48 protein-coding genes, 1 pseudogene and 1 riboswitch (2 of these 50 only partly in view) are annotated in these 56,522 nt (G+C 73.6%); of the genes and pseudogenes, 25 read left to right on the top strand and 24 right to left on the bottom strand.

The genetic code is table 11. The features are described 5' to 3' along the window. Positions 1-700: the end of an RHS repeat-associated core domain-containing protein gene (locus ACFY9V_RS27200; protein WP_391163391.1), read on the top strand. 5,864 nt of this gene lie to the left of the window's left edge; the window shows 700 of its 6,564 coding nt (coding positions 5,865-6,564); its start codon lies beyond the left edge, outside the window; the stop codon is at positions 698-700. Beyond that, positions 697-1,497 (top strand): hypothetical protein, encoded by an 801-nt coding sequence (locus ACFY9V_RS27195; RefSeq protein ID WP_391163388.1) that lies wholly within the window; start codon positions 697-699, stop codon positions 1,495-1,497. Before ACFY9V_RS27200 ends, ACFY9V_RS27195 begins: the two co-directional genes overlap by 4 nt. 71 nt (positions 1,498-1,568) lie before the next feature. Here ACFY9V_RS27195 and ACFY9V_RS27190 read toward each other — a convergent pair whose 3' ends face one another. The 5 genes from ACFY9V_RS27190 to ACFY9V_RS27170 all read right to left on the bottom strand — a co-directional run bounded on the left by ACFY9V_RS27190 (position 1,569) and on the right by ACFY9V_RS27170 (position 7,313). Then, positions 1,569-3,095 carry a VWA domain-containing protein gene (locus ACFY9V_RS27190; RefSeq protein ID WP_391163386.1) on the bottom strand — a complete coding sequence of 509 codons (1,527 nt, stop codon included), beginning with the start codon at positions 3,093-3,095 and terminating at the stop codon, positions 1,569-1,571. Between the two features lie 134 nt (positions 3,096-3,229). Continuing rightward, positions 3,230-4,342, bottom strand: coding sequence for an NlpC/P60 family protein (locus tag ACFY9V_RS27185; protein WP_391163384.1), 1,113 nt, complete (start codon positions 4,340-4,342; stop codon positions 3,230-3,232). A 7-nt stretch (positions 4,343-4,349) separates the two neighbouring features. Further along, the gene (locus tag ACFY9V_RS27180; protein WP_355336827.1) at positions 4,350-4,481 is read right to left on the bottom strand and encodes a hypothetical protein; all 132 of its coding nucleotides are present in this window, start codon (positions 4,479-4,481) and stop codon (positions 4,350-4,352) included. 296 nt (positions 4,482-4,777) lie between these two features. Continuing rightward, entirely contained in the window at positions 4,778-5,854 is a 1,077-nt protein-coding gene (locus ACFY9V_RS27175; RefSeq protein WP_391163382.1) for an NlpC/P60 family protein, read from the bottom strand. Positions 5,855-5,861: 7 nt separating this feature from the next. Continuing rightward, a riboswitch (cyclic di-AMP (ydaO/yuaA leader) is annotated at positions 5,862-6,016 on the bottom strand. Positions 6,017-6,182: 166 nt separating this feature from the next. Further along, positions 6,183-7,313 (bottom strand): NlpC/P60 family protein, encoded by a 1,131-nt coding sequence (locus ACFY9V_RS27170; protein ID WP_391163380.1) that lies wholly within the window; start codon positions 7,311-7,313, stop codon positions 6,183-6,185. A gap of 341 nt (positions 7,314-7,654) precedes the next feature. Between ACFY9V_RS27170 and pcrA the strand changes: the two genes are divergently transcribed. Continuing rightward, on the top strand, positions 7,655-10,123 hold the full coding sequence (gene pcrA / locus ACFY9V_RS27165; protein ID WP_391163378.1) for a DNA helicase PcrA: 2,469 nt from the start codon (positions 7,655-7,657) through the stop codon (positions 10,121-10,123). A 335-nt stretch (positions 10,124-10,458) separates the two neighbouring features. On the opposite strand, the gene ACFY9V_RS27160 is transcribed toward pcrA, so the two are convergent. Beyond that, positions 10,459-12,006, bottom strand: a complete 1,548-nt coding sequence (locus ACFY9V_RS27160; RefSeq protein WP_391163376.1) for a peptidoglycan DD-metalloendopeptidase family protein — start codon at positions 12,004-12,006, stop codon at positions 10,459-10,461. Between the two features lie 139 nt (positions 12,007-12,145). Beyond that, positions 12,146-13,087 (bottom strand): alpha/beta fold hydrolase, encoded by a 942-nt coding sequence (locus ACFY9V_RS27155; RefSeq protein ID WP_391163374.1) that lies wholly within the window; start codon positions 13,085-13,087, stop codon positions 12,146-12,148. Positions 13,088-13,456: 369 nt separating this feature from the next. On the opposite strand from ACFY9V_RS27155, the gene ACFY9V_RS27150 reads away from it, so the two are divergent. Beyond that, on the top strand, positions 13,457-13,870 hold the full coding sequence (locus tag ACFY9V_RS27150; protein WP_391163372.1) for a cobalamin-dependent protein: 414 nt from the start codon (positions 13,457-13,459) through the stop codon (positions 13,868-13,870). A gap of 104 nt (positions 13,871-13,974) precedes the next feature. Here the strand turns inward: ACFY9V_RS27150 and ACFY9V_RS27145 are convergent, their stop codons facing one another. Further along, on the bottom strand, positions 13,975-15,576 hold the full coding sequence (locus tag ACFY9V_RS27145) for a DUF5691 domain-containing protein (RefSeq protein WP_391163370.1): 1,602 nt from the start codon (positions 15,574-15,576) through the stop codon (positions 13,975-13,977). A 274-nt stretch (positions 15,577-15,850) separates the two neighbouring features. Further along, a complete protein-coding gene (locus ACFY9V_RS27140; protein WP_391163369.1) occupies positions 15,851-17,215 on the bottom strand; it encodes an SWIM zinc finger family protein in 1,365 nt (454 codons plus the stop codon). Between the two features lie 138 nt (positions 17,216-17,353). Here ACFY9V_RS27140 and ACFY9V_RS27135 point away from each other — a divergent pair, with 138 nt between their 5' ends. From ACFY9V_RS27135 to sucD, 5 genes are all read left to right on the top strand, one after another. Next, complete coding sequence (locus ACFY9V_RS27135) at positions 17,354-18,478, top strand: AAA family ATPase (RefSeq protein ID WP_391163367.1); 1,125 nt, start codon at positions 17,354-17,356, stop codon at positions 18,476-18,478. Further along, the gene (locus tag ACFY9V_RS27130) at positions 18,475-21,306 is read left to right on the top strand and encodes a DUF5682 family protein (RefSeq protein ID WP_391163366.1); all 2,832 of its coding nucleotides are present in this window, start codon (positions 18,475-18,477) and stop codon (positions 21,304-21,306) included. Before ACFY9V_RS27135 ends, ACFY9V_RS27130 begins: the two co-directional genes overlap by 4 nt. Then, positions 21,299-22,447, top strand: a complete 1,149-nt coding sequence (locus ACFY9V_RS27125; protein WP_355336838.1) for a VWA domain-containing protein — start codon at positions 21,299-21,301, stop codon at positions 22,445-22,447. Before ACFY9V_RS27130 ends, ACFY9V_RS27125 begins: the two co-directional genes overlap by 8 nt. A gap of 301 nt (positions 22,448-22,748) precedes the next feature. After that, the gene (gene sucC, locus ACFY9V_RS27120) at positions 22,749-23,921 is read left to right on the top strand and encodes an ADP-forming succinate--CoA ligase subunit beta (RefSeq protein ID WP_355336839.1); all 1,173 of its coding nucleotides are present in this window, start codon (positions 22,749-22,751) and stop codon (positions 23,919-23,921) included. A gap of 21 nt (positions 23,922-23,942) precedes the next feature. Beyond that, positions 23,943-24,827 (top strand): succinate--CoA ligase subunit alpha, encoded by an 885-nt coding sequence (gene sucD, locus ACFY9V_RS27115; RefSeq protein WP_355336840.1) that lies wholly within the window; start codon positions 23,943-23,945, stop codon positions 24,825-24,827. Positions 24,828-24,969: 142 nt separating this feature from the next. On the opposite strand, the gene ACFY9V_RS27110 is transcribed toward sucD, so the two are convergent. Next, entirely contained in the window at positions 24,970-26,157 is a 1,188-nt protein-coding gene (locus ACFY9V_RS27110; RefSeq protein ID WP_391163365.1) for a hypothetical protein, read from the bottom strand. Between the two features lie 158 nt (positions 26,158-26,315). Here ACFY9V_RS27110 and ACFY9V_RS27105 point away from each other — a divergent pair, with 158 nt between their 5' ends. After that, a complete protein-coding gene (locus ACFY9V_RS27105) occupies positions 26,316-27,866 on the top strand; it encodes a DUF6350 family protein (RefSeq protein ID WP_391163364.1) in 1,551 nt (516 codons plus the stop codon). A 248-nt stretch (positions 27,867-28,114) separates the two neighbouring features. Here the strand turns inward: ACFY9V_RS27105 and ACFY9V_RS27100 are convergent, their stop codons facing one another. Continuing rightward, positions 28,115-28,918 (bottom strand): hypothetical protein, encoded by an 804-nt coding sequence (locus tag ACFY9V_RS27100; protein WP_391163362.1) that lies wholly within the window; start codon positions 28,916-28,918, stop codon positions 28,115-28,117. A gap of 284 nt (positions 28,919-29,202) precedes the next feature. Here ACFY9V_RS27100 and purN point away from each other — a divergent pair, with 284 nt between their 5' ends. Then, entirely contained in the window at positions 29,203-29,844 is a 642-nt protein-coding gene (gene purN, locus ACFY9V_RS27095) for a phosphoribosylglycinamide formyltransferase (protein ID WP_391163360.1), read from the top strand. After that, positions 29,831-31,381 carry a bifunctional phosphoribosylaminoimidazolecarboxamide formyltransferase/IMP cyclohydrolase gene (gene purH / locus ACFY9V_RS27090; protein WP_391163358.1) on the top strand — a complete coding sequence of 517 codons (1,551 nt, stop codon included), beginning with the start codon at positions 29,831-29,833 and terminating at the stop codon, positions 31,379-31,381. The genes purN and purH overlap by 14 nt, the downstream gene beginning before the upstream one ends. A 185-nt stretch (positions 31,382-31,566) precedes the next feature. Here the strand turns inward: purH and ACFY9V_RS27085 are convergent, their stop codons facing one another. Then, positions 31,567-32,310 carry an RDD family protein gene (locus tag ACFY9V_RS27085; protein ID WP_355336846.1) on the bottom strand — a complete coding sequence of 248 codons (744 nt, stop codon included), beginning with the start codon at positions 32,308-32,310 and terminating at the stop codon, positions 31,567-31,569. Between the two features lie 366 nt (positions 32,311-32,676). Here ACFY9V_RS27085 and ACFY9V_RS27080 point away from each other — a divergent pair, with 366 nt between their 5' ends. From ACFY9V_RS27080 to ACFY9V_RS27060, 5 genes are all read left to right on the top strand, one after another. Next, positions 32,677-33,540 carry a bifunctional methylenetetrahydrofolate dehydrogenase/methenyltetrahydrofolate cyclohydrolase gene (locus ACFY9V_RS27080; RefSeq protein WP_188283507.1) on the top strand — a complete coding sequence of 288 codons (864 nt, stop codon included), beginning with the start codon at positions 32,677-32,679 and terminating at the stop codon, positions 33,538-33,540. Continuing rightward, positions 33,530-34,102, top strand: coding sequence for a DUF3017 domain-containing protein (locus tag ACFY9V_RS27075; protein ID WP_391163356.1), 573 nt, complete (start codon positions 33,530-33,532; stop codon positions 34,100-34,102). The genes ACFY9V_RS27080 and ACFY9V_RS27075 overlap by 11 nt, the downstream gene beginning before the upstream one ends. 650 nt (positions 34,103-34,752) lie before the next feature. Beyond that, positions 34,753-35,622, top strand: coding sequence for a helix-turn-helix domain-containing protein (locus tag ACFY9V_RS27070; RefSeq protein WP_391163354.1), 870 nt, complete (start codon positions 34,753-34,755; stop codon positions 35,620-35,622). 262 nt (positions 35,623-35,884) lie between these two features. Next, positions 35,885-36,874 (top strand): malate dehydrogenase, encoded by a 990-nt coding sequence (locus ACFY9V_RS27065; protein ID WP_355336849.1) that lies wholly within the window; start codon positions 35,885-35,887, stop codon positions 36,872-36,874. Positions 36,875-36,937: 63 nt separating this feature from the next. Beyond that, on the top strand, positions 36,938-37,417 hold the full coding sequence (locus ACFY9V_RS27060) for a GNAT family N-acetyltransferase (protein ID WP_391163352.1): 480 nt from the start codon (positions 36,938-36,940) through the stop codon (positions 37,415-37,417). A gap of 27 nt (positions 37,418-37,444) precedes the next feature. Here ACFY9V_RS27060 and ACFY9V_RS27055 read toward each other — a convergent pair whose 3' ends face one another. Continuing rightward, positions 37,445-38,932, bottom strand: a complete 1,488-nt coding sequence (locus tag ACFY9V_RS27055; protein WP_391163350.1) for an aminotransferase class I/II-fold pyridoxal phosphate-dependent enzyme — start codon at positions 38,930-38,932, stop codon at positions 37,445-37,447. A gap of 28 nt (positions 38,933-38,960) precedes the next feature. Between ACFY9V_RS27055 and ACFY9V_RS27050 the strand changes: the two genes are divergently transcribed. Continuing rightward, positions 38,961-39,443 (top strand): carboxymuconolactone decarboxylase family protein, encoded by a 483-nt coding sequence (locus ACFY9V_RS27050; protein WP_391163348.1) that lies wholly within the window; start codon positions 38,961-38,963, stop codon positions 39,441-39,443. A gap of 128 nt (positions 39,444-39,571) precedes the next feature. Here the strand turns inward: ACFY9V_RS27050 and hemC are convergent, their stop codons facing one another. From hemC to trpS, 4 genes are all read right to left on the bottom strand, one after another. Further along, on the bottom strand, positions 39,572-40,519 hold the full coding sequence (gene hemC / locus ACFY9V_RS27045; RefSeq protein ID WP_391163346.1) for a hydroxymethylbilane synthase: 948 nt from the start codon (positions 40,517-40,519) through the stop codon (positions 39,572-39,574). Between the two features lie 148 nt (positions 40,520-40,667). After that, positions 40,668-41,297 (bottom strand): LUD domain-containing protein, encoded by a 630-nt coding sequence (locus ACFY9V_RS27040; RefSeq protein WP_391163345.1) that lies wholly within the window; start codon positions 41,295-41,297, stop codon positions 40,668-40,670. A 171-nt stretch (positions 41,298-41,468) separates the two neighbouring features. Next, complete coding sequence (locus ACFY9V_RS27035) at positions 41,469-42,059, bottom strand: 2'-5' RNA ligase family protein (RefSeq protein ID WP_391163343.1); 591 nt, start codon at positions 42,057-42,059, stop codon at positions 41,469-41,471. Positions 42,060-42,185: 126 nt separating this feature from the next. Further along, the gene (gene trpS, locus ACFY9V_RS27030; RefSeq protein ID WP_391163341.1) at positions 42,186-43,199 is read right to left on the bottom strand and encodes a tryptophan--tRNA ligase; all 1,014 of its coding nucleotides are present in this window, start codon (positions 43,197-43,199) and stop codon (positions 42,186-42,188) included. Between the two features lie 226 nt (positions 43,200-43,425). Here trpS and rocD point away from each other — a divergent pair, with 226 nt between their 5' ends. Both rocD and ACFY9V_RS27020 read left to right on the top strand, forming a co-directional pair. Continuing rightward, positions 43,426-44,610, top strand: coding sequence for an ornithine--oxo-acid transaminase (gene rocD, locus ACFY9V_RS27025; protein ID WP_355337199.1), 1,185 nt, complete (start codon positions 43,426-43,428; stop codon positions 44,608-44,610). 494 nt (positions 44,611-45,104) lie between these two features. Continuing rightward, the gene (locus tag ACFY9V_RS27020) at positions 45,105-45,989 is read left to right on the top strand and encodes a hypothetical protein (RefSeq protein WP_355337201.1); all 885 of its coding nucleotides are present in this window, start codon (positions 45,105-45,107) and stop codon (positions 45,987-45,989) included. Between the two features lie 16 nt (positions 45,990-46,005). Here the strand turns inward: ACFY9V_RS27020 and ACFY9V_RS27015 are convergent, their stop codons facing one another. The 3 genes from ACFY9V_RS27015 to ACFY9V_RS27005 all read right to left on the bottom strand — a co-directional run bounded on the left by ACFY9V_RS27015 (position 46,006) and on the right by ACFY9V_RS27005 (position 49,701). After that, a complete protein-coding gene (locus ACFY9V_RS27015) occupies positions 46,006-47,325 on the bottom strand; it encodes a GDSL-type esterase/lipase family protein (protein WP_391163339.1) in 1,320 nt (439 codons plus the stop codon). Between the two features lie 91 nt (positions 47,326-47,416). Beyond that, entirely contained in the window at positions 47,417-48,172 is a 756-nt protein-coding gene (locus tag ACFY9V_RS27010) for a decaprenylphospho-beta-D-erythro-pentofuranosid-2-ulose 2-reductase (RefSeq protein WP_355336857.1), read from the bottom strand. Positions 48,173-48,204: 32 nt separating this feature from the next. Further along, on the bottom strand, positions 48,205-49,701 hold the full coding sequence (locus ACFY9V_RS27005; protein WP_391163337.1) for an FAD-binding protein: 1,497 nt from the start codon (positions 49,699-49,701) through the stop codon (positions 48,205-48,207). Positions 49,702-49,925: 224 nt separating this feature from the next. Between ACFY9V_RS27005 and ACFY9V_RS27000 the strand changes: the two genes are divergently transcribed. The 4 genes and pseudogenes from ACFY9V_RS27000 to ACFY9V_RS26985 form a co-directional block, all read left to right on the top strand. Continuing rightward, the gene (locus ACFY9V_RS27000) at positions 49,926-50,471 is read left to right on the top strand and encodes a phosphatase PAP2 family protein (protein WP_391163335.1); all 546 of its coding nucleotides are present in this window, start codon (positions 49,926-49,928) and stop codon (positions 50,469-50,471) included. After that, positions 50,468-51,541 (top strand): decaprenyl-phosphate phosphoribosyltransferase, encoded by a 1,074-nt coding sequence (locus tag ACFY9V_RS26995; RefSeq protein WP_391163333.1) that lies wholly within the window; start codon positions 50,468-50,470, stop codon positions 51,539-51,541. The genes ACFY9V_RS27000 and ACFY9V_RS26995 overlap by 4 nt, the downstream gene beginning before the upstream one ends. Then, entirely contained in the window at positions 51,538-51,978 is a 441-nt protein-coding gene (locus ACFY9V_RS26990) for a GtrA family protein (RefSeq protein ID WP_355336861.1), read from the top strand. The genes ACFY9V_RS26995 and ACFY9V_RS26990 overlap by 4 nt, the downstream gene beginning before the upstream one ends. 10 nt (positions 51,979-51,988) lie before the next feature. Beyond that, positions 51,989-52,897, top strand: a pseudogene (locus tag ACFY9V_RS26985) (YihY/virulence factor BrkB family protein); the annotation flags it as partial. A gap of 70 nt (positions 52,898-52,967) precedes the next feature. Here ACFY9V_RS26985 and ACFY9V_RS26980 read toward each other — a convergent pair. After that, positions 52,968-54,392 carry a D-alanyl-D-alanine carboxypeptidase family protein gene (locus ACFY9V_RS26980; protein ID WP_391163551.1) on the bottom strand — a complete coding sequence of 475 codons (1,425 nt, stop codon included), beginning with the start codon at positions 54,390-54,392 and terminating at the stop codon, positions 52,968-52,970. Positions 54,393-54,538: 146 nt separating this feature from the next. On the opposite strand from ACFY9V_RS26980, the gene ACFY9V_RS26975 reads away from it, so the two are divergent. Continuing rightward, positions 54,539-54,877 (top strand): SCO4848 family membrane protein, encoded by a 339-nt coding sequence (locus tag ACFY9V_RS26975; RefSeq protein WP_391050487.1) that lies wholly within the window; start codon positions 54,539-54,541, stop codon positions 54,875-54,877. On the opposite strand, the gene ACFY9V_RS26970 is transcribed toward ACFY9V_RS26975, so the two are convergent. The 3 genes in view from ACFY9V_RS26970 to ACFY9V_RS26960 are tightly spaced (at most 10 nt apart) and all read right to left on the bottom strand, a layout consistent with a single transcriptional unit that may run on beyond the window. Then, positions 54,828-55,661 carry a TetR family transcriptional regulator gene (locus ACFY9V_RS26970; protein ID WP_391050488.1) on the bottom strand — a complete coding sequence of 278 codons (834 nt, stop codon included), beginning with the start codon at positions 55,659-55,661 and terminating at the stop codon, positions 54,828-54,830. The two genes, ACFY9V_RS26975 and ACFY9V_RS26970, sit on opposite strands and share 50 nt — an antisense overlap. Before the next feature lie 10 nt (positions 55,662-55,671). After that, positions 55,672-56,316 (bottom strand): DCC1-like thiol-disulfide oxidoreductase family protein, encoded by a 645-nt coding sequence (locus ACFY9V_RS26965; protein WP_391163330.1) that lies wholly within the window; start codon positions 56,314-56,316, stop codon positions 55,672-55,674. A 1-nt stretch (position 56,317) separates the two neighbouring features. Further along, positions 56,318-56,522 carry the end of a hypothetical protein gene (locus ACFY9V_RS26960; protein ID WP_391050490.1) on the bottom strand. 215 nt of this gene lie beyond the right edge of the window, so only the last 205 of its 420 coding nucleotides appear in the window; the start codon falls outside the window, past its right edge — the gene reads right to left on this strand; it ends in the stop codon at positions 56,318-56,320.

The following is a 56,522-nucleotide window of genomic DNA, read 5'->3' as shown; positions in this document are numbered from 1 at the left end:
GGCCTGCCAGAACGCGCTCGCCGCGCTCCAGCAGAACACCTGGAAGGACGACAAGAACGAGAAGAACGTCCACGCGGCGCTGGCCAAGGAACTGCGCGACTACGTCCTCGCCCTCGCCGGGAACACCAACCCCTGCAAGGTCGGCGCGTCCGTGACCTCCGGCACCATGGCCGCCTGCAACCAGATGGGCGGCAACTCGCCGCAACTGACCTGGACCGACCTGCTGCAACTGTGGCTCGGCGGCAAGGGCGCCAATGTGCCCTTCGACGCGAACAGCCTGCTCACCAAGCAGTTGGCGTTCAACGGCCACAGTCTCCAGATCATCAAGAATCTGGCCAGGGCGGTCTCGGACGCCGACTTCGGGGCCGACATTGACGCGCTCGGAGGCCAGGACGACTATGTCGACGGGAAGAACCTCGGGGAGAAGATGAAGAACCTGCCCAAGGACCTCAGCGGCATGGCCACCAGGGGGCGCGTGGGCACCAAGGTCCCCGAAGCCTTCACCGGCGGCTACGACCTCGTGTACCAGGTGATCAACCAGAACAAGAAGGACCACTCCATGACCGTGGCCTTCGCCGCGTTCAACGACACCGGCACCGCGTCCGCCTTCCACTTCGGGGTCCCGGACATCAAGCAGGGCTACGGAGGAGCGAGCGTGTACCAGGAGTACTACTGGTCCGTCACGGTGAGCGTCGAGTGACCACCGGTCCGCAGGCCACGCTCCCCGCCGCACCGGACGGCGGGGAGCCCGGGGGGCCGGGCTCCGGCGGTCACGGCTCCGGGCCCGCCGCCCGGCTCGACCGGCTCTGGGGGCCCGCCCGCTGGGTGCTGCTGGCCGTGCTGGTGCTGTCGTTCGCCACCGTCCTGCTGCGAATCGTGCCGGGCGGCGGGTCGACCGGCGCCCTGGCGCGGGACATCGAGGCCGGGCGGACCCACTCGGTACGGGTCGACGACCAGGGCTCCGCCGGGATCACCGTCCGCTGGAGCGCCGGGCCGCTGACCGAACGGCAGTACACCTACCGGCCCGCGAACCCCTTCCCCGGCGGCCGGAACGGTGTCGTCGGGGAGTTCACCGCGGACATCAGGCGGCAGGCGGGACCCGCGGCGGACGGCCTCGCCGTACGGAGCTTCGACAGCTCCTACGGCGCCGGGGGCCTGACGCTGCTGGTGCCCGTCGCCTACGTCCTGCTCACCCCGTGGGCGTGGCTGCGGGCGGCGGCGCTGCTCGCCGGTCTCCTGGTGGTCGTACGGACGCTGGCGGTGACCCGGCACCGGCGCGCGAGCGGCCCCGCGTGGCTGCTGGCGTGCGCGGTGACGGGGGCCGGTTTCTTCGGCTACCTGTGGGCGGAACCGGGAGGCGGCCCCGGCCCCGGCACCTCGGGGGACGGGTCCGTACGGGCGCCGCGGTGGACGCGGGCCTGGCTGGCGTCGCTCGCCTCGGCGGCCGGGCTGGCCGTCCTCGGCGCACTGCTGCTGCTCGTCGCCGGGCGGTACTGACCCGGCGACCGGTGGAGGCGTACGGCCGCGGGCGCGCGCTCAGCGCAGGATGCCCGCGGCCGTCGCCGTGCTCAGCGCAGGATGCCCGCGGCCGTCGCGGCCTTCAGCCAGGTCGGGAACTCGGTGAGCAGGCGGTCGTACAGCTCGGCGTCGGAGAGGCTGGCGATGTCGTCGACGGCGAAGAAGCCGACGTTGTCCACGCGGCGGCCGGTCATGGTGTCGAAGCGCTCCAGGACGCCGTAGTTGGACTGGCCGAGTCCGACGAACTGCCAGAACAGCGGCTCCTCGACGGCCCCGCGCAGCTCGCGCTCGATCTCCGCGTTGCGGTAGACACCGCCGTCGGAGAAGAAGAGCACGAGGGTCGGGGCGGCGGACGGCTCGCCGCGCACGTAGTCCCGTACCTGCGCGATGACCTTCTGCTCCTCGTTGCCGAAGCCGACCAGCTTCATGTCCACCTGGCCGTTCGGAGACGGCTTGCGGCGCTTGAAGATGCCGATCGCGCCGACCCGGACGTGCAGTTCCAGCCACTGCGGCAGCGAGCCGAGGTCGAGGTCGGGCAGCCGCGCCGGGTTGCTGGCGAAGGTCCACGCCTGCATGACGCCGTCCGGTACGAGTGCGGCGGCCACGGCCGCCATCCGCTCCACCACGTCGTGCACCACGCGCCGCGAGTACAGGTGGGACATCGACCCCGACGCGTCCAGCACGATGATCACCCGCGCCCGGACGTTGTCGGCGCCGTGCTTGCGCAGGCTCACCGCGACCTGCTCCTTGCGCAGCGACAGCCGCTTGCGCATGTCGACCGGCAGGTGCTCCTCGCCCTTGACGAGCGAGGGCGCACCGGAGCCGGGGGCAGGCGCCGACGCGTATGCGGACGCGGGCTGCGCGCCGTACGCAGAGCCGTCCGGGGAAGCGGGCTGGGCGGGCGCAGAGCCGTACGGGGAAGCGGGCTGCGCGGGCGCAGAGCCGTACGGCGAGGGCGCCGCGTACGGGGACGCGGGCGGCGGGGGCGCGGCGGGCATCGGCGGCGCGGCGGCGGGCGCCGTCACGGGAACGGGCGCCGCTTCCTCCTCCTCCGCGTCCACGCTGATGCCGAAATCGGTGGCGAGCCCCGCGAGGCCCGAGGCGTACCCCTGGCCGATCGCGCGGAATTTCCAGCCGTCGCCGCGCCGGTACAGCTCACCCGCGACGAGCGCCGTCTCGGATGTCGCGGTGACCGGGAAGTACGCCAGTTCGGCGCCGGACGCCGCGTCCAGCAGCCGCAGCCCGAGGCCGGTCATCGCGCCGAAGGTGCCGCCGTCGGCGGACGCGCACAGCATGATCCGCTCGATCCCCGGCTCGACGCGCGCCAGGTCCACCTCGATGGTGTCGGTGACCACGGCCGCCTGCCGCTTCCCCGCGTGCCGTACGGCCCCCGACGCGTGTCCTGGCTGGTTGTAGAAGACGAAGTCGGCGTCGTCCCGCACCTTCCCGCCGCCCGCCAGCAGCAGCGCCGACGCGTCGGCGTCGGGCCCGCCGCCCGCTCCCCAGGCCAGTTCGGCCCGTACGGCGGGCACGGCGACCGGCACATTCGCACCCTTGCTCAGCGGCGTAGACGTCATGGGGCAAGTCTGCCCGGAGTCGGGCGGTTCGTCAGGAGAAGAGCTTGTCCGGATTTCGTATCAACATCTGACGTGCGGACCGGTGGGCGGGGCGGACGGGCCGACGGCCGGGCTCAGCGGGCGGGCGGCCTCGGTCAGGTGGGGCGGGTGGCTCCCGCGAAGGGCATCTCGGAGATCGGGGCGATACGGACCGGGGCGCCCGGGTGCGGGGCGTGGATCATCTGGCCGTTGCCGATGTAGAGGCCCACGTGGCTGATGCCGGAGTAGAAGAAGACCAGGTCACCGGGTTGGAGCTGGGACTCGGAGACCCGGGTGCCCGCGTTGATCTGGGTGTACGTGGTGCGCGGGAGCGAGACCCCCGCGGCCCTCCAGGCGGCCTGGGTGAGGCCGGAACAGTCGTACGAGTTGGGCCCGGTGGAGCCCCAGACGTACGGCAGGCCGAGCGCGCGGTAGGCGAAGGTGACGGCCTGGGCGGCGCGCGAGGACGGCGCGGCGACGGGCGTCGTGTCGCCGGGCAGCGGCGTACGGGCGCTGGCGCGGGTCGCGGCGGCCGGTCCCGACGACGGGGTGTCGGCGGCCTCGACGGCCGCGCGCTGGGCGGCCGTCAGCCGGTCGAGCAGCGCCCGCGCCGCCCGCAGCTTGCCCTGCACGGTCGCCTTGCGCGCGGCCAGCTTGGACTGCGCCTCCTTGAGCGCGTCGAGTTTCGCGTCGGCCGCGTCATGGGTACGGGTGACGTCCCGCTGCTCCTCGGTGAGCTGCGCGAGCGCGGTCGCCGTCCGCGAGTCGAGGCGGTTGAGCATCCCGGCCCGGTCCAGATACGTGTCGGGCGAGGAGCTGAGCGCGAGCTGCACACTGGGGTCGAGCGAGCCGGTGCGGTACTGCGCCGCCGCGAGGGCGCCGATCGTGTCGCGGGTGGCGTTCAGCCGCGCGGTCTTGCGGGCCAGTTCGTTCTGCAGATCGGCGACCGCGGCGCGGGCCTGATCGGCCTCCTCCTTCGCGCCGTTGTACTGCTCGGTGGCGGCCTCCGCCTGCCGGTAGAGCGTGTCGACCTGGTCCTTCACCTCGCTGAGCGAGGCCGGTGCCTGCGGCCGCGGGTCTGCGAGGGCGGATTCGCCGAGCAGGCTCACGGAGGCGGCGGACGCGAGCGCCACGGTGAGGGCGGCGCGGGTCGCGGTGAGCGCCGACGTGCGGGCGGACGTACGCGCCGCCGAGGTTCTGCGGTGTGAGGCGGGACTGTGGGAGGCCATGCGGCCGTCATTCCTTCCAGTGCTCCGACGGGCCCGCGCGGAGGCCCGGCGACGCCTGCACGGGGGAGCAGAGCGCCGCCGGACCTTCGGCGGGGGTGACCGCGCCGCCACGGTCCTGACGGCTGTGGGGATCGGTCACCTGGGTAGCGACGCTAAACCTGACCGGGGGTGCGCCAGGGGAAGGAGACCGGGACTGCTCCGATTCGACCGGCCCGTGACCGTAAACGACCGCCGTTCGACGGGTGACCCGGTCATATGCGCGCGCCTGCTGACCAAAGTGCCCGGTCGGGAGGTCCGACCGGGCACGGGGTGCTATGCGGGGCTGTGAGCCCGGCGGTCCTGAGGCTCCGCGGACGCGGGCTCAGGCTGCACGGGTTCAGGCGATACGGGCTCAGACTGCACGCGCTCAGGCGGTGCGGGCCCTGGTGATACGGCTCAGGCGATGCGGCGGGCCGCAGCGAAGGGCATCCAGCTCATCGGGGCAACCTCGACGACCGCGCCGCTGTGCGGGGCGTGCACGATCTGGCCGTTGCCGATGTACATGCCGACGTGGCTGATGCTGGAGTAGAAGAACACCAGGTCGCCGGGGCGCAGGTCGGACTGCGAGACCGCCGTGCCGTCCTTGACCTGGTCCCACGTGGTGCGGCCGATGGAGATACCGGCGGCGCGGTAGGCGGCCTGGGTGAGCCCGGAGCAGTCGTACGCGTCGGGGCCGGTGCGGCCGGAGCCGTACGGCTTGCCGCGCTGCGACATCGCGAACTGGATGGCGGCGGCGGCGCGGCCGGACGCCGGGCCGTTGTAGGTGTAACTGACGTTGCTCGCCGTGGAGTTCGAGGAGTTCGAGGAGCCCGCGGTGTTGGTCGGGGCGGTGGGCCGCATCGCGGCGAGCTTGGCGCGCTCCTGCGCGTTGAGGCTGTTGAGCAGCTTCTGCGCGGCGGCCAGCTTCGTCTGGACGTTCTTCTTCGCCGCCGCGAGCTTGTTCTGCGCGCTGGTCAGCTCGTTGAGGCTCTTGGTGGCCTGCGCGCGCTGGATGGACGCCTGCTCCTGCTGGACCTTGAAGGTCTCCAGCGCCTGTTCCTGCGTGGTGGAGATGCGGTCCATCATGTGCGACTGGTCGAAGAACTTCTGGGGGTCGTCCGTCAGCAGCAACTGCGTCGTCTGGTCGAGGCCGCCGTCGCGGTACTGCGCGGTGGCGTACTGCCCGAGCACCCGCCGCGTCTCGTTCATCTTCGCGGTCTTCTGCGCGACCTGCTCCAGGAGCTGATTGGCCTTGGCCCGCTGGTTGTCGGTCTTCTCCTTGGCGGCGTCGAAGTGCTGCGTCGCTACCTCGGCGTCCTGGTTGAGCTGGTCGATCTGCGCCTTGACCTCGGTGATCGAGGGCTTCGCGGGCGCCGCACTGGCGCTCTCGCTGAGCAGGGTGACCGACGCGAGGGCCGCTGTGGTGATCCCGACGGCGGCCCGTGGACCGGCCGTGGACAGTATGCGATTGCGCGGCTTGCGGTGCGACGCCAAGGGAGGCGACTCCTTCCGAATACCGCCGACCGGGTTAGCTGACGGGTTCGGGCTGAAGGTCGCCCTACGGTCCCGACGCCTGCTGCGGCGTCCGTTCCGATTCACCCCACGTGCTGTTGGGTCCCCGGCTCCGGCCTGGGCCGGATTGAGCGGAGGTGATTCGCTGTCGGCTCTTCAGCCGACGGGGAAGCTCACCACCTAGCGGGCTACCGTAGTCAACTTGTGCGAGCCTTGGGAAGTTTGGATTGCAATGTGACCGAAATCGCTTTGTGATCTTACCGTTTGTGAGCGCGGCGGCGTCCGGACAAGTCGGACTATGCCGGGTGGACTATGCGGGACGGACCGCCCCGTAGAACGGCATTTCGGTAATCGGGGCGATCTTGACCACGGTGCCGGTGTGCGGCGCGTGGATCATCTGGCCGCCGCCGATGTAGAGGCCGACGTGACTGATGTCGCTGTAGAAGAAGATCAGGTCACCCGGCCGGAGATTCGACTCCGACACCCGCGTGCCGACGTTCACCTGGTCCCAGGTCGTGCGCGGCAGATCGACCCCGGCCGCCTTCCACGCCGCCTGGGTGAGCCCCGAGCAGTCGTACGACGTCGGCCCGGTCGCGCCCCACACGTAGGGCTTGCCGAGCTGCTTGCGCGCGAAGGCGATGGCGTCGTCGGCCTTCGAGGAACCCGTGCTCGGCACGGTCGGCGTCGAGGAGTCCTTCGCGGCCTTCGCCGCCTTCGCCGCGGCCTCGGCCGCCGCCTTCTCCTTGGCCGCGATGGCGGCGGCCTTGACGCGCGCCTCTTCCTCCTGCTTGGCCCGCAGCGCCGCGAGCCGCGCCTTCTCCTGCGCGTTGAGGCTGTTGAGCAGCTTCTGCGCCTCGCCCAGTTTGGCCTGCACATCCCGCTTGGCGGTGCGCAGTTCGCCCTGCTGGGTGGTGAGCGTCGCCAGGCTCTTGGCCGCCTCGATGCGCTGCTGCGTGGCCGCGGCCTGCTGCACCCGGTACGACTCGACGGCCTTCTGCTGCCGCTTGCCGAGCACGTCCGACAGGTGCACCTGGTCGAGCATCGACTGCGGGTCGGTGGCCAGCAGGTAGCGGCCGGTCGAGTCGTCGCCCCCGGTGCGGTACTGCGCGGCGGCGTACTGCCCGAGGACCCGGCGCGAGTCGTTCAGCGCCTGCGTCTTCTTCGCCGCCTGCTCCAGGAGCCGGTTGACCTTCGCGTTCTGCGCGTCGGTCGACTCCTTGATGCCGTTGTACTTCTCCGTGGCGACCTCGGCCTGGTGCGTCAGCCCGTCGACCTTCGCCTTCACCTCGGCGATGCTCGGCTGCTTCGGCTTGGCCGGCTCGGCGCTGGCGCTCTCCGCGAAGAGGGTCACGGTGGCCAGCGCGGCCGTCGTGATCCCCACGGCCGCACGCGGGCCGGGGGTGCTGAGGATCGCGGCGCGAGCCTTACGGTGTGTCGCCATGGCGCGCGGACTCCTTTCGGACGCCCATCCGGACGCTGCTGGAGCGAGACCGTAGCCAACGCTCCGGGCTGCTGGGAAGAGCGGTGTCCGATAGGCCCGATACCTTTTCGTAATCATTTCCCATTGTCACGGTGCGTGGTAACGGGACTACGGGGTAAAGGTACGTGGTTGCCCCGGAGGCGGCCGTTGGGCGGGGGGCCGGGAGTGTCGGCCGGGGTTCCGGGCGAAGGGGTTGGGGTGTCGGCCGGGGGGCCGTCGTACGGGGGTCGTGGGGGGTCGGCCGGGGGCTGTGCGGGGAAGGGCCGTGGGCTGTCGGTGCCGGGCTCTAGACTCGGGGAGCGATGAGCAGCCTCTTTGACGACAACTTCCTGAACGGTCTGCATGTGGCCCCCGAGCCCGCCGACCCCACCGCTCCGCCGCCCCCGGAGGACGGGGGCCCCGGCGGCGAGCACGTACCGGACGACCTGTTCGGCGGCCGGTTCGACGGACCGCCGCCGCAGGCCACCGGGCGGGACGCGTATTACCGTGACGGCGCCCCGCGGCCCGCCACCGACCCCGCGCAGCTCCTGGAAGGGCTCAACGAGCAGCAGCGCGCCGCCGTCGAGCACGCGGGCGGCCCGCTGCTCATCGTCGCGGGCGCGGGCTCCGGCAAGACCCGGGTGCTCACCCACCGGATCGCCTATCTGCTCGGCGCCCGGCACGTGCACCCCGGCTCCATCCTCGCCATCACCTTCACCAACAAGGCCGCGGGCGAGATGAAGGAGCGCGTCGAGGAGCTGGTCGGCCCGCGCGCCAATGTGATGTGGGTCTCCACCTTCCACAGCGCGTGCGTGCGCATCCTGCGCCGCGAGTCCAAGTCGCTCGGTTTCACCTCGTCGTTCTCGATCTACGACGCCGCCGACTCCAAGCGGCTGATGGCGCTGGTCTGCCGGGACCTCGACCTGGACCCCAAGCAGTACCCGCCGAAGTCGTTCAGCGCGAAGATCTCGAATCTGAAGAACGAGCTGATCGACGAGGAGACCTTCGCGGCCACCGCGGAGAACCCCTTCGAGAAGAAGCTCGCCGAGGCGTACGCGATGTACCAGTCGCGGCTGCGGGACGCCAACGCGCTGGACTTCGACGACATCATCATGACCACCGTCAATCTGCTCCAGGCGTTCCCCGACGTCGCCGAGCACTACCGGCGGCGCTTCCGGCACGTCCTGGTCGACGAGTACCAGGACACCAACATCGCCCAGTACACGCTGGTCCGCGAGCTGGTCGGCACCGACCAGGACGAGGACGCGGCCGAGCTGTGCGTGGTCGGTGACGCCGACCAGTCGATCTACGCCTTCCGCGGCGCGACGATCCGCAACATCCTCCAGTTCGAGGAGGACTACCCGCAGGCCCGCACGATCCTGCTGGAGCAGAACTACCGCTCCACGCAGACGATCCTCACGGCCGCCAACGCCGTCATCGAGCGCAACGCGGGGCGGCGGGCGAAGAACCTGTGGACCGAGTCCGGCGACGGCCCGGTCATCGTCGGCTACGTCGCCGACCAGGAGCACGAGGAAGCGCAGTTCATCGCCGAGGAGATCGACCGGCTCACGGACGCGGGCGACGCCCGCCCCAGCGACGTCGCCGTCTTCTACCGCACCAACGCGCAGTCCCGTGTCTTCGAGGAAGTCTTCATCCGCGTCGGCCTGCCCTACAAGGTCGTCGGCGGCGTCCGCTTCTACGAGCGGCGCGAGGTCCGCGACGTCCTGGCGTATCTGCGGGTGCTGTCCAACCCCGAGGACACCGTGCCGCTGCGCCGCATCCTCAACGTGCCCAAGCGCGGCATCGGCGACCGCGCCGAGGCGATGATCGACGCGCTGGCCGCGCGCGAGCGGATCACCTTCCCGCAGGCGCTGCGGCGGGTGGACGAGGCGTACGGGATGGCGGCCCGCTCGGCGAACGCCGTCAAGCGCTTCAACACGCTCCTGGAGGAGCTGCGCACCATCGTGGAGTCCGGCGCGGGCCCCGCGGTCGTCCTGGAGGCCGTGCTGGAACGCACGGGCTATCTGGCCGAGTTGCAGGCGTCCACCGACCCGCAGGACGAGACCCGCGTGGAGAACCTCCAGGAACTGGCCGCCGTGGCCCTGGAGTTCGAGCAGGAGCGGGACGCGGACGAGCCGGGCACCCTCGCCGACTTCCTGGAACGGGTCGCGCTGGTCGCCGACTCCGACCAGATCCCCGACGAGGACGACTCCGGCGGCGTCATCACCCTCATGACCCTGCACACCGCCAAGGGCCTGGAATTCCCCGTGGTGTTCCTCACCGGCATGGAGGACGGCGTCTTCCCGCACATGCGGGCGCTCAGCCAGGTCAAGGAGCTGGAGGAGGAGCGGCGGCTCGCCTACGTCGGCATCACCCGCGCCCGCGAACGGCTCTACCTGACCCGCTCGACGATGCGCAGCGCCTGGGGCCAGCCCTCCTACAACCCGCCGTCGCGCTTCCTGGAGGAGATTCCGCCGACGCTGATCGAATGGAAGCGGCTCGGCTCCGCCGGGGGGTCCTCGGGGCCCATGACCAAGTCCGCCTCCGCGGCCTCCTCCGTCACCGCCCGCGGCCGGTCCGGCGCCGCCGGCGGCTTCGCCACCCGCCGCTCCTCCGGTGACCGCCCCGTCATCTCCCTCAAGGTCGGCGACCGCGTCACCCACGACCAGTTCGGCCTTGGCACCGTCATCTCCGTCACCGGCCAGCCGGGCGACGAAAAGGCCACCATCGATTTCGGCGACGAACGCCCCAAACAGCTTCTTCTCCGCTACGCCCCCGTAGAAAAGCTCTAGCCCCTCCCGCGCAGGGCCTGGTTTTTAGGGGCGCGGCCCCCGTGGGATTCACCTTGCGCGGGGCCTGGTTTTTAGGGGCGCGGGGAACTGCGCGACAAGCCCCCACCGGCGGGTGGTCCGGCGACAACCGGACTGCCCCGCCGGGGCGGGTGGTGACCTGCGGGAGCGCGGCGGTCGGCCGCGCAGTTCCTCCCCCCACCTCCGGCCGGGGGTGCCCCCAGCGCCCCAGACGGGGCACAGCCCACCCGCAGGGTGGACGCACAGGGGCCGCGCCCCTGACGGGGCGCACCGTCATGCGCAGGGTGGACGTCGCGAGTGGGCCCGCCCGCAGGGCGTCAGCGGGGGTCGAGCCCGTGGGCCAGAAGCCAGGGCAGCGGATCGATCGGAGATCCCCCGTGGGGCCGCACCTCGAGGTGCAGGTGCGGACCGGTGGTGTTGCCGGTGTTGCCGGAGTAGGCGATGACGGTGCCCGCCTTGACCGACCCGCTGCGAATCTTCGTACTGCTGAGGTGGCAGTACCACGTCTCCGTGCCGTCGGCCGCCGTGACGATCGCCATGTTGCCGTAGGAGCTGTTCCACTGCGTGCGGACGGTGCCGTCCGTGACCGCCATGACCGGCGTCCCCACCGACACGGGGAAGTCGATGCCGGTGTGCAGCGCCATCCAGTTGACGCCGGCCTGGCCGAAGTACGCGCTGAGGCCCTTCTCCGTCACCGGCAGCAGGAACTTCGGCCGCAGCGCCTCCTTGCGGGCCGCCGCGTCCGCCTTGGCCTTCTTCGCCGCCGCCTCGCGGTCCTTGAGGTCGATCCGCTCCTGCGTCCGGCTCGCGCGGTCCGCGAAGTCGTTCGCGTCGGCGCTCACCCCGGCGAGCTGCCGGTCGAACTGCGTCGTCGGCGCGTTCGCGTCCGTCGCCGCGCTCCCGCCGTCGGCCTGCGTCTTCGAGGATTCGGCGACGCCGACCCCGGAGACCGCCGCCGCGCCCACGGCCGCCACGCCCATCACCGCGACGGAGGGGACCGCCACGGTCAGCAGCGCCGACCGCCGGGCGGGCTTTCGTCGTCGGCTGCGCGCCACCGGCTCGCCGTCCGCCGGGAACGCGTCCGCGTAGGCGTGCTCCACGGCCGGTTCGTCGTCGCGGGCCGCCTCGGCCGTCGCCGTCGCCGTCGCCGTCACGGGCTCGACCGCGTCGACCGCCTCGAACTCGGCCGTCATCGCGGCGGGTTCCGCCACCGGCTCCTCGACCCGCGGGTGCGGCTGCGGCTCCTCGTGGACCGGCGCCATCTGCTCGTACACACCGGTGTCGCCGCTGGCGTCGTAGCCGTACCCGTAGCCGTACGTCGGATACGCGCCCGAGTCCCAGTCCTGCTGCGGCTGTTGGGCCGGAGCCTGCGGCTCCTGATACGGCTGCTGGTAGAACGCCGTGCTGTCGTACGTCCCCGTGTCGTAGTACGTCCCCGCGGCCTGCGTCGCGTACGGGTCGTACGCCGCGTAGCCGCCGGTGTCGTACGTCCCGGTGTCGTACGTCCCGGTCCCGGCCGCGTACATGCCGGTGTCGTAGACGCCCGTGTCGTACGAGGTGTACGTGCCGGTGTCGTACGCGTCGGCGGGCTGGGACTGCGCCGGTACGTGGGGCTGCTGGACCTGGGTCTGGGCCTGCGGCTGCCCCTGGTCGTAGCCGTAACCGGTGTCGTAGCCGTACCCGTGTGTGTACTGCGGGGGCTGCGGGGCATACGCGTAACTACCGGTCGCGTCGGGCGCGTGGCCGTACAGCGGATCGGCGTCAGCGAAGGTGGTGCCGACGGTCTGGTAGGCGCCCGTGGAATAAGCGTCGTACCCGTAGGCGTCGTAGTCGGGGGCGTACCCCGACGCAGGACGTTCGTTCACCGCCAGCTTCTCTTTCGCCTAGGCAGCAGGAGAATTAGCGGTGACTGTAGCTCCCCGTACGGGGAGCCGACAATCTTCTGCGGTGACCTGGCGTCCGCCTTGCCCGGTGTTCGGTTGATATTCGACCGTTACGTGTCCGTTATGCGGCGTCGATCGCGCCCCTCCACAGCTCCTTCCCGCTCAGCGCTCGCCGTATCTCGGCGGCCACACCCCGGTGCACGGGCAGTGCCAGGTGGCCGATCCCGCTCACCCGGATGTTCTCCGCCGAAAGATCCGGGTGTTCGAGGCGCGCCGCGGCCACCGGGACCATCAACTGGTCGAGGTCGCTCCAGAACGACACAAAGCGCGTCCCGCACCCCCGCGCGGGCTGCGACAGCTCCTCCAGCAGCGCCGACCCGGGCCGCATCTGCCGCACGATCGGCAGCGGCGTCAGCAGCGGCACCACCCTAGTCCCGGTGTGCGGCGTCCCCAGCGTGACCAGCGTCCGCACCCGCGCGTCACCGCCCAGCCGCTGCACGTAGTACCGCGCGATCAGCCCGCCCAGGCTGTGTCCCACCAGGTCGACCCGGCTGTGCCCGGACTCCGCGCAGATCCGCTCGACGTGCCGCCCCAGCAGCTCGGCCGCTCCGCGTATGTCACAGGTCAACGGTGAGTAGTTCAGCGCGTCGACCCGTGTCCAGCCGTGGTGCAGCAGGGAGCGGCGCAGCAGGGTGAAGACCGACCGGTTGTCCACGAAGCCGTGCAGCATCACCACGGGCGGGTGGGCCCTGCCCTCGGTCGGCAGCCGCAGCGCCCCGCCGGGCGCCCGGCCTATCGCGGGCGTCTTCGGTGAGGGGGCGGCCGTCCGCGCGGGGAGTATCCCCGTGGGGTAGAGCAGCAGGTGGCCCGCCAGGATCGCCAGGTCGAACGCGGTGGCCTTGACCAGCGCCGCGCCGTGCAGCAGCCGGGCCAGCGGGGCCGTCGCCGCCCCGGCGGACGGACGGTCCGCCTGCGGGTCCTCCGCGGCCCGTGGAGGGCCGGTGGCGGCCGGGGTGCCGGCCGGTGTCGTGGCGTCCGGCGAATCGGCTGGTCCGACGGTCATGGCCCACCTCCCGTCACGGCACGCTCCGTGTGGCCCGGTGGCCCGGCGTGCCCTGTCGAGGGCCGGAGCGGAGGCCGTGTCCCCGTGCTCTGCGGCTGCGAGCGCGGGAACACGGCATCCTGGCAGCGGCTCCTCCACAGCGGGCCGGACCGGTGAGCGACGGCTCCGGCGTGTCCCACACCGTGACGAGCCGTTTCCCGGGGTCCCACCCGTGGTGAATGTGTCCCACTGTGTGATTTCCCCCTCCCTGGGTCCCGCGAAACTGTCGGGCGGCGGAGCGGGGCGATAACGTTCGTTCACACTGTGGGACGCTCTCCGCGACCGCAGCCCCGAATTCCCGGCCCGCGAGCCGTACGCATGGAGGCAGTGATGGGAGTGTCCGGTCCGATCCGCGTGGTGGTGGCCAAGCCGGGTCTCGACGGCCACGATCGCGGGGCCAAGGTCATCGCCCGCGCCCTGCGGGACGCCGGTATGGAGGTCATCTACACCGGCCTGCACCAGACGCCCGAGCAGGTCGTCGACACCGCCATCCAGGAGGACGCCGACGCGATCGGCCTGTCGATCCTGTCCGGCGCCCATATGACGCTCTTCGCGAAGGTCCTCGAACTGCTCAAGGAGCGCGACGCCCTGGACATCAAGGTCTTCGGCGGCGGCATCATCCCCGACGCCGACATCGCGCCCCTCAAGGAACTCGGCGTCGCCGCGATCTTCACCCCCGGCACCCCGACCACGGCCGCCGTGGACTGGGTGCGCGCCAACGTCCACCAGGCCACCGGCGCCTGACCGCCGCCGCCCCGTCCGCCCGAGCCCGCCGGGCCCTCCGAGCCGCGCCAGGCCCCGGAGCGCCCGGACCGCGGTGCGCACCGCCCGCCGTACCGTCCGCATGATCACTCACCCCCGTCCCCCGGCGCCCCGGGGGCGGTGGCCTCGCCGCGCAGCTCGGCCAGCATCACCGCGCGCAGCCGCAGCGTGCCCGTCAGCCGCTGGAACGCCTCCGACCAGTACGCGCCCGCGCCCGGCGAACCGTCCGGCGGCTCCTCGGCCGCCGCGCTGAGCACCCCGACCTGGTCGGCCGCCGCCGGGTCGAGACAGCGCTCCGCCAGACCCATCACGCCGCTGAAGCTCCACGGGTAACTGCCCGCGTCCCGCGCGATGTCCAGGGCGTCCACCACGGCCCGGCCCAGCGGCTCCGACCACGGCACCGCGCACACGCCCAGCATCTGGAACGCCTCGGACAGCCCGTGCGTGGCGATGAACTCCGCCACCCACGTGGCCCGTTCGTCCTCCGGCAGGATCGACAGCAGCTTCGCCGGGTCGCCGACCGCCGCCACCGGCGAGGACGGCGCCGGGGGAGGGCCGAGCAGGGCCCGCGCCCAGCCCGTGTCGTGCTGCCGTACCGCCGCCCGGCACCAGGCGGCGTGCAGATCGGCCTGCCAGCCGTCCAGGACCGGGAGGGCGATGATCTGTTCCGGGTCGCGGTCGCCGAACCGCGCGCCCCAGGTCGCCAGCGGCGCCGCGTCCACCAACTGGCCCAGCCACCAGGCCCTTTCACCCCGCCCGCTCGGCGGCTTGGGCGCCACCCCGTCCCGTTCCATCCCCGCGTCGCACTCGTACGGCGCCTCCACCGTGATGCCGTCGGGGCCCAGCGACACACAGCTCCTGGCCCGGTCCGCCATCCGCCCGGCCAGCGCCGACTCGGGCAGCGCGGCCAGCAACTCGGCCGCCGTCGAGCGGACATTGCGGCTGCGGTCGGTCAACGCCTGTTCCAGGAAGGGCTCGTCGGCCCCCGACAGGCCCACCCGCAGCGAGTCCAGGAACATCAGCCGGTCCTCGGCCCGCTCGCCGCTCCAGGTGGACACCAGCAGCGCCAGCGCGCGGGCCGGGTCGGCCAGCCTGATCCGGGTGAGCAGCGCGACCCGCTCCGCGAACAGGCCCTCCTCCCACAGCCGTTCGGCCGCGTCCGGGTCCTCGGGCGCCGCCGCCAGGCCCCGGTGGCCCGAGCGCAGCACGAACTTCCAGTCCGGATTCAGCCCGGCCAGCCACAGCCCGCGCGGTCCCGCCAGCGCCACCGCGTCCGTCCGCAGGTCCGTCCGCGCCCTGGCGGCGTCCAGCAGTGCGGGCAGCAGCGCGGGCGGCGCCCCGTACCCGAGGAGGTTGGCCTCCGCGAGCCACTGCGGCAACAGCTCGGCCAGATTCGGCGCCGACCCCCGCCGGTTGCCGGAACCGCCGCCGGTGCGGTCCGTCAGCAGCCGGTCCAGCCGCTGCCGGGCGGCCTCGGGCAGCGGCCATCGCGTGTCGGGCGGCGCCAATCCCGGCCGCTCCCGCGCCACCCCAGGCCGTACACCGGCACGCCGCCGCACCACCCCGGCCGCCGCCGCGTCCAGCAGCCCCGCCGCCGCCTCGTCCGCGTCGCCCGCCACGATCGCGGGCCGCCGCCGCTCGGTGCCCAGCAGCGCGCTGCCGACCAGATCGTCCCAACCGATGCTCATCACATTCCCCCTTCGCACTCCACGACGTCGCCTCGCGGATCTCCTCCGCGTCGTCCGCTTCCCCTGCGCTGATGCCGCTGCTGCCTGATGCCGCTGCTGCCTGATGCCGCTGCTCCGGCCGGGTCCGGCCCGCCGGGTTCCCGCGCGCGGCTGCCCCCTCCGCAGTCGCGCACCGTCCCCCGGGCGGGCCGCCCCGCGCCCCCGTACCCGTCCCCCCGTAAACCGTGCGTTCCACGCCGGGCCCTGCTCCGGGCTCCCCGCGCTTCCGGCGCGGTTAGAGCGGCACCGTCTCCCCGCCGTCCGGCCAGACCGCCAGCGCGCGCAGGCCCGTCGGACCCAACTCACCGAAGACGGTGACCGGGTGGCCGCCGGAGACCGAGGCGAGGCGCCACAGGCCGGTGGTGGCCGGGGTGAGCGGGACGGCGTCCTGCCCTTCCCTGTGCGCCAGTTGCCAGCGGTTCGGCCCCGGTATGGGGACGACTCCCGACAGGACGACGGGCCACGCGTCGAGCCAGGGGTCGTCCGCGAGCGCGCTGCCGTAGGACGCGAGCGCCGCGTCGATCCCGGTCCCGACCGGTGCGCCCCCCGTACCGCCGCCGGAGGGGCCGCCGCCCGCGCCGACCGTGCCGTGCCGGGTGCCGAGCGCGGCCCGCAACGGCAGCGCCGCCGGGTGGTAGACCAGCTCCGCGTCGAGCACCGCGCCCACCGGCAGGGCCAGTTCGGGCGCGCGGCCGACCGCCCCGAAGGACAGGAGCAGCGCGAAACGGCCGGGCTCCCGGTCGTACAGCCAGATCCGCCGAGTCGTCAGCCGCTCGTCCGCGCTGTCGTACTGCGCGAGGACCTGCCAGTGGCCGCGGACGGTCGGCCCGGCCAGCAACTCCGCCGTGTCGACGGTGAATCCGACCCGCGACCTGACCGTGTCGGCCAGCGGCCCCGGCAGCCCCTGGCGGCCGAGGAAGCCGCGCGCCAGCAGATGCAGCAGCGCCGTCTCCTCCAGCATCCGCGACGGCCAGTCGCCGCCCGCCGCGACCACCGTCCCCAACTCCCGCACCCGCGTGGCCAGTCCCGGCGCCTGCGCGTCGACCATGCGGGCCGCGATCTCGTCCCACTGCTGATAGCCCGCGCGGTCCGCGCCCGCGAGCCCGCCGCGCAGCAGGTCGGTGAGCCGCTGCTCCAGCTCGGCGGCACCGCCCTCGACGCGGACCGCGCGCCGCTCGGCCCGCCGCCGCGCCGCCGTCGGGTCCGCGGGGCCCGACTCCGCCCGGACCGCGGCCGTCTCGGCCACCGTCTCGGCCTTCTTCCGCCGGGCGTCGATCCACTGCTCGGCCCACTCCGGCACGTCCCCCGCGCCGACCGGCCCCGCCCCGCCCTCGGACCACAGCAGCAGCAGTCCGAGCGCGTGCTTGCACGGGAATTTCCGGCTCGGGCAACTGCACCGGTACGCGGGCCCGTTCACATCCACGACCGTCTGGTACGGCTTGCTGCCGCTGCCCGCGCACAGCCCCCACACCGCGCCGCCGGCCGTCCCCGCACCGGACCACGGCGCGGGTGTGGCGAGCCGCGCGCCCGCCTTGCGTGATGCGGCGTCAGGCGCGAGCGCCAGGACCTGATCCGCTGTCCACCGTGCTTCCGTCTCCATGCCCCCGAAGGTAGAACCCCCCACTGACAATCGCTCTGACCTGCGCGGATCGCGCGCTGTGACCGATTGTCAGTGGTCGGGTGCATCGTGGAGAACAGCTCGGACCACGCGGGTCCGACGGATGAGTGGGGGAGAGCCATGACCGGTACGACGGGTGCCGAGACCGACAGCGGCACCGGCGCCGAGCAGGCCCTGAGGCCGCACGCTGAGGACGCGTTCGCGGACGAGCTCAAGGCGCTCGCCGCGGCGGACGACCGGCCGCGCCCCGCCCGGTGGAATCTCTCGCCCTGGGCCGTGGCCACCTACCTGCTCGGCGGGACACTGCCCGACGGCACGGTCGTCACACCGAAGTACGTGGGCCCGCGGCGGATCGTCGAGGTGGCCGTGACCACGCTCGCCACCGACCGGGCGCTGCTGCTGCTCGGCGTGCCGGGCACCGCGAAGACCTGGGTGTCGGAACACCTCGCCGCCGCGATCAGCGGCGACTCGACACTGCTGGTGCAGGGCACCGCGGGCACCCCCGAGGAGGCCATCCGCTACGGGTGGAACTACGCGCAGCTCCTCACCAACGGCCCCAGCAGGGACGCGCTGGTGCCCAGCCCCGTCATGCGGGCGATGGCCGAGGGCCGGCTCGCGCGCATCGAGGAGCTGACCCGCATCCCGGCGGACGTCCAGGACTCGCTGATCACGATCCTGTCCGAGAAGACCCTGCCGATACCGGAGTTGGGCGCCGAGACACAGGCCGTACGCGGCTTCAACCTCATCGCGACCGCCAACGACCGCGACCGCGGGGTCAACGACCTCTCCAGCGCGCTGCGCCGCCGCTTCAACACGGTCGTGCTGCCGCTGCCCGCCTCCGCCGAGGACGAGATCGACATCGTCTCCCGCCGGGTCGACCAGCTCGGCCGCGGCCTCGACCTCCCGGCCGCCCCGGAGGGCGCCACCGAGATCCGCCGGGTCGTCACCGTCTTCCGCGAACTGCGCGGCGGCGTCACCGAGGACGGCCGCACCAAGCTCAAGTCCCCCTCGGGCACGCTCTCCACGGCCGAGGCGATCTCCGTGGTCACCAACGGCCTCGCGCTCGCGGCCCACTTCGGGGACGGCGTGCTGCGGGCCGGTGACGTCGCCGCGGGCATCCTCGGCGCGGTCGTCCGCGACCCGGCCGCCGACCGGCTGATCTGGCACGAGTATCTGGAGACGGTCGTCCGCGAGCGGGACGGCTGGAAGGACTTCTACCGCGCCTGCCGCGAGGTGTCGGCATGACGGTCATGGACGCCGCCACCGGCGGCACGACGACGGGTGACCGCGCGGCGGGCGGCACGCGGACGGCTGACGGTACGGCGGTGCCCGGTCGCGCGGAGGACGGTGCGACGGCGGCCGGAAGCGGGCCGGAGGACCGCGCGGCGGAAGGACTCCGGGCCGGGGCGGTGCCCGCCGCCGTCGTCCGCGGCGGTGCGGGCGGCGACTACGGCGACGACCTCGTACTGCTCGGGGTCCGGCACCACGGGCCCGGGTCCGCGCGGGCGGTGCGGGCCGCGCTCGACGCGTACCGGCCGCAGGCCGTGCTCATCGAGGGGCCGCCGGAGGCCGACGCGCTGCTCGCGCTGGCCGCCGACCCCGCGATGCGCCCGCCCGTCGCGCTGCTGGCGCACGTGGTGGACGACCCGGCGCGGGCCGGGTTCTGGCCCTTCGCCGAATTCTCGCCCGAGTGGGTGGCGATCCGGTGGGCCGCGCAGGCGGGCGCCGACGTCCGCTTCATCGACCTCCCGGCCGCGCACACCCTCGCGCTGCGCGCCGCCGCGGAGGAAGAGGAGGCCGCGTCCGGCGGCCCGGACGCGGAAGGGCCGGTACGGGGGCCGGTGCGAGAAGGAGAGGAAGAGGAGCAGCCCGCCGAGGGGGAGGCGGCCGGAGGGGATACGGACGACGGCGGGGCGGCGGCTGCCGCGCGGATCGACCCGCTGGCCGTCCTCGCCAGGGCCGCCGGGTACGACGACCCGGAGCGCTGGTGGGAGGACGCGGTCGAGCACCGCGGCGGCACGGCGGACGGCGACGGCGACGGCGACCCGCTCGTCCCCTTCGCGGCGCTCGCCGAGGCCATGGCGGCGATCCGCGAGACCTACGGCGACGGCGGCCATGCCCAGGACCCGCTGCGCGAGGCCCACATGCGGCTGCGGGTCCGCGAGGCGCGCAAGGCGTACGAGCGGACGGCGGTGGTCTGCGGCGCCTGGCATGTGCCCGCCCTCACCGAGCGGACGACGGCCACCGCCGACCGGCAGCTCCTCAAGGGCCTGCCCAAGGCGAAGGTCGAGACGACCTGGGTGCCGTGGACCCACCGGCGGCTGGCCAGGGCCAGCGGCTACGGCGCGGGCATCGACTCGCCGGGCTGGTACCGGCACCTGTTCACCGCGCGGGACCGCCCGGTGACCCGCTGGATGACGAAGGTGGCGGGGCTGCTCAGGGAGGAGGACCTGCCGGTCTCCTCGGCCCACGTCATCGAGGCGGTACGGCTGGCCGACACGCTCGCCGCGATGCGGGGCCGCCCGCTGGCCGGTCTCGGCGAGACCACCGACGCGGTCCGCGCGGTGATGTGCGACGGCTCCGACGTGCCGCTCGCCCTGATCCAGGACCGGCTGGTCGTCGGCGACGTGCTCGGCGAAGTCCCGCCGGACGCGCCCGCGGTGCCGCTCGCCCGTGACCTCGCCCGCGAGCAGCGCAGGCTCCGGCTCAAGCCCGAGGCGCTGGAGAAGGAGCTGGAGCTGGACCTGCGCAAGGAGACGGACGCGGGCCGCAGCCGCCTGCTGCACCGGCTGACGATGCTCGGCATCGGCTGGGGCGAACCGGCCGTCGCCCGGCACGGCAAGGGCACCTTCCGTGAGACGTGGCGGCTGCGCTGGGAGCCGGAGCTGGCGGTACGGATCGCCGAGGCCGGGATCTGGGGCACCACCGTGGGGTCGGCCGCCACGGCCAAGGCCGAGGACGCCGCCGTGCACAGCGACGCGCTGGCCGCCGTCACCTCGGTCGCCGAACAGTGCCTGCTCGCCGGGCTGTCCGACGCGCTCCCCGTCGTGATGCGCGTCCTCGCCGACCGCGCCGCGCTCGACGCCGACGTCTCCCACCTCGCCGCCGCGCTGCCCGCGCTGGTCCGTGCCGTCCGCTACGGCGACGTCCGCGGCACCGACTCCGCCGCCCTCGGCGAGGTCGCGGAGGGTCTGGCCTCCCGTATCTGCGTCGGCTTCCCCCCGGCCTGCGTCGGCCTCGACGCCGACGGCGCGGCGGCGCTGCGCACCCACATGGACGAGGTCCACCGCGCGATCGGCCTCCTCCCCTCCCCGGCCCCGCACCCTGCGGTCGGCCCAGGACCGGCGGTTGGCCCAGCGCAGACGGACGCACCCGCACCCGCCTCCGAGCCCGCCTCCGGCACCGAGCCCGCCTCCGGCACCGCACCCGCACCCGCCCCCGGCACCGCACCCGCCTCCGGCGCCGCGCTGGTCTCCGGGGCCAGCGCGCGGGGGCGGGGGGATGCTCCTGGGGGGGACCTTCGGGAGCGGTGGGCGGGGACGCTGCGGGGGTTGGCCGAGCGGGACGGGGCGATACCCGGGCTGCTGCGGGGGGCCGCGACGCGGCTGCTCATGGACGACGGGCGGATCGAGGCGGAGGACGCGGCGCGGCTGATGGGGCTGGCGCTGTCGCCGGGGACGGGGCCCGCGGAGGGGGCCGCGTGGATCGAGGGGTTCCTGTCCGGCGGCGGGATGCTGCTGGTGCACGACGAGCGGCTGCTGGCGCTGGTCGACGGCTGGCTGGCGGCCGTACCGGCGACGGCGTTCAACGACGTGCTGCCCCTGCTGCGGCGGACCTTCGCGGACTTCGAGACCGGGGTGCGGCGCAGCGTGGGGGAGTTGGTGCGGCGCGGCCCCTCGGCGGCGCGCCGCCCGGCCACCGCGTCGGACCCGGGCCTGCCCGGCTTCGGCACCGGCCTCGACGCGGCCCGCGCCGACGCCGTCCTGCACACCGTCCGGCTGCTGCTGGGCACGACCACCACGACCGATCTCGCCGCCAGGCTGACCAACGAGGGGGACCAGGCAGATGACTGACACCGATGAGCGGCTGCGCCGCTGGCGGCTCGTGCTCGGCGGCGGGGGCGCCGACGGCACCGGGTGCGAACTGACCGGCAGGGACGCGGCGATGGACCGTACCCTCGGCGCGCTGTACGGCGGCACGGGCAGCGCCTCGGGGCGCGGGGCCGACCGTTCGGCGGGCCTCGGCGGCTCCGCGCCGCAAGTGGCCCGCTGGCTCGGCGACATCCGTACGTACTTCCCCAGCTCCGTCGTCCAGGTGATGCAGCGGGACGCGATCGACCGGCTCGGGCTGTCGGCGCTGCTGCTGGAGCCGGAGATGCTGGAGGCCGTGGAGGCCGACGTGCACCTGGTCGGCACGCTGCTGTCGCTGAACAAGGCGATGCCCGACACCACCAAGGAGACGGCGCGGATGGTCGTCCGCAAGGTCGTGGACGACCTGGAGAAGCGGCTCGCCACCCGGACCCGCGCCACCCTCACCGGCGCGCTCGACCGCTCGGCGCGGGTCAGCCGCCCCCGGCACCGGGACATCGACTGGAACCGCACGATCCGCGCCAACCTCAAGAACTACCTGCCCGAGCACGGCACCGTCGTACCCGAGCGGCTGATCGGTTACGGCCGCGCCGACCAGGCGGTGAAGAAGGACGTCGTCCTCTGCATCGACCAGTCGGGTTCGATGGCCGCCTCCGTCGTCTACGCGTCCGTCTTCGGCGCAGTCCTGGCCTCGATGCGCTCGATCGCCACCAAGCTCGTCGTCTTCGACACCGCCGTGGTCGACCTCACCGACGAGCTGGACGACCCGGTGGACGTGCTGTTCGGCACCCAGCTCGGCGGCGGCACCGACATCAACCGGGCGCTCGCGTACTGCCAGGGCCTGATCACCCGTCCGGCCGAAACCGTCGTCGTACTGATCAGCGATCTCTACGAGGGCGGTATCCGCGACGAGATGCTGAAGCGGGTGGCGGCCATGAAGGCGGCCGGCGTCCAGTTCGTGGCGCTGCTCGCGCTGTCCGACGAGGGCGCGCCCGCCTACGACCACGACCACGCCGCCGCGCTCGCCGCCCTCGGCGCTCCCGCGTTCGCCTGCACCCCCGACCTCTTTCCCGATGTGATGGCAGCGGCGATCGAGAAACGCCCGATTCCGATACCGGAGGCGTGAACGGCGATCGGGAACGGACCCGGACGGTGATCTGTGACCGTTCTCACCGCCCACATGTGATCTGCGATTTAGCCCGTCACCGCCCTCGGCGATAACCTGCGAGACGGACATGCCGCGTACTCGGTCACCGTGTGCGCTTCCCTTGTGACAGTGCAGTCGCCCTGCCCGTAGCGGCACGCCCAGGCAGATCAGGCAGAAACGCACGCAGCGCCGCACACATCAGGCGGCAGCAGCTTGCGAAATGCTGAATTCCAGGGAAACCAGGAACCCTGGAAACCAGGGAAAAGGGAGACGGACGCGCGTGGACCTGTTCGAGTACCAGGCGAGGGACCTCTTCGCCAAGCACGGTGTACCGGTGCTGGCCGGTGAAGTCATCGACACGCCTGAGGCGGCGCGCGAGGTGGCGGAGCGACTGGGCGGCCGTGCGGTCGTCAAGGCTCAGGTCAAGGTGGGCGGTCGCGGCAAGGCCGGTGGCGTGAAGCTGGCCGCCGACCCGGCCGACGCGGTGGCCAAGGCCGACGCGATCCTGGGCATGGACATCAAGGGCCACACGGTCCACAAGGTGATGCTCGCCGAGACCGCGGACATCAAGGAGGAGTACTACGTCTCCTTCCTGCTGGACCGCACCAACCGCACCTTCCTCGCCATGGCCTCCGTCGAGGGCGGTGTCGAGATCGAGGTCGTCGCCGAGGAGAACCCGGACGCGCTGGCCAAGGTCCCGGTCGACGCCCTGGAGGGTGTGACCCCGGAGAAGGCCGCCGAGATCGTCGCCGCCGCGAAGTTCCCGGCCGACATCGCCGACCAGGTCGCCTCCGTCCTCCAGCAGCTCTGGACCGTCTTCGTCAAGGAAGACGCCCTGCTGGTCGAGGTCAACCCGCTGGTCAAGACCGGCGAGGGCAAGATCGTCGCGCTTGACGGCAAGGTCTCGCTCGACGAGAACGCCGCGTTCCGGCAGCCGGAGCACGAGGCGCTCGAGGACAAGGCCGCCGCCAACCCGCTGGAGGCGAAGGCCAAGGCCAAGGGCCTCAACTACGTGAAGCTGGAAGGCGAGGTCGGCATCATCGGCAACGGCGCGGGGCTCGTCATGAGCACCCTCGACGTCGTCGCCTACGCCGGTGAGGCGCACGGCGGCGTGAAGCCCGCCAACTTCCTGGACATCGGCGGCGGCGCGTCCGCCGAGGTGATGGCCAACGGCCTGGAGATCATCCTCGGCGACCCGGACGTCAAGTCCGTCTTCGTCAACGTCTTCGGCGGCATCACCGCCTGCGACGAGGTCGCCAACGGCATCGTGCAGGCCCTGGAGCTGCTCAAGTCCAAGGGTGAGAACGTCACGAAGCCGCTGGTCGTACGCCTGGACGGCAACAACGCGGAGCTGGGTCGCAAGATCCTGTCCGACGCGAACCACCCGCTGGTACAGCGCGTGGACACCATGGACGGAGCGGCCGACAAGGCCGCCGAGCTGGCTGCGAAGTAAGGGACGAGGACACCGACAACCATGGCTATCTTCCTGACCAAGGACAGCAAGGTCATCGTCCAGGGCATGACCGGCGCCACCGGCATGAAGCACACCACGCTCATGCTCGCCGACGGCACGAACATCGTCGGCGGCGTCAACCCGCGCAAGGCGGGCACCACCGTCTCCTTCGACCAGGGCGAGGTCCCGGTCTTCGGCTCCGTCAAGGAGGCCATCGAGGCCACCGGCGCGGACGTGACGGTCATCTTCGTCCCGGAGAAGTTCACCAAGGACGCCGTGGTCGAGGCCATCGAGGCCGAGATCCCGCTCGCCGTGGTGATCACCGAGGGCGTCGCGGTGCACGACTCCGCCGCGTTCTGGGCGCTCGCCCAGGCCAAGGGCAACAAGACCCGGATCATCGGCCCGAACTGCCCCGGCCTGATCACCCCCGGCCAGTCCAACGCGGGCATCATTCCGGGCGACATCACCAAGCCCGGCCGCATCGGCCTGGTCTCCAAGTCCGGCACCCTGACGTACCAGATGATGTACGAGCTGCGCGACATCGGCTTCTCGTCCGCCGTCGGCATCGGCGGTGACCCGATCATCGGCACCACGCACATCGACGCGCTCGCCGCGTTCGAGGCCGACCCCGACACCGACCTGATCGTCATGATCGGCGAGATCGGCGGCGACGCCGAGGAGCGGGCCGCGGCCTTCATCGAGAAGAACGTGACGAAGCCGGTCGTCGGCTACGTCGCCGGTTTCACCGCGCCCGAGGGCAAGACGATGGGCCACGCGGGCGCCATCGTCTCCGGCTCCTCCGGCACGGCGCAGGCCAAGAAGGAGGCCCTGGAGGCCGCGGGCGTCAAGGTCGGCAAGACGCCGTCCGAGACGGCGCGCCTCGCGCGGTCGATCCTGGCCGGCTGACCTGCGGTCGGCTCGGCACGCCACACGGCGCGGGTCCGGTTCCCTTCCTCGGAAGGGGCCGGACCCGCGCCGTTTCCGCGTCGCGCGGACGGAGCTCGGCCCAGCGGGGTTTCGCCGCTGCCCGTCCCCGCCAGGACCGCGCCTACGGCCAAGACCTCAGGGCAGCGGCGGTTTGCCGGTGTCCGGGCGGAGTCGCGCCCCGTGCGTCCGCTGCCGCGCGCGCCGGGTCGTCGGAGGGGGCGTGGCCCGGGGCGCCGGGGGTGTCGGCGCGGTTCTGGCCCGCCTCGCGGGCGTGCCGGGGCGGCACCGGCTTGCTGTGGTCGGGCGCGACCGCCATGGTCACGACGGTGGCCGTCACGATCAGGGCGGTCAGGGCGAAGGCCGCGACCGTACGCCGCCGTACACCGCGCTCGCTCGCGTCCCGTACGGCGGCCGGTTTCCGGGTACGCGCGGGCGCGGCGTCGTCCTGCTCGTCGGCGAGCAGCGCGCCGAGTTCCACGGACAGGGGCTGGCCGTCCTCGGAGAGTTCCGGCAGCGCCGTGGTCAGGGCGGCCCGCGCGTGGGTGATGCGTGCCGCGGTGATGGGCGTACTGGACTCGGTCTCGGCGGCGGTGCCGGGCAGATCGAGGCCGAGGCCGTCGTAGAGGAGCAGGGCGCGGCGGTGCTCGGCCGGCAGCCGCAGCAGGGCCGCCGCCAAGGGGACGGGGGCGGCCGGGGCGGCGGGTTCGCGGCGGTGGGCCGGGACCCAGCGCTGCCAGGGCGCGAGGGCGAACGCGTAGGCGTTCGCGCGCAGCCAGCCGACCGGATCGGCGTCCCGCGCCACCTCCGGCCACCGCTGCCACGCCTGGTCGAAGGCGCGGGCCACGGCGTCGTCGGCGAGCCGCGGACTGCCGGTCAGGACCAGGACCTGGCGTACGAGCGGGTCCGCGCAGTGCGCGTACAGCGCGTCGAAGGCGGCCTCGGGGCTCGGGCCGGGCAGCACCGGCGGGGCCTGTGCCACGACGGGCACGGCGACGACCGCCACGCGGCCCAGACCGACCGGCTCACGGGTGGGCGCGGGGGAGCGCGGGGGCCTTTTGCGCGCCGGAGCCGTGGGCGGAGGGGTCTTCGCCGCGGGGCTCTTGGACGGCGGGCTCTTCGCGGCCGGCCCCTCGGGCGCCGGGCTCTTGGGCGCGGGACCCGTGGGGTTCTGGGACGGAGCCGGGTCCGCGGCAGGTGCGGGCGCGCCGGACGACGGCGGATTCTGCCGCTGCCGCGACGTCGGCTTCTGCTTGGCCGGTACGGGCTTGGGCGGTGACTGTGTCCCGCCGGTGCGCCTGCGGGCGCTCACCGCGGCGACCCCGAGCCGTCACGCCGTACCCGTGCTCGTACGGATACCCGTACATGTGACAGTGTGAAAAAAGGACACATAGCGCCCATCATGTGCGACACGACGACCTTTCGCCCGCTGCCGGGGCGAAACGGGTGTTGTTGGCACCATGGGTCGCCGTGACCCATACGACCGATCGCATCGCGGCACTGTCCGCCGAGGCCGCTGCCCGGCGGGTCGCGGCGGCACGCGCCACCGCGTTCGCCGGGGGAGCGGTCGCCGCCGGGCTCGGCCTCGGCGTCCTCGGCGCCGTCGTCCTCCTGCTCTGGATCGCCTCGCCCTTCCCCGACAGCGGCCTCGGCGGCGCCCTGCACGTCGGCGCCGCCCTGTGGCTGCTGGCCCAGGGTGCCGACCTGGTCCGTACGGAGACGCTCTCCGGCGCCGCCGCGCCCATCGGTGTGACCCCGCTGCTGCTCACCGCCCTGCCGGGCTGGCTGCTCTTCCGCGCCGCGGCCTCCGCGGTCCGCACGGCGGCCGGGGGCGAGGACGGCCCGCGGCCCGCGGCCGACGTCCGTACGGTGGCCGCCACCGCGGGCTGGCTGCTCGGCGGATACCTGGCCGCCGCGTCCGGCGCCGTCGCGTACGCCGCGGGCGGGTCCTTCCACATCGACGTCCTCGCCGCGCTGCTCTACGTGCCGCTCTTCGCGACCGCCGTGACCGCCGCCGGGGCGTGGTCGGGGTGCGGGCGGCCGTCACTCGCGCGGGTCGGGCCGTACGGCCGGGAGGCCGTCGTCGCGCTGCGGGCCGCCGGGACGGCGGTGGGCGTCGTCATCGGCGGCGGCGCGCTCATCGGCGCCGCCGCCCTCGCGTGGCACGCCGGGGCCGCCGGGCGGACCTTCGCGCAGCTCAGCGCGCCACCGGCCGGACAGCTCGCCGTCCTGCTCGTCGCGGTCGCGCTCGTCCCCAACCTCGCCGTCTGGGGGGCCTCGTACGCGCTCGGGCCGGGGTTCGCCGTCGGCGTCGGCAGCGCGGTCGCTCCCGCCGGGGCCTCCGGCTATCCGACGCTGCCCGGATTTCCGCTGCTCGAGGCGTTGCCGGACGAGGGGAGCGGGGGGTTCGTCGGGTGGGCCACCCTCGCCGTGCCCGTTTGCGCGGGGGTTCTCGTCGCCCGGTCCGTGGGGCGCGCCGCCGACGCGTGGAGCCTGCGGCGTACGGCCTCGGTGGCCTCGGCGGCGGCCCTCGTCACCGGGGTCGCCTTCGCGCTGCTCGCCGCCGTGTCGGGCGGGCCCCTCGGCACCGTCACCCTCGCCGCCTTCGGCCCCTCCTGGTGGGCCACCGGCCTCGCCGCGCTCGCCTGGACGCTGCTGCTCGGTGCGCCCGGGGCCGTGGCGCTGCGCTGGCACCGGGACGGGGCCGCGGTCTTCCGTCCCCGGACCTGGGCCGGGTGGGTCCGGGCCCTGCGGCCCCTCGATTGGCCGGCCGCCACCGCACGCGCCGCGCGCGGGCTCTGGGGGCGGTGCGGCCCCGCGGTGCGGCGCCGTGTCGCCGCCTTGCGGCCGACCCGCGCCGTTTCGGCGTCCGCCGAGGTCCCGGTGCCTGCGGTTCCACCGCCTCTTCCTGCGGAGCCGCCGCCTCCGGCCGTTCCTCCCATGCCGACGCTGCCGCCTGCTCCGATCGCCGCCCCGGCCCCCGTCGTCCCCCGGCCCGAGCCGGACCCCGGGCCCGAGTAGGCCCCCCGCCGGGCTTTCAGCCCGAGAACCCACAGCGTCTGCCCCGCCGGGGCCGGTTCTCCCCCGCGCCCCCGGTGGGGGCTGGTCGCGCAGTTCCCCGCGCCCCTGAAAAGCAGGCCCTTCGTCTGCGCCCGGCAGAAGAGGTCGAGCCCCGTAGGGGCGCGGGGAACTGCGCGACAAGCCCCCACCGGGCGGACGCTCGGCGGATACGGGACCCGAATTTCACGCGCCACCCCCCCCGGAGGGGGTCAGCGGAGGCCGGGGAAGTCGCGGAGGGGGCTGGGGAGGAGATTCTGGCAGGAGTGCGACGCGGGCGTGGTGAGGGCGTCGCTCTTGCAGGTGAAGTAATCGCGGTAGGCGTACTGCAAGGAGTACGTGGTGACGACCAGCGCGAGCGTCACGGCACTGGTGATGATGCCGCTCCAGGCCGCGGTGACGAAGGAGCGCTGGGCGTCGGGCCCGGGCGCGGGCGGGGCGGGCCGGGGCGTCTGGGTGGCGTCGGCCAGGGCGGAGGCCGCCTCGGCGCGGGCCTTGGCCCGGTCCTGCGGGCTCATGCGGAGCGCGGAGATCCCCCAGTAGAGGGCGAGCGCGCCGAGCAGGAGCCCGACCGGGGTCCAGCCCAGGAGGGCGAAGATCAGTCCCCAGCCGCCGCAGACCAGCGAATAGCGCGACCGCCGCTGTGCGGGGTCGGTGGGGTCGAAGCGCGGGCCGCTGCCCGCGGGTCCGGTGGGACCGCCGCCCTGCTCCGGCCTGCGTCCGAACGGGTCAGGGCGTCCGCCCTGGGGCTGCTGATTGCTCCACCCGTGGCCCCACGCGGTGGGCGCGCCGTGCGGCGGCGGGGGCGGACCCTCCGGCCTGTCCCCGGAGCCGCCTTCCGACGAGCCCTCCGACGAGCCCTCCTTCGACGAACCGTCCGAGGGCTGCTGTCGCGGCTGCCACGGACGGTCGGGCGCGCCCTCAGGCGGCGGCGCGAAGGGATTGTCCTGCTGATCGCCCTCGGGCGCGCGCAGCGCGAGACGAATACGGCCGCTGCTCATGATGTGATGCGCCATCCCCTTGGGCTCGACTCCTTCTTCGGCTTGTACCGACGTGTACTGACGTCTTGCAACGACCGTACGACGATGTGCCATCCCTGTCAGATGCGTCACTTACGCCCGCGTGCGGGGCGCGCGAAGTGCCGCTCTCCCGGCAGACGCTACCGTCCGCGCGCTCCCCCGTCCCGTGGGGGCCGCCGGGAGTGCCGGTATCGTTGCTGACGGTCGGCGGCCTCGTAGGGTTCCCCGTCATCCGATCGGCCTCCGACTCGTACGATCCTCTAAACGAGAGAGCACCGCCAGTGGCCGCGCCCGCACACGCCTCCACCCCCGCCCGTCTCGTCGTCCTCGTCTCCGGTTCCGGGACCAATCTCCAGGCGCTGCTCGACGCCATCGAGGCCGATCCCTCGTACGGGGCCGGGGCCCGTGTGGTCGCCGTCGGCGCCGACCGCGACGGCATCGAGGGCCTGGACCGCGCCGTCCGCGCGGGCCTGCCCACCTTCGTCGTCCGCGTCAAGGACCACGAGGACCGCGCCGCCTGGGACCTCGCGCTCGCCGAGGCCACGGCGCGGTACGCGCCCGACCTCGTCGTCTCCGCGGGCTTCATGAAGATCGTCGGCAAGGAGTTCCTGGCCAGGTTCGGCGGCCGGATCATCAACACCCACCCCGCGCTGCTGCCGAGTTTCCCCGGCGCCCACGGCGTACGCGACGCGCTCGCGTACGGCGCCAAGGTGACCGGGTGCACCGTCCACTTCGTCGACGACGGCGTCGACACCGGCCCGGTCATCGCCCAGGGCGTGGTCGAGGTCCGGCCGGACGACACGGAGGACGCGCTCCACGAGCGCATCAAGGAAGTCGAGCGACGACTGCTCGTCGAGACCGTGGGGCGCCTGGCGCGCCACGGCTACCGCATTGAGGGACGAAAGGTTCATGTCGGTGAATAAGCCCATCCGTCGCGCGCTGATCAGTGTCTACGACAAGACGGGTCTCGAAGACCTGGCCCGCGGTCTGCACGAGGCGGGGGTGGAACTGGTGTCGACCGGGTCGACCGCCGGGAAGATCGCCGCCGCGGGCGTCCCCGTCACCAAGGTCGAGGAGCTGACCGGCTTCCCCGAGTGCCTGGACGGCCGGGTCAAGACGCTGCACCCGCGCGTCCACGCGGGCATCCTCGCCGATCTGCGCCTGCCCGACCACCAGCGGCAGCTCGCCGAACTCGGTGTCGAGCCGTTCGAGCTGGTCGTCGTCAACCTCTACCCGTTCAAGGAGACCGTCGCCTCGGGCGCGAGCCCCGACGAGTGCGTCGAGCAGATCGACATCGGCGGCCCCTCGATGGTCCGCGCCGCCGCCAAGAACCACCCGTCGGTCGCCGTCGTCGTCAGCCCGAACCGGTACGCCGACGTCCTGGCCGCCGTCCGCGACGGCGGCTTCGACCTCGCCGCCCGCAAGCGGCTCGCCGCCGAGGCGTTCCAGCACACCGCCGCGTACGACGTGGCCGTCGCCTCCTGGTTCCTGGACGGCTATGCGTCCAACGAGGAGTTCCCCGAGTTCAGCGGGCAGACGTACGACCTCCAGCAGACGCTGCGCTACGGCGAGAACCCGCACCAGGGCGCCGCGCTCTACAGCGACGGCAGCGGAAAGGGGCTGGCCGGGGCGGAGCAGTTGCACGGCAAGGAGATGTCGTACAACAACTACGTCGACACCGACGCCGCCCGCCGTGCCGCGTACGACCACGAGGGCGTCTGCGTCGCGATCATCAAGCACGCCAACCCGTGCGGGATCGCGGTCGGCACGGACGTCGCCGACGCCCACCGCAAGGCGCACGCCTGCGACCCGGTCTCCGCGTACGGCGGCGTCATCGCCGTCAACCGGCCCGTGTCGGTGGCCATGGCCGAGCAGGTCGCCGAGATCTTCACCGAGGTGATCGTCGCGCCCGGGTACGAGGACGGCGCCGTCGAGATCCTCGCGCGCAAGAAGAACATCCGCGTCCTGCGCTGCGCCGACGGGCCCGAGACCGTCACCGAGTACAAGCCCATCGAGGGCGGCCTCCTCGTCCAGGCCAAGGACCGCTTCCAGGCCGAGGGCGACGACCCCGAGACCTGGACCCTCGCCACCGGGGACGCGCTGACGGCGGCCCAGCTCGCCGAACTGGCCTTCGCCTGGCGCGCCTGCCGCGCCGTCAAGTCCAACGCCATTCTTCTCGCGAAGGGCGGCGCCACGGTCGGCGTCGGCATGGGGCAGGTCAACCGGGTCGACTCCGCCAGGCTCGCCGTCGAGCGCGCCGGGGCCGAGCGCGCCACCGGCTCCTACGCCGCCTCCGACGCCTTCTTCCCGTTCCCCGACGGGCTCGAGGTCCTCACCGCCGCCGGGGTCGCCGCCGTCGTCCAGCCGGGCGGGTCCATCCGCGACGAAGCCGTCATCGAGGCGGCGGCCAAGGCGGGAGTCACGATGTACCTGACGGGGACGCGGCACTTCTTCCACTAGGACCCTGGCGGTACGCCGATCCTTCACAGGGCGCGGGGACCGCGCGTCCGGCCGTGACGTGCTCGCACGTCACCACCGGCCCCGGCGGGGCGGACCGGTGGTCTTCGGACCACCGGCCGGTGGGGCCGGCCGCGCGGTTCCCCACCCCCCCCCGCGCACGCCGCCCCGCGTCAGCGCGGGGTCGGTCAGGACTGGTCCTTGATGACCACGGTGTGGACCATCTTGTCGGCGAAGGTCTGCTTCTTCGCGTCCCACAGCGGCCAGAGGAACCCGAGGTAGCACGGCAGGCCGTCCAGGACGTGGAGCAGGCGGCGGCCGAAGGCGAGGCCGAAGCCGAGGGTGGAGCCGTCGTGTTCGCGCAGGAGGCGGATGCCGACGATCTTCTTGCCGGGGGTCTGCCCGGTGCTGCCCTCGCGGTAGCAGAGGAAGAGCATGGCGACGAGGCTGAGCAGGCCGCCGATGAGGATCAGCGCGACGGAACCGCCGGACACGTGCGGGTTGGGGCACGCGTCGCGGGGGATGCCCGCGTCGTCGCAGTCCTGCCAGCGGTCGGCGAGCTTGACGGACATCTGGGTGTAGCCCGCGATGACCAGCCCGCCCGGTACGAGGTTGAACATCAGCGCGTCGAGCAGCGTGGCACCGAGCCGGGCGCCCCAACCGGCCAGCGGGGGCATGCCGGGCGGCAGGTTCCCCTGCGGGTAGCCGTACGGCGCCTGGCCCGGGTAGCCGCCGCCGGGGTAGCCGTAGCCGCCGGGCTGCTGCTGTTGCTGCGGGTATCCGGGGTAGCCGCCGGGCTGCTGCTGGTACGGGCCCGGCTGCTGCGGGACGCCCTGGCCGTACGGGTTCTGCGCGTAGGGCGGCTGCTGCGGCGGCTGGGACGGTCCGCCGTACGGGTTTCCGGGGCCGGGAGGGCCGGGGGGTTGGCTCACGTGCTGCTTCCTTACGCGCGCGGCTGGGACGACAGGGCCGGTCGGGACGGCGGCGGCCGGACCGCATCCGTCGTATATCCGTCGTACTGGCCCAATCGGGGGACGAGGCCACATCGTGGGGCCCCTGTGCCCCGGCGCGCAAGGGACCAGAGGTGTCGGACCGAGGTCGGGACGGTGCCTCCACGGTGCGGCGGTCCGGGCAGCGGCCGGGGCACCGGTCGAGGCACCCGTCCGGGCGTCGGCGGGCGTCGGCGGGCGTCGGCGGGGGCCGGGCACGGCACAGGCGGCGCTCAGGTAACACCCAGGCGGGGTTCGCGCCGGGGGCGGATTGGTCCGGCGCGGGTCCGATCCGCGAGAATGGCGGGCATGACCGCCCAGATTCTCGATGGCAAGGCCACCGCCGCCGCGATCAAGTCCGAACTCGCCGAACGCGTCAAGGCGCTGAAGGCCCGCGGGATCACCCCCGGCCTCGGCACGCTGCTGGTCGGCGACGACCCGGGCAGCAAGTGGTACGTCGCGGGCAAGCACCGCGACTGCGCGCAGGTGGGCATCGGCTCCATCCAGCGTGAACTCCCGGACACCGCCACGCAGGAGGAGATCGAGGCGGTCGTCCGCGAGCTGAACGCGGACCCGGCCTGCACCGGCTACATCGTGCAGCTCCCGCTCCCCAAGGGCATCGACACCAACCGGGTGCTGGAGCTGATGGACCCGGCCAAGGACGCGGACGGGCTGCACCCGATGAGCCTCGGCCGACTCGTGCTCAACGAGACCGGGCCGCTGCCCTGCACCCCCAACGGCATCGTGGAGCTGCTGCGCCGCCACGGCGTGGAGATCAACGGCGCCGACGTGGTCGTGGTCGGCCGCGGCATCACCGTGGGCCGCTCGATCGGCCTGCTGCTGACCCGTAAGTCGGAGAACGCGACGGTCACCTTGTGCCACACCGGCACCCGTGACCTCTCCGCGCATCTGCGACAGGCCGACATCGTCGTGGCCGCCGCCGGTGTGCCGCACATCATCAAGCCGGAGGACGTGAAGCCGGGCGCGGCCGTCCTGGACGTCGGCGTGAGCCGTGACGAGAACGGCAAGATCGTCGGTGACGTGCATCCGGGCGTGGCCGAGGTGGCCGCCTGGATCTCGCCGAACCCCGGTGGCGTCGGCCCGATGACGCGGGCGCTGCTCCTCCAGAACGTGGTGGAGGCGTCCGAGCGGGCCGCGGGCGATGTCGGCTGATCCGGGTCCCGCGGCAGGGGCCGCGGACTTCGGCGCCGGGGGGCCGGGGACCGGCCGGACGCCGGGGGAGGGCCGTGAGAACGGCTCGGGCCCGGCGTCGGCGCCGGTGCCCGCGCCCGCGTCCGCCGGGCACTCCTCTGGGCACTCCCTCGGACAGGCGGCCGGAATCACCGGGGAGCACGGCAGGCACGAGGCCGGGCCCGGCAGGACCACCGCGCGTCCCGAGGGCGGCGGCCGGGCGGCGGGCAAGGACGCCCCCGCGCCCGCCCGGCAGTGGCCGATCCTGCTGGTCATCTGCGGCGCGGCCATCGGGCTGATCGTCACGGCGGCCGGCGCCTTCCGCGCGGGCACGATCGTGATCGGGGCGTCGCTGCTGGTCGGCGCCGCGCTGCGCTGGGGCGTGACGGCGGTCGGCATGCTCGCGGTCCGCAGCCGGTTCACTGATGTGATCACGTACGGGCTGTTCGGTCTCGCGATCGTGCTGCTGGCGCTGATGGCGCAGCCGGATCCGCTGATCAGGATTCCGTTCCTGGAGGACATCATCCATTTCTCGGTGCGGTAGCCCGGAACGGTGGGCTGACGCGGGGCCAGGTTCTTTGGTGGCGCGGCCGCGTGGGCGCTCCGCGCAGGTCGCCACCGGCCCCGGCGGGGCAGCCCGGTTGTTTCCCGACCACCGGCCGGTGGTGGGTTGCTCGCGCAGTTCCTCGCGCCCCTGGCGGGGCGGGCCCTCTTTCGTATGGGGGGCGGGCCGGTCTTTTGAGGGGCGCGGGGCTGTGTCTGATCTGCGGCTGCCGCCGCGTGGGCGCTCCGCTTAGGTCGCCACCGGCCCCGGCAGGGCAGCCCGGTTGTTTCCCGGCCACCGGCCGGTGGTGGGTTGCTCGCGCAGTTCCTCGCGCCCCTGGCGGGGCGGGGCCCCTTTTGCATGGGTGGCGGGCCGGTCTTTTTGGGGGCGCGGGGAACTGCGCGGCCTGCCACGGCGCTCGCGCAGGTCACCACCGGTCCCGGCGGGGCACCCCGGTTGTCCCCGGACCACCGGCCGGTGGGGGCTGGCCGCGCAGTTCCCCGCGCCCCTGACGGGGCGCATCCCCCTGGGCGGCCCGCTGATAGCAGGTCCGGACGAGTTCGGGGACGCTGTCCGGAAAGTCCACCCGACAAGGGGACACCCGTTCTAGCGTTGCCCCCGGCGGGGGACTCGTTGAGATAGGGGGCACGATGGGGCAGTGGGAGCCGTTGGCGGAGCGGATTCCGGTGGATGTGCGGCGGCTGGCCGTGCAGTTACGCCGGATGAAGGACCGCGGCGGCCTGACAGTCCCGGCGCTGGCGGCGCGCACGGCGCAGTCCGCGGAGTCGTGGGAGAAGTACCTCAACGGCAGGCAACTGCCGCCGCTGGACGCGGTGGAGGTGCTGGCGCAGGCGAGCGGCGCGGACTACGACCGGGTCGGCGCGCTGTGGAAGCTGGCGGAGAAGGCCGCGACCGGCACCGGCGACAGGGGCCGGGGCAAACCCGTACCGCATCCCGATCCGCTGGACCCGCTGGGCGCGGAGGAGGGTCTGCCGGGCAACCGCCGCCGCAGGGCGCTGCTGTTCGGCACGGCGGGGGTGCTGGCGATCGGCGCGGCGGTGACGGTGCTGCTCGCGGCGGGCCCGAGCACCGGGCGGGCCCCGGCGCCCGAGGCGGCGCCGACGGTGACCGACCGGGCGGGCGCGCCGCTGACGCCGGGAGCGAAGGGCGCGGCGCCCCGTACGTCGCCCGGCACGGGCGGCACGCCGGGAAGAACCGCCCCCGCGGCCGAGCCCTCGGTGACGGTGATGACGGGCGACGGCTCCCCGTCCGCCGGTCCGCCGGGAACACCCGGTGCCACGGCCACCCACGGCGCGGGTCCCGGCAGCGCGCCGGGCGGCGGCGCTCCCGGCACCGTACCGACCGATACCGGGTCCCCTTCGGCGCCCGCGTCCGGAGGAACCGTTTCTCCTACGGATACGCCCACCGGTCCGCCGTCCCCGACCGCGACCGCCACCGGCCGCGGCGGCCTGTGCCTCGGCCTGCTCGTCGTCAACCTCTGCCTGGGCGGCCAGGGCTGAGACGCGCGGACCCGCGGCGCACCGCGCGGACCCGCGGCGCACCGCGCAAACCCGCGGACGCGGGTCCCGCGCGGCACGGGAACGTCACCCGGCGGCCTTCCCGGTGACCGGGGCCACACGCCCTCGCGTCACCGGCGGCGCCGCCGCGCGATAGCCTGACAGACGGCTCTCTTGACGACGAGAGAGTCACGTTCCGGGGCCGCTCGGGCCACTGCCGGGGCGGCAATGCCAGGTACCCGCAGGAAAAGGCCAGGAGAAGGCAATGACTCGCACCCCCGTCAACGTCACCGTCACCGGAGCGGCAGGCCAGATCGGCTACGCCCTCCTCTTCCGCATCGCCTCGGGCCACCTGCTCGGCGCGGACGTGCCGGTGAGGCTCCGTCTGCTGGAGATCCCCCAGGGCCTGAAGGCCGCGGAGGGGACCGCGATGGAGCTGGACGACGCCGCCTTCCCGCTCCTCCAGGGCATCGACATCACCGACGACCCGAACGTGGCCTTCGACGGCGCGAACGTCGCGCTGCTGGTCGGCGCCCGCCCCCGCACCAAGGGCATGGAGCGCGGCGACCTGCTGGAGGCCAACGGCGGCATCTTCAAGCCGCAGGGCAAGGCCATCAACGACCACGCGGCCGACGACATCAAGGTCCTGGTCGTCGGCAACCCGGCGAACACCAACGCGCTCATCGCGCAGTCCGCCGCCCCCGACGTACCGGCCGAGCGCTTCACCGCGATGACCCGCCTGGACCACAACCGCGCGGTCGCGCAGCTCGCGAAGAAGACCGGCGTGCCGGTCTCGGAGATCAAGCGGCTCACCATCTGGGGCAACCACTCGGCGACCCAGTACCCCGACATCTTCCACGCCGAGGTCGCGGGCAAGAACGCCGCCGAGGTCGTCAACGACGAGCAGTGGCTGGCCGACACCTTCATCCCGACCGTCGCCAAGCGCGGCGCCGCGATCATCGAGGCGCGCGGCGCGTCCTCCGCCGCCTCCGCCGCGTCGGCCGCCCTCGACCACGTCCACACCTGGGTCAACGGCACCGCGGAGGGCAACTGGACCTCCATGGGCATCGTCTCCGACGGCTCCTACGGCGTCCCGGCCGGTCTCATCTCGTCCTTCCCGGTCACCACGAAGAACGGCGCCTTCGAGATCGTCCAGGGCCTGGAGATCAACGAGTTCTCGCGCGCGCGCATCGACGCGTCCGTGAAGGAGCTGGAAGAGGAGCGCGCCGCCGTGCGCGAGCTGGGCCTCATCTGAGTCCCGCCTCTTTTCCGTCGGTAAGGGGTCCCGCCCTGGTGCGGGGCCCCTTACGTTTGCCCCATGGACGTCATCCTGCGCGAGGTACGCGACTCGGACCTGCCCGTCTTCTTCCTTCAGATGCAGGACCCCGAGGCGGTACGGATGGCCGCGTTCACCGCCGAGGACCCGTCGGACAGCGCCCGCTTCCACGCCCACTGGGCCCGCGTCCGCGCCACCCCCGGCGTCGTCAACCGCACGGTCGTCGCCGCCTCCGACGGTACGGTCGTCGGCCACGCCGCCGTCTACGGCCCGCCCGAGGAGCGCGAGGTCACGTACTGGATCGGCCGCGAGTTCTGGGGTCGCGGCGCCGCCACCGCCGCCCTCCGCCAACTCCTCGCCGTCGCCCCCGAACGCCCCCTGCACGCCCGGGCCGCCGCCGACAACCCCGGCTCGATCCGCGTTCTGCGCAAATGCGGCTTCCACCCCACCGGCACCGACCGCGGCTTCGCGAACGCCCGCGGTGAGGACATCGACGAAGTCCTGCTCACCCTCTCCGCCTGACCTCGACTCCCGTCTCCGCCGGCCCACTTACCCGGGCGACAGGACCTCGCACAGGCGGGAGAGGGCGCCGGAGAAGGCGTGGTCGGGGGGTGTGGCGTAGCCGATGACGAGGGAAGTGGGGGCGTGGGCGGTGGGGGCGCCGTAGACGGGGAGGCCGCTGAGGGCCAGGCCGAGGGCGTGGGCGCGGTCCACGAGGGCTTGCAACGGGCCGGTCTCCGGGGGGAGTTCGAGTACGGCGTGCAGGCCCGCGGCGATGCCGGAGACCCGGACGTGGGGGGCGTGTTCGGCCAGGGCCGCCACCAGGCGGTCGCGGCGGGCGCGGTAGTGCAGGCGCATGCGGCGTACGTGGCGGTCGTACGCGCCCGATCCGATGAATTCGGCGAGGGTCAACTGGTCGAGCACCGGCGAGTGGTGGTCGGCCATCCGCTTCTCGCGCACGACCGCGTCCAGCAGGTGCGGGGGCAGCGCGAGCCACGCCAGCCGCAGGCCCGGCGCGAGGCTCTTGCTGGCCGTGCCCGCGTACACGACGTGTCCGGGCGCGAGGCCCTGGAGGGCGCCGACGGGCTGCCGGTCGTAGCGGAACTCCCCGTCGTAGTCGTCCTCCAGGATCACCGCGCCGGTGCTCCGCGCCCACCCCGTGACGGCCGTCCGGCGCCCGGGGGACAGCGGCACACCGGTCGGGAACTGGTGCGCGGGGGTCAGCAGCACCGCCTGCGCCGAGCCGTCCAGGCGGTCCACCCGCGCCCCGTCGTCGTCCACGTCCAGCGGCACCGTCTCAAGTCCCGCCGTGCGCAGCAGCGTTCGGGTGTCCGGGAAGCCCAGCGCCTCGACGGCGATCCGGCGGGCGCCCCGGCCGTACAGCGCGCGCGCCAGCAGACCGACGCCCTGCACGTACCCCGTGCAGATCATCAGGTGCTCCGGGTCGGTCCGCACCCCGCGCACCCGCGCGAGATACGTGCTCAGCGCCGCCCGCAACTCCGGCCGCCCGCGCGGGTCGGTGTACCCGAACGCCTCGTTCGGCGCCGCCGCCAGCGCCCGCCGCGCCGCCGCCGACCACGCGGCGCGCGGAAAGGACGACAGGTCGGGCGAGCCGGGCCACAGGCTGTACGGGAGGCCGGTCGCGTTGTCCGGCACCAGCTCGACCGGGGCGACGGGCGTACGGCGCACGGGGGCGCGCTCCGCCCGGCCGGGGACCGCGGCCGGGCGCGGCGCCACCGTCGTGCCCGAGCCCTGCCGCGCGGTCAGCCACCCCTCGGCGACGAGCTGCGCGTACGCGTCCGCGACCGTGTTGCGCGCGAGGCCCAGATCCCCGGCCAGCACCCGGCTGGACGGCAGGCGGGTACCGGGGGAGAGGCGGCCGTCGCGCACGGCCTCGCGCAGGGCCCGCTCAAGACCGGCCCGCGCGCCGCCGCCCGCCGCGGCCCGCGCGGCGGGGAGGTCGAGCAGCAGGTCGTAGTCGGCGGCGCGCTCACCGCGAGTGGCCCAGTCGTTCATGCTCCAAGTGGACCACGGCATGGAGCCACTTTCCTCCTACGGTGGAGGCATGACGACGACGACCGACGACACCGCTACCGTTCCCGCGCCCACGCGCCGGATCGACCTCAACGACAAGGCCCCCGACTTCTACGCGGCCATGGCCGCCCTCGACAAGGCCGCCGCCCGCGGCCTCGACCCCGCCGTCCGCGAACTCGTCCGCGTCCGCGTCTCCCAGCTCAACGGCTGCGCCTACTGCGTCGACAAGCACAGCGCCGACGCCCGCGCCCTCGGCCTCACCGAGCAGAAGCTGTACGGCGTCACCGTCTGGCGCGAGACGCCCTTCTTCACCGCCCGCGAGCGCGCCGCCCTCGCCCTGGCCGAGGCCGTCACCCACCTCGGTGACCACGGCGTCCCCGACGCCGTCTTCGACGAGGCGGCCCGGCTCTTCGACGCCGACGAATTCCCCCGCCTCCTGGCCATGTGCGTCACCATGAACGCCTGGAACCGGATCGGCGTCTCCTGCCGGATGTCCCCGGCGGTCCGCGCGTAAGGCGCGGTACGGCCGCCGGTCAGGTCACGCGCGGGGCGGCGGTACGGCCGCCGGTCAGGTCACGCGCGGGGCGGCGGTACGGCCGCCGGTCAGGTCACGCGCCGGGCGGCGGTACGGCGCCGGTCGCGTCACGCGTCGGGGTGGCGCGCCGCGTCGAGCAGGGAATGGGCGCCCCGCGCGACGAGTTCCGCGGCCAATTCCCTTCCGAGCCTTTCCGGCCGCTGCGCCGGACCGCTGACGGTGGCGGAAATCTGCGTCCTGCCGTCGAGAGACGTGACCTGTCCGAACAGCCGTAGATTTCCGGCCGGGTCCAATTCGGCGTAACCCCCGACCGGGACGCTGCACCCGCCGTGCAATTCGGCGAGGAACGCGCGTTCGGCGCGGACCCGCGCGTCGACGGAGGCGTCACCCGCGCAGGCGAGCAGGTCGCGTACGGCGGTGTCGTCCGCGCGGATCTGGATGCCGAGGGCGCCCTGGCCCGGACTCGGCGGGAAGAGGTCGAGCGGCAGCACCTCGCTCACAGCGCCGTCGAGACCGAGGCGGCGCAGGCCCGCCAGGGCCAGCACGACCGCGTCCAGCCCCTCGGTCGCCAGCTTCTCCAGGCGCGGCGGTACGTTGCCGCGAATCGGCACGATCCGCACGTCAGGGCGTACGGCGAGGAGCTGGCCGATCCGGCGGGCCGCCCCCGTACCGACCCTGGCCCCCTCCGGCAGCCCGGCGAGTGTCGCCCCGCACAGCGCGTCGGCCACGTCCTCCCGCCCCGGCGGCGGCAACAGGGTCAGGCCCGGCGGATTCGACGTCGGCAGGTCCTTGAGGGAGTGGACGACCACATCCACGTCACCGCGCGCCAGCGCGGCCTCCTGCTCCGTGCTGAACGCCGAACCGCCGCTCACCGCCGACACGTTGGCCAGCGGTGAGCGCCGGTCGCGGTCGCCGCCCTCCACGATCACCCGATGCCTGAAGGTCACCTCGGGAAACCGCTCCCTCAACGGCGCCAGATATTCACGCACTTGCGCCCTGGCGAGGTCGCTCCCGCGCGATCCGACAATGCAACGGCCCTGCTTTACATTCGCCAATTGCCCATGCCTCCAAGCGTTTCCGCTTCACCCTAAACCCGGCCGCCACCTCCTTTTGCACACACGTTGTCGGCAATACCGCGCGCCAGGGGACCGACAGGGGACCGGCCGTCAACCGGCCGTGGAGCGGCCGTCAACGGGCGGTGCCTCAGAAGCCGATGGGCTCGCGGAGCAGCAATACGGTGCCGCGCCCCGGCACGTACTCCGCGTTGAGGACCAGGAGGCGGTTCACGGTGCTCGGCCAGCCGTGCACCTCCATGGTCCTGGCGCTCTCCAGCGGCAGGCAGTGCTCCTCCACCCGGCGCAGCGCCGTCTCCAGGTCCGGCACGACCTTCTGCGCGCCCACCACCCAGATCGCGCGCCCCGCCCCGCCCGCGTACCCGGGCAACTGGCTCCCGCTGCCCGACGCGATCACCAGCGACCCCGTCTCGGTGACGGCGGCGACGCTCCCGACGCTGACGTCCGGAGCGGCCAGCGCCCGCCGGATCGCGTCCGCCTCGCTCGCCCGGTCCATGGCCAGCACGCGCGGCTTGACCGCCTCGTACCGCCCGCTCCCGTTGATGTCCTCCTCGATCCCGGACAGCCGCAGCGTCTCGCTGGCCCCGGTGAACACGCTCGCGCCCGGCGGGATCAGCTCGCCCACCCGGACCCGCGCGGCGGCCACGTCGTCGAGGATCTCCGCGTCGAAGCCGTGCAGCACCAGAGCCTCCGCCGCCCGCTCCAGCCGCTCCGCCGCCACCGCTTCCGTGAACGTGACGGCCGATGTCCGCGTACCCATGATCACTCCCGGCTTTCTGCCCGACCTGACGAATCAGCGCACCGCCCGTGGGTGGGCGGTGCGCTGATGTGTCGCACGGAAGCGGCCGAATGTGACCGACGGGGACGGCTTACGGCCGAAGCGCGGTCGAAGCGCGGCAGGAGTCGCGGCCGGGCCGCCCCCGCGGCGCCGTTACAGCCGCGTCGCGGCCTTGGCGGACTGCTGGTGCGGGACGGCCGAGAGGCCCTCACGGCCGAAGGGGTACTCGCGCATCTTGCGCCAGACGCCGTCCTCGCCCTGCTCGTAGAGGGCGAAGCTGATCGCGGTCCAGGCGGCGGAGAAGGTGGCGAGCTCGGACTGGGCCAGGTCCATGGCGGGGTCGGGGATGCCGTGGGCGACCGTGACGTGCGGGTGGTATGGGAACTGGAGCTCGCGGGAGACGGGTCCCGAGCGGACCTGCTCCTGGAGCTGGGCGCAGGCGTCGCCGCCGTCGGCGAGGCGGACGTAGACCACGGGGGAGAGCGGCCGGAAGGTGTCCGTGCCGTGCAGCCGCATCAGGAAGGGGCGGCCGTCGGCGGCGACCTGCGCGAGGTGGCGGCGCAGCGCCGGAAGCGCGCCGCAGTCGACCTCGGTGGGCGGCAGCAGCGTGACGTGGGTGGGGATCGCGTACGCCGCCGGATCGCCGAAACCGGCGCGCCGCTCCTGGAGCAGGCGCCCGTACGGCTCCGGGACCGCGATGGACACGCCGATCGTGGTGGTCGTGGAGGTCCCCACTGCGCTCACCCCTTTCCCCGTTCAGCCGGCCGCGTGGTCACCCCCGCGCGATGACCCCGCATGGTCATACAGCCATCATGCGGGACAATCATGCGAGAGCAGAAAAATCGTCCTCGGTACCGCCCCGTACCGTACTCAGTGCTTGGCGGGCAGGAACCCGACCCGGTCGTACGCCCCGGCCAGCGTCTCCGCCGCCACGGCGCGCGCCTTCTCGGCACCCTTCGCCAGCACCGCGTCCAACGTCTCCGGGTCCCCCAGATACTCCTGCGTACGCTCACGGAACGGTGTGACCCACTCCACGAAGATCTCCGCGAGGTCGGTCTTCAGCGCACCGTAGCCCTTGCCCTCGTACCGCTCCTCGAGTTCCGGAATTCCGGTACCGGTGAGCGCGGAGTGAATCGTGAGCAGATTGCTGATGCCCGGCTTGTCTTTTTCGTCATATTTGACGACCGTGCCGGTGTCCGTCACCGCGCTGCGGAACTTCTTCGCCGACGTCCTCGGCTCGTCCAGCAGATTGACCAGGCCCTTCGGCGACGCCGCCGACTTGCTCATCTTGGCCGTCGGGTCCTGGAGGTCGTAGATCTTCGCGACCTCCCGCACGATGTGCGGCGCCGGGATGGTGAAGGTCGGGCCGAAGCGCGTGTTGAACCGCTCCGCCAGGTCCCGGGTCAGCTCGATGTGCTGCCGCTGGTCCTCGCCGACCGGCACCGCGTCCGCCTGGTACAGCAGGATGTCCGCGACCTGGAGGATCGGATACGTGAACAGGCCGACCGTCGAGCGGTCCGCGCCCTGCTTGGCCGACTTGTCCTTGAACTGCGTCATCCGGGACGCCTCACCGAAGCCGGTCAGGCAGTTCATCACCCAGCCGAGCTGGGCGTGCTCGGGCACATGGCTCTGGATGAACAGCGTGCAGCGGTCCGGGTCGAGCCCGGCGGCCAGGAGCTGGGCGGCGGCCAGCCGCGTGTTCGCCCGCAGCTCGGCCGGGTCCTGCGGCACGGTGATCGCGTGCAGGTCGACCACCATGTAGAAGGCGTCGTGCGTCTCCTGGAGCGCCACGTACTGGCGGATCGCCCCCAGGTAGTTCCCCAGGTGGAACGAACCGGCGGTGGGCTGGATACCGGAAAGCGCGCGCGGGCGATCTGTTGCCATGTCCATCATTCTCTCAGGTGGTGACCCCGCTCCCATACCCCTGGTGGACACCACTGGCCGCCGTCGGTGAGGTTTCGCCGTGATCGCGGCGAGCGACGATAGAAAGGGGCGTCACCCCGCCCCTTCGCCCTGGCCTCCGACGTACAACGAACGGAGAACGCACGTGACCACCACCACCGCAGGTCCTTCCGGCACCGCAGGTACCACCGGCACCACCGGTGAGCGGATCGCCGCCGCCGAGGCGCACAGCGCGCACAATTACCACCCGCTCCCCGTCGTGGTCGCCACGGCCGAAGGCGCGTGGATGACCGACGTCGAGGGCCGCCGCTACCTCGACATGCTCGCGGGCTACTCGGCGCTGAACTTCGGCCACGCCAACCCCCGGCTGATCGCGGCGGCCAAGGCGCAGCTCGACCGGGTCACGCTGACCTCCCGCGCCTTCCACCACGACCGCTTCGCGGACTTCTGTACGCGGCTCGCCGAGCTGTGCGGCATGGAGATGGTGCTGCCGATGAACACCGGAGCCGAAGCAGTGGAGACCGCCGTGAAAACGGCGCGCAAGTGGGGCTACCGGGTCAAGGGCGTACCGGACGGCCGGGCCAGGATCGTCGTCGCGGCCGGCAACTTCCACGGGCGCACCACCACGATCGTCAGCTTCTCCACCGACCCCGAGGCGCGGGCGGACTTCGGCCCGTACACCCCCGGCTTCGTGACCGTCCCCTACGGCGACCTCGCCGCGCTCGAAGCGGCCGTGGACGACGAGACCGTCGCCGTGCTGCTGGAGCCGATCCAGGGCGAGGCGGGCGTCCTCGTGCCGCCGCCCGGCTATCTCGCCGGGGTGCGCCGGGTCACCGCCGAGCGCGGGGCGCTCTTCATCGCCGACGAGATCCAGTCCGGCCTCGGCAGGACCGGCCGCACCTTCGCCTGCGAGCACGAGGACGTCGTCCCCGACATGTACGTCCTCGGCAAGGCGCTCGGCGGCGGCGTCGTGCCCGTCTCGGCCGTGGTCTCCTCCCGCGACGTCCTCGGCGTCTACCGGCCCGGCGAACACGGGTCCACCTTCGGCGGGAACCCGCTGGCCTGCGCCGTCGGGCTCGAAGTCCTCGCCATGCTGCGCACCGGGGAGTACCAGGAGCGCGCCGCCGAACTCGGTGACCACCTGCACCGCGAGCTCGCCCTCCTCACCGGCTCCGGCAAGGTCACCGAGGTGCGCGGGCGCGGGCTGTGGGCCGGGGTCGACATCGATCCCGCCGTGGGGACCGGCCGCGAGATCTCCGAGCGGCTCATGGCGCTCGGGGTTCTCGCCAAGGACACCCACGGCAGCACCATTCGGCTGGCGCCGCCGCTCACCATCTCCAAGGACGACCTCGACTGGGGCCTCACCCAACTCCGCACGGTCCTCTCCGCCTGACCTTCCCCCCTCCCGCCGGCGGGGGCGGTTCCCTCCTCTCCGGACCACCCGCCGGTGGGGGCTGGCCGCGCAGTTCCCCGCGCCCCTGGCGGGCTGGGCCGTCTTTCGTCCGGGGGTGGGCCGATCTTTTGAGGGGCGCGGGGAACTGCGCGCTCAGCCACATTGCTGCCGCAGGTCACCACCGGGCCCGGAGGGGCAATTCGGTTGGCTTCGGGCTACCGGCCCGGTGGGGGCTGGCCGCGCAGTTCCCCGCGCCCCTGGCGGGGCGGGTCGTCCTTCGTCCGGGGGGTGGGCCGGTTTTTTGAGGGGCGCGGGGAACTGCGCGACATGCCACGACGTGCGTGCGGGTCACCGCCGGGCCCGGGAGGGGCGATTCGGTGGGCTTGCGGCCACCGGCCGGTGGGAAGGGACGGCTCGCCGTCCGCGGCGGAGGAAGCGCTCGGGGCGGGGCCCGGGGTGCTGGACGCCCTAGAGTCAGTGGCGTGCTTCTGGGAATGGTGTGTGCGCTGGGCGCGGCCGTGTGTTTCGGGGTGGCGTCCGTGCTGCAAGCAGTGGCGGCGCGGGCGGCGGCGGAGCCGGGCGGAGGCTCGGGCTCGGCGGTCGACGCGCGGCTGCTGGGCAGGGCCCTGCGCGAGTGGCGCTACGTGGCGGGCCTGGGCCTCGACGGCGTGGGCTTCGCGCTCGAACTGGTCGCGCTGAGGTCGCTGCCGATCTACGCGGTGGGCGCGGCCCTGGCGGCGAGCCTGGCCGTCACGGCGGTCGCGGCGGCGCGGCTGCTGGACACGCGGCTGTCGCCGCGCGAGTGGGGCGCGGTCGCGGCGGTGTGCGGCGGCCTGGCGCTGCTGGGCATGGCCTCGGGCAGCGAGGGGGCCGGCGCGGACCACGGCGGCACGGCGCTGCGCTGGGGCACGCTGGCCACGGCCCTCGCCGTCCTCGCGGCGGGCACGGCGGCCGGCCGCCTCCCCGAACGCTCCCGCGCGGCGGCGCTGGGCCTCGGCGCGGGCCTCGGCTTCGGCGTGGTCGAGGTCGCCGTCCGCGTCATCGACGGCATGACCCCGGTGGCGCTGCTCACCAACCCGGCCGTGTACGGCCTCCTCGTCGGCGGCGGAGCCGCCTTCCTGCTGCTGACCTCCGCCCTCCAGCGCGGCTCGGTGACGGCCGCCACCGCGGGCATGGTCATCGGCGAGACCGTCGGCCCCGCGCTCGTCGGCGTCCTGGCCCTCGGCGACCGCACCCGCCACGGCTGGGCCCCGGTCGCGGTCGCGGGCTTCGCCCTCGCGGTCGTCGGCGCCCTGGCCCTGGCCCGCTTCGGCGAGGTCGCCCCACCGGGGGAGGACGCGGAGAACACGACGGACGAGGCGACCCCCAGCCGCCTGTGAGCGGGGGTACGGACGCTCAGCCCGCCGCGCGCGGCGTCAGCGGAGCCGTCAGCGTACGGAGATCGATCGCGTTCGCCATCGCGCGGTAACCGGCGTCGTTGGGATGCAGGTGGTCGCCGCTGTCGTAGGCGGGGGACAGGCGGTGCGGCCGGGCGGGGTCGCGCAGCGCGGCGGACAGGTCGAAGACGGCGTCGAAGGCGTGGCCGCCGAGCATCCAGCGGTTGACGGTCTCGCGGATCCGCTCACCGGCGGGGGTGTAGGGGCGGGAGCCCTGGAAGGGCGGCAGGGTCGCGCCGTAGATCCGTACGCCCGCCGCGTGCGCCTGGCGGATGAGGGTGCGGTAGGCGTCGATGAGGTCGGCCGCGGCGAGGTGCCCGTGCGGGCCGCGGTCGACGCTGATGTCGTTGATGCCCTCCAGCAGGACCACGGCCGTGACGCCGGGCTGGCCGAGGGCGTCGTGGGCGAAGCGGTGCAGGGCGCTGGTGCCGAAGCGGGTGCCGGTGTCGGTGAGCACCCGGTTGCCGCTCAGGCCCGCGTCCACGACGCCGAGGAGCGGGCCGCCCGGCCGGTCGCGCAGCCGCCGGGCGAGGACGTCGGGCCAGCGGGCGTTGGCCGACGTGCTGGAACCCGCGCCGTCCGTGAGGGAGTCGCCGAAGGCGACCAGGGTGCCGCGGGCGGTGGCGGACTCCACGTCGAGACCGCTGAGGTAGTACCAGACCCCGTTCGAGACGGGGTAGTGCGCGGTGGTGTCGGCGGCGGCGAAGTCGCCGGGCGCCGAGTAGTACGTGGTCTCGGCGGCCAGCCAGTGCCGCCCCGACGCGCCCGCGTCACCGGGGAAGTAGACGCTGACCAGCAGATTCTCGTCCGCGTTGACGGTCATCGCGAGGGGGTCGGTCGCCGCGTCCCGCCCCGCCGGGACCGTCGTGGCGCCCGCCCCGGAGAACGTCGCGGTGTGATGCGTGCCGGGTACGGCGTCGCCGCCGTGCGCCTGGACGGCCACGTCCACGGCCCCGACCGGCAGCGGCCCGGTCCCGTACCGGTTCGACAGCCGCACGCGTACGCCCGTCCCGCCGATCGTCGGGTGCACGACCATGCGGACCGTGCGGTGGCGGACCCGCTGGCCGCCGCCCGCCAGGGCCGCCGTCCACGCGCCGACCCGGGTGAGCACGGGCCGCGGCGGGGCCGCGCTCTGCACGGCCGACCTGGCACCGGTCCCGGACAGGCCCGCGACGGCGAAGACGGAGCTGACGACGAACGCGAAGGCCACGACCGGCGGGGTCAGCCACCGCAGCCGCCGGCCCCGAAGTCCTCTCCCGTCAGCGGGAGTCGCCCCCATGGCCCCCTCCTCCGGAACGCGGTGTCACCGTCTGTGGAGCGTACGACACGGCCGCCCGCCGCCGACGGCGCGCCGCGGAGCCGGTGCCGGGTCAGACCGGCAGGCGGCGGAAGAGCGGCCTCGGGACGTGCCGCAGGGCCGACATGACGACGCGCAGGGTGCCGGGCACCCAGACCGTTTCGCTGCGGCGGCGCAGCCCGGTCTCGATGGCGACCGCGACGGCCTCGGGGGTGGTGGCCAGCGGGGCCTCTTCGCGCCCCGCGGTCATCTTGGTGCGGACGAAGCCGGGGCGGACGATCATGACGTGCACGCCGGCCCCGTGCAGGGCGTCGCCGAGGCCCTGGGCGAAGGCGTCGAGCCCGGCCTTGCTGCTGCCGTAGATGAAGTTGGCGCGGCGGGCGCGCTCGCCGGCCACGGAGGACAGCACGACCAGCGAGCCGTGGCCCTGGGACTGGAGGGCGCCCGCGCAGACCAGGGAGGCGGAGACGGCGCCGGTGTAGTTGACCTGGGCGACGTGGACGGCCGAGAGCGGTTCCTGCTCGTCGCGGGCTTGGTCGCCGAGGACGCCGAAGGCGAGCAGCACCATGTCGATGTCGCCCTCGGTGAAGAGCTTGCCGAGGACCTCCTCGTGCGAGGCGGGGTCGAGGGCGTCGAAGCCGACCGCGTGGACGTCGGCGCCGAGCGCGCGCAACTGCGTCGCGGCGGCGTCCAGCGCCTCGGAGGGGCGGCCCGCGAGATAGACGGTACGGGTGCGGCGGGCGATGAGGCGGCGGGCGGTGGCCAGCGCGATCTCGGAGGTGCCGCCGAGGATCAGCAGGGACTGGGGGGCGCCGAACGCGTCCTTCACGGGAAGCTCCTTCGAGGCTGTGGCGGCGGGCCCTAGAGGGCCAGGCGGCGGGCGAGGTCGGACGTGATCACGCCGCGCGGGTCGTACGTGGCGCGCAGGGTGCGGAAGTCGTCGAGGCGCGGGTACATCCGGGCCAGGAGTTCGGGCCGCAGCCGCGCGTCCTTGGCGAGGTAGACCCGGCCGCCCGCCTCCGCGACCTCCTCGTCCAGCTCGTCGAGGAATGCGCCGAGGCCGGGGAGCGCGGCGGGGATGTCGAGGGCGAGGGTCCAGCCCGCCATCGGGAAGGAGAGCCAGCCGGGATCGCCCTCGCCGAAGCGCTTGAGCACGGCGAGGAAGGACGGGCAGCCGCGGGCGCCGATCCGTCCGACGATGCGCCGCAGCGCCTCCTCCTGGCCGTGGCCGACGACGAACTGGTACTGGACGAAGCCGCTGCGGCCGTAGATCCGGTTCCAGTGCGGCAGCCCGTCCAGCGGGTGGAAGAAGGCGGACAGGCGCTGGAGTTCGCCGCGCCGCTCGCGCGGGGCCCTGCGGTACCAGAACTCGTTGAACAGGCCGACGCTGGTGCGGCCGAGCAAGCCCTCGGGGACGAAGCGCGGGGCGGCGGGCAGCCGTCCGGGGCGGAAGGCGAGCGGGTCGCGGCGGGCGCGGGACGTGGCGGGCAGCGCGTCGAGCGGGGCGTGGTCGCCGCGGGTGAGGACGGCGCGGCCGGTCTTCGCGCCGCGCGCGAGCAGGTCGATCCAGGCCACCGAGTAGCGGTACGTGTCGTCGGTCGCGGTCAGCCGCGCCATCAGGTCGTCCAGGTCGGTGGCGCGTTCGGTGTCCACGGTCATCAACGACGTCTGGACCGGCAGGAGCTGGAGGGTCGCGGCCAGGATGACGCCGGTCAGGCCCATGCCGCCGGCCGTCGCCCAGAAAAGGCCCGGCTCGTCCTCGGGCGTGACCAGCCGGGTCTCGCCGTCACCGGTGAGCAGTTCGATGGCGCGCACATGGCGGGAGAAGGACCCGGAGCCGTGGTGGTTCTTGCCGTGGATGTCCGCGCCGATCGCGCCGCCGACCGTCACATAGCGGGTGCCGGGCGTGACGGGCACGAACCAGCCGAGCGGCAGCAGCACCTCCATCAGGCGGTGCAGCGAGACGCCCGCGTCGCACACGACCAGGCCGTTGACGGCGTCGATCTCGTGGACGCGGTCGAGTCCGGTCATGTCCAGGACGGCGCCGCCCGCGTTCTGCGCCGCGTCCCCGTAGGCCCGGCCCAGGCCCCGCGCGATGGCGCCGCGGCCGTCGCTGCCGGTGACCGCCGCGACGGCCGCCTCGTACGTCAGGGGGCGCAGGACGCGGGCGGTGGTGGGGGCGGTGCGGCCCCAGCCGGTGACCGGGCCGACGCGGCTGGGGAGGTCGGCGGGGCCGGAGCCGCGATCGAGGGGGGCGGCGGTGGGGTCGGCCGAGGCGTCGGTGGGGTCGGCCGAGGCGTCGGCGGCGGTGCGGCCCTCGCCGGTGACGGGGACGGTCGTCGCGGAGGGTACAGGCATGTCCGTGACCGTAGCGCTCTGAGTGGTGCGAAAGATCACGAATAGTGCGTTATGCGGCTTTTCTCACTGAAAAGGGTGAGTGGTGGTGCGTGAGGAGCCGTCGCGCACGGTAAGCACTCGGGGTCCAAGTGTGATGACCCGACAATTCGCCCAGGTGGGGCGGCCGGTCGCCCAGCTGTGGCGGCCCCGGGTCACGAGCCGTCGCTGCGAGGGAGTACCGACCAGTGCGCTACCCCGACTCCGCCGCGGAACGCGCGGACCACCACCTGCTGGCCGCGCTGCGCCGCCGCGGCACCGACCCCCGCGTCGCGGGCGCGGCCCGCGCGCTGTCCTGGGCGGGCGAGCACGGCGCGGTCTGGCTGGCCGCCGGTCTCGCCGGCGCCTGCGCCGACCCCGGCCGCCGCGGCGCCTGGCTGCGCGCCACCACACTGGTCGGCGCGGCCCACGCGGCGAGCATGGGCGTCAAACGGGTCGTCCGCCGCCCGCGCCCGGTGCTGCCGGACGCCGAACCGCTGGTCCGCACCGCCGGACAGCACAGCTTCCCCAGCTCGCACGCCACCTCGGCCGCCGCAGCCGTCGTCGCCTTCGGGGCACTGATGCCCCGTGCACCGTTCGCCGCGCCGCTCCCGCCGCTCGCCGCCGCCATGTGCGTGTCCCGGATGGTCGTCGGCGTCCACTACCCGAGCGACGTGGCCTGCGGCGCGCTGCTCGGCGCCGTCACCGCCCGGCTCGGCCGGAACTGGGCCCTGCGCGGAGGGCGGCCGTCATGACGGAACGCACCGCCGCGCTCATCGACGACGTACCGGCGACCGCCGTCCCCTCGGCCGGACGCTTCCCGCCCCCGGTCTCCGTACGGGGCCTGCCCGCCGGTCTGGTGCGGACCGCCCGGCCCCGGCAGTGGGTCAAGAACGTCCTCGTGCTGGCCGCGCCGCTGGCCGCCGGACGCCTGCTGTCCGCGCACGCCGTACTCCAGCTCGCCGTCGTCTTCGTGCTCTTCACCGGCTGCTCCGCCGCCGTCTATCTGATCAACGACGCCCGCGACGCCGACGCCGACCGCGCCCACCCCGTCAAGTGCCGCCGCCCGGTGGCCTGCGGACAGGTCCCGGTGCCGGTCGCGTACGCCGCGGGCGGCACCCTCGCGGTCCTCGCGCCCGCGGCGGCCGGGGTGCTCTGCAACCCGGACACGGCCGGGCTGCTCGCCGGATACGTGGTCATGCAGCTCGCCTACTGCGTGTGGCTCAAGCACATGCTGGTCGTCGACCTCGTCATCGTCACCACCGGCTTCCTGATGCGCGCCATGGCGGGCGGCCTCGCCCTCGGCATCGACCTGTCCCGCTGGTTCCTGATCACCTCGGGCTTCGGCGCGCTGTTCATGGTCGCCGCCAAGCGCTACTCCGAACTCGTCCTGATGTCGCGGCTCGCCGAACGGGCCACGGCGGCGGCCCCCGCGGCCCCGACGGTCGGACCCCAGCCGGACGCCACCGCCCCGGCGGCCCCCGCGCCGCCCGAGGACTCGGAGGGCTCCGAGGTCGGCGCCTCCCGCGCCCTCCTCGGCGCGTACACCACCGGTTACCTGCGCTTCGTCTGGCAGCTCGCCGCGGGCGGCGCCGTACTCGCCTACTGCCTGTGGTCGATGGAGACCGGCGCCTCGCCCAACGGCTGGCTCCCCTGGCGGCAGCTCTCGATGATCCCCTTCATCCTCTCCGTCCTGCGCTACGCCGTCTTCGCCGACGCGGGCTCCGCGGGCGCCCCCGAGGACGTCGTCCTGCGCGACCGCGCCCTGGTCGTCATCGCCCTGGCCTGGGTCGTCCTCTACGTCCTGGCGGCGGTCAACCGGTGAGGGCGCGCTCCCCTCGGGGCCTGAGCTCGGAAGTCCTCGGCTTCGCCCTCGCGGGCGGCGCCGCCTACGCCGCCGACCTCGGGCTGTTCGTCTGGCTGCGCGGCCCCGGCGGGTTCGGGCCGATCGGGGCGAAGGCGCTGTCGTTCCTCGCCGGGTGCACGGTGGCGTATCTCGGCAACGCGCTGGGGACCTACCGGGGCCGGACCCCCGCGGTCGGCAGGGCGCGGCAGTACGGCGTCTTCTTCGCGGTGAACGTGGCGGGCGCGCTCGTGCAGTTGGGCTGTCTGGGCGTATCCCACTACGTGCTCGGGCTGGCCAGTGCGCGCGCCGATGTCGTGTCGGGCGCGGGGATCGGCATGGCTCTCGCGACCGCGCTGCGCTTCTGGGGAACCCGCACCTTCGTGTTCCGCGGGACTGCGCGGGCCGGGGGAGGGTAGGCCCCCCGGTATGGACTGGTTGACAAGGTTGCCCTGGATCGGCCCGCGCATCGCCGCGGCGATGCGGACACACGGCTGGCGCGCCTTCGCGCACCTCCAGACCGTCCACTGGACGCGGCTGGCCGCCGCGATGACCTTCACCAGCTTCCTCTCGCTCTTCCCGCTGCTCGCGGTCGTCGCGGCGATCGGCGCCGCGCTGCTGTCGCAGCATCAGCTCGACACCCTCCAGCACAAGATCTCCGACCAGATCCCCGGCATCGCCGACCAGCTCGACATCAACGGCCTGGTCGCCAACGCCGGGACCATCGGCGGGATCGCCGGTGCCGCGCTGCTCTTCACCGGTATCGGCTGGGTCGGCTCGCTGCGCGACTGCCTGCGCGCCGTCTGGGACAAGGACGACGAGGAGCGCAACCCCGTCGTCGCCAAACTGGTCGACGGCGGCATCCTGCTCGGCCTCGGCGCGGCGGCCCTGCTCTCGCTCGCCGCCTCCGGCTTCGCGACCGCGGCCGTCGACTGGACCGTCCACAAGGCCGGGCTCGCCGACCACGGCCCCGGCCGCGCGCTGCTGACCGTCCTCGGCTTCTGCATCGCCGTCCTGGCCGACTTCCTGATCCTGACCTACCTGCTGACGCTGCTGCCGGGCGTCGAACCGTCGCGCCGCGCCGTGGTCCAGGCGGCGTTCATCGGCGCGGTCGGCTTCGAACTGCTGAAGGTGCTGCTCAGCGGCTACCTCCAGGGCGTCGCGGGCAAGAACGTGTACGGCGCCTTCGGTACGCCGGTCGCCCTGCTGCTCTGGATCAACTTCATGGCGAAGCTGCTGCTGTACTGCGCCGCGTGGACGGCGACGCCCAGGCACGCGCCGCCGCCCGAGAAGGACGGCGGGGACGGTGGTGACGGCGACGCCGCCGGGGAACCGGGGGAAGGCGTCGAGACCGTGGAGGTCGTCGAGGTGATCGAGGTCCACGGGGCCACGCGGGCCCCGGAGTCCGTCAGCCCTTCCGGCGCCGGGAGCGGCGGTCGGGACCGGACGCCGGACCGGACGCCCGATCGGGATCGGGATCGGGATCAGGGCCAGGACCAGGGTCAGGGTCAGCACCGGGACGCGGAGCGGGATCAGGACGCGGGGCAGGATGAGGACCACCGCCGGCCGGGGACGGCAGCGGGCGGAGCTTCCGTACCACGATGAACGCCACGGCCAGGACGAGCAGGGAACCGGCGGCGACGCCCAGCGCCGTCCACAGGCCGTCGTGGGAGGAACCGGCCGTGGCGGAGGCGGTGGCCGGTCCCTTGTCGCCCTCGGGCGCCTTCGTCGTGGCGGTCGGCGGCGGCAGTTGGCTCAGCGGCGGGACCAGCGTGCCGACCGGCTTGACCGTAGGGGCGGCCTTGAAGCCCCAGTCCAGCAGCGAGGCGGCCTCGCGGTAGACCAGGTCGTGCTCGGCCTTCGGCGTCATGACGGTGACCAGCAGCGTACGGCCGTCGCGCTGCGCGACCCCGGTGAAGGTGGCGCCCGCGTTGGTGGTGTTGCCGTTCTTGACGCCCGCGATGCCGGGGTAGGGGGACAGGCCGTAGTCGCCGCTGAGCAGCCGGTTGGTGTTCTGGATGCCGAACGACTCGCGCTTCTTGGTGGTCTTGCCGGTCTTCTTGTTCTTGTCGACCTTCCACTCGCCGGGGAACTGCGCGCTCACCGTCGAGCAGTACTCGCGGAAGTCGGCGTTCTGGAGCCCCGAGCGGGCGAAGAGCGTGAGGTCGTACGCGCTGCTGACCTGCCCGCGCTCGTCGTAGCCGTCGGGCGTGACCACATGCGTGTCGGCCGCCTGCAACTCCTTGGCCCGCGCGTTCATGTCCGCGACGGTCTTGGCGACGCCGCCGTTCATGGCGGACAGCACGTGCACCGCGTCGTTGCCCGAGCGCAGGAAGACACCGAGCCACAGGTCGTGGACGGTGTAGGTCAGATTCTCCTTGATGCCGACGAGGCTGCTGCCCTCGCCCATGCCCTGGAGGTCGCTCGGCAGCACCTTGCGCACGGTGTTCTTCGGGAACTTCGGCAGCACCGTGTCGGCGAACAGCATCTTCAGGGTGCTGGCCGGGGGGAGCCGCCAGTGCGCGTTGTGCGCGGCGTAGATCTCACCGGTCTTGGCGTCCGCCACGATCCAGGACTTCGCCGTCAGCTTCGCGGGCAGCGCGGGCGCGCCCTGTCCCGGGTCCACCTGCGTGCCCGGCACGCCCAGCCGGTCGCCGCCCACCGTGGACATGTGCTCGGGCGGTCTCGGCGCGGGCTTGGTGCCGGCGGCCGGAGCCGCGCTCGCGGCCCCCGTCAGGACGGTGCCGCCGAGCAGCGCGGCGACGGCGGACACGGCGAGAACGGCCAGGGCGGAACGGTGCGGCGCGGTGCGGCGCGCGGCGGTCGTAGGCATGGGCACCCGAGGAAACGTACATGTCCTTTCCTGGCCGCCGCGCCCCCGGGTGCGGGCCGTCCGCCGTGACGATCCGCACGTCCCGCGCGGGGAACCGGCCACCCCCGTCGGCCCTCCTACCGGGGGGCCCGCACATACTGGGACGCATGAAGCTCAGTCGGCGCGTGTCCTGGTTCCTGGTCGCTTTCGGTGTGTGGTCGTGGATCGTCTGGGTCACCTTTGTCAAGAATTTGTGGAAGGACACCAGCGGTCTGGCCTTCCACGACGGCGACCACGGATCGCCCACCGCCTACTTCTGGATTCACCTCACGCTCGCGATCGTCTCCTTCCTCCTCGGCACCGCCATCGCGGCCCTCGGCGCGCGGAGCCTGCGGGCGCTGCGCCGCGAGGCGGCGCAGGCCGGTCCGGCCGACCCGGCGGAAGCGACCGCCCCGACTAGCCCGGCTGCCCCGGCTGATCGGGAGTCGGCCGACTCGACGGTGTGACCGCGGTGCGGCCGATCGTCGGGAGGATGAAGTCCTGGATGAGGGACTTGGCGTCGCGGACGACGGGGCGGAAGACCCGGTAGCGGGACAGGCCGATGACGCGGGCCGCCACGGGGGTGGAGCGGTGTACGAACTCGCGGGTCCGCGCGGTGTCGGGGGTGCGGTCGAAGACCCAGTAGAGGACGACGACCATGAGGTGCAGCCAGAGCAGTTCGGGGAGCAGCTCGGCGAGTTCGGAGTCGAGCTTGGGGGCGAGGTCGGAGCCGGACAGCACGTCGCGGAAGAGTTCGACGGCGGTGGCGCGGGCCGGGTGCGACTCGTTCGAGAACGGGCTGAGCGAGCTGTCCGGGTCGGCGGCCGTGCGGAAGAACTGGGCGGCGAATTCGTGGTACTCGGCCGCGGTGTCCAGCCAGGACGCGAGCGTGATCTCCAGGCGCTCCGCGAAGTCGGTCACCCCGCGCATGCGCACCCGGGCGTCGGCCGCGTGGTGGTGCGTCATCCGGTCGTAGAACCCCTGGATCAGGAATTCCTTGGACTGGAAGTAGTAGTAGGCGTTCCCGACCGAGACGCCCGCCTCCTGGGCGATGGCGCGCATCGTGGTCTTGTCGTAGCCGCGCTCGCGGAACAGCCGCATCGCGGTCTCCAGGATCACCGCGCGGGTCTGCTCGCTCTTGCCGGTCTTGGGCCGGGCCCGGCCGCCGGGCAGTTCCTCGCCCAGGCCGGGGCCCGGCTCCGCCGCCGGACCCGTGGCCGCGGGCTCCGGCTGGTCTGTCACGTGCTCCACCCGGGTGAGCCTATCCGTCGCCCGCACAGCCGTCGGCGCAGTCCTCGCCCCGGCCGCGCCGCGGGTCGGCCGGCGGTGCGGACGGCGGTGCCGACGGGGCGCCCGGGTCGCTCTGCGTCCAGCCGGTCGCCTTGTCGTAGATCCAGCCGGGTACGGACCTGACCGGCGCGGGGCCGGGCGCGCCCGCCGCGTTGCGCCCGGGGAACCAGGTCGGGGCCGCGGCCGAACGCTGCTTGCTCTCGCGGTACTTGGCCGCGGTCAGCACCGCCGCGCGGGCGAGCCTGCGGCCCGCGGGGGTGGCCAGGGTGTGCGAGAAGGCGCGGTGGTCGGCGAGCGCCCACAGGCACACCACCCAGGCGGAGTCGCCCCGGTAGAGCTGGCCCGCGTCGCCGACGACGGTGATCTCGCGCCCGGTCGCCGCGTGGTCGAGGCCGGGGAAGCGGTGCATGGCCTCGGGGGAGCCGACCGGCACCATGTCGAGTCTGACGAGCTGCCGCTGCCGGACGAGCCAGTCCCGTACGAAGGCGCACAGCCGGCAGGCGGGGTCGTACAGCACGGTGAGCCGCCGTACGGGCGGGCGGGGCGTCCGCGCCACGGGCCGCGCCGTCGGCCGGTCGGGCCGCGCGGTCACCGCGCTCTGCGTGAGGCGCGTCATGTCACACCCCGGCCGGGGTCGGGCCGTTCGGCTTCGTCCAGCCGTCGCTGTCCACCGGCGGGTACTGCTCGCGCTCCATCAGCCCGCGCCGCCGGATCTTGTTGAGCACGTAGACATTGCCGAGGTGCATCACGCCGAGCACCAGCAGCACGACGCCGAGCTTGACCGACAGCGCCTCGAACAGGCCGCGCGCGTTGTCGACGGCG

Origin of the sequence: Streptomyces sp. NPDC008317 (assembly GCF_042955955.1) — a bacterium.
In the GTDB taxonomy this organism is placed as follows: Bacteria; Actinomycetota; Actinomycetes; order Streptomycetales; family Streptomycetaceae; genus Actinacidiphila.
The sequence above is the reverse complement of the archived record's forward strand: the minus strand, read 5'-3'. Positions and strand labels throughout refer to the sequence as shown.

What these genes read in the sequence shown, in the direction of transcription:
- trpS (WP_391163341.1), bottom strand. Translation starts at nt 43,199, where the DNA reads ATGGCAACAGATCGCCCGCGCGCGCTTTCCGGTATCCAGCCCACCGCC.
- ACFY9V_RS27170 (WP_391163380.1), bottom strand. Translation starts at nt 7,313, where the DNA reads ATGGCGACACACCGTAAGGCTCGCGCCGCGATCCTCAGCACCCCCGGC.
- ACFY9V_RS27070 (WP_391163354.1), top strand. Translation starts at nt 34,753, where the DNA reads ATGGGGCAGTGGGAGCCGTTGGCGGAGCGGATTCCGGTGGATGTGCGG.
- ACFY9V_RS27055 (WP_391163350.1), bottom strand. Translation starts at nt 38,932, where the DNA reads ATGCCGTGGTCCACTTGGAGCATGAACGACTGGGCCACTCGCGGTGAG.
- ACFY9V_RS26980 (WP_391163551.1), bottom strand. Translation starts at nt 54,392, where the DNA reads ATGCCTACGACCGCCGCGCGCCGCACCGCGCCGCACCGTTCCGCCCTG.
- sucD (WP_355336840.1), top strand. Translation starts at nt 23,943, where the DNA reads ATGGCTATCTTCCTGACCAAGGACAGCAAGGTCATCGTCCAGGGCATG.
- ACFY9V_RS26995 (WP_391163333.1), top strand. Translation starts at nt 50,468, where the DNA reads ATGACGGAACGCACCGCCGCGCTCATCGACGACGTACCGGCGACCGCC.
- ACFY9V_RS27130 (WP_391163366.1), top strand. Translation starts at nt 18,475, where the DNA reads ATGACGGTCATGGACGCCGCCACCGGCGGCACGACGACGGGTGACCGC.
- ACFY9V_RS27080 (WP_188283507.1), top strand. Translation starts at nt 32,677, where the DNA reads ATGACCGCCCAGATTCTCGATGGCAAGGCCACCGCCGCCGCGATCAAG.
- ACFY9V_RS27040 (WP_391163345.1), bottom strand. Translation starts at nt 41,297, where the DNA reads ATGGGTACGCGGACATCGGCCGTCACGTTCACGGAAGCGGTGGCGGCG.
- ACFY9V_RS27005 (WP_391163337.1), bottom strand. Translation starts at nt 49,701, where the DNA reads ATGCCTGTACCCTCCGCGACGACCGTCCCCGTCACCGGCGAGGGCCGC.
- purH (WP_391163358.1), top strand. Translation starts at nt 29,831, where the DNA reads ATGTCGGTGAATAAGCCCATCCGTCGCGCGCTGATCAGTGTCTACGAC.
- ACFY9V_RS27190 (WP_391163386.1), bottom strand. Translation starts at nt 3,095, where the DNA reads ATGACGTCTACGCCGCTGAGCAAGGGTGCGAATGTGCCGGTCGCCGTG.
- ACFY9V_RS27185 (WP_391163384.1), bottom strand. Translation starts at nt 4,342, where the DNA reads ATGGCCTCCCACAGTCCCGCCTCACACCGCAGAACCTCGGCGGCGCGT.
- ACFY9V_RS27155 (WP_391163374.1), bottom strand. Translation starts at nt 13,087, where the DNA reads ATGACCGTCGGACCAGCCGATTCGCCGGACGCCACGACACCGGCCGGC.
- ACFY9V_RS27125 (WP_355336838.1), top strand. Translation starts at nt 21,299, where the DNA reads ATGACTGACACCGATGAGCGGCTGCGCCGCTGGCGGCTCGTGCTCGGC.
- ACFY9V_RS26965 (WP_391163330.1), bottom strand. Translation starts at nt 56,316, where the DNA reads ATGACGCGCCTCACGCAGAGCGCGGTGACCGCGCGGCCCGACCGGCCG.
- ACFY9V_RS26975 (WP_391050487.1), top strand. Translation starts at nt 54,539, where the DNA reads ATGAAGCTCAGTCGGCGCGTGTCCTGGTTCCTGGTCGCTTTCGGTGTG.
- ACFY9V_RS27015 (WP_391163339.1), bottom strand. Translation starts at nt 47,325, where the DNA reads ATGGGGGCGACTCCCGCTGACGGGAGAGGACTTCGGGGCCGGCGGCTG.
- ACFY9V_RS27075 (WP_391163356.1), top strand. Translation starts at nt 33,530, where the DNA reads ATGTCGGCTGATCCGGGTCCCGCGGCAGGGGCCGCGGACTTCGGCGCC.
- ACFY9V_RS27150 (WP_391163372.1), top strand. Translation starts at nt 13,457, where the DNA reads ATGGGAGTGTCCGGTCCGATCCGCGTGGTGGTGGCCAAGCCGGGTCTC.
- ACFY9V_RS27135 (WP_391163367.1), top strand. Translation starts at nt 17,354, where the DNA reads ATGACCGGTACGACGGGTGCCGAGACCGACAGCGGCACCGGCGCCGAG.
- ACFY9V_RS27145 (WP_391163370.1), bottom strand. Translation starts at nt 15,576, where the DNA reads ATGAGCATCGGTTGGGACGATCTGGTCGGCAGCGCGCTGCTGGGCACC.
- ACFY9V_RS27060 (WP_391163352.1), top strand. Translation starts at nt 36,938, where the DNA reads ATGGACGTCATCCTGCGCGAGGTACGCGACTCGGACCTGCCCGTCTTC.
- ACFY9V_RS27020 (WP_355337201.1), top strand. Translation starts at nt 45,105, where the DNA reads ATGGTGTGTGCGCTGGGCGCGGCCGTGTGTTTCGGGGTGGCGTCCGTG.
- ACFY9V_RS27065 (WP_355336849.1), top strand. Translation starts at nt 35,885, where the DNA reads ATGACTCGCACCCCCGTCAACGTCACCGTCACCGGAGCGGCAGGCCAG.
- ACFY9V_RS27100 (WP_391163362.1), bottom strand. Translation starts at nt 28,918, where the DNA reads ATGGCGCATCACATCATGAGCAGCGGCCGTATTCGTCTCGCGCTGCGC.
- ACFY9V_RS27050 (WP_391163348.1), top strand. Translation starts at nt 38,961, where the DNA reads ATGACGACGACGACCGACGACACCGCTACCGTTCCCGCGCCCACGCGC.
- ACFY9V_RS27140 (WP_391163369.1), bottom strand. Translation starts at nt 17,215, where the DNA reads ATGGAGACGGAAGCACGGTGGACAGCGGATCAGGTCCTGGCGCTCGCG.
- pcrA (WP_391163378.1), top strand. Translation starts at nt 7,655, where the DNA reads ATGAGCAGCCTCTTTGACGACAACTTCCTGAACGGTCTGCATGTGGCC.